Here is a 57,671-nt window from a genome sequence, read left to right as displayed (position 1 = left end):
CGCCGTCCTCACGCGGGCCGCGCGAGGAGAAGGGCAGCAGCGCGTACTTCTTCGTCACCTGCGAGCCGTAGTTGGCGGCCCAGGTCTCCTTGGAGATGGCCGCGCCGACCGAGATGACCTTGTCGGCCAGGCCGGGGTCGCCGACGGTGTTGGCGCCGGGGCCCTCGTTGCCCGCGGAGATCACCAGCTGGACGCCGTAGGTGTCGATGAGGCGCGTGTACATCTCGGCGCGCGCGTTGTTGCCGTCGTTCAGCGCCGGGAGGCCGCCGATCGACATGTTGACGATGTCGACACCGCGGTTGACGACGAGGTCGATCATGCCCTCGGTGAGCGCGACGTTGGTGCAGCCGGGGCCGAAGACGCAGGCACGCGAGGAGACGACCTTCGCGCCGGGGGCCGCGCCGTCCATCTCGCCGCCGAACAGGCCGTTCGCGGCGGTGATGCCGGCGACGTGGGTGCCGTGCTCGCTGGCGATGAGACCGATGTTGGCGAAGTCGGCCTTCTTGCCGACCCAGTCGCCGCCGTACGGGTCCATCGGGACGTCCTTGCGGACCTCGACGACGAACGGCTGCCGCTCGGCGACGTCGGTCGACGGGTCGTCGGTGCCGAAGTACCCGATCTGGTAGCCGTCCTTGTACGGCTTCATGGCGGTCTCGTCGGTGAAGTCGCCGTTGGCGTTCACATCGACGGTGACCGTGCCCGCGGCGGCGTCGTACAGCACGCCCCAGGAGTCGGTGGTGTCGCCGTCGCGGTTGACGTCGCCCTGGGCGTCGCCGCCCGCGGTGGCCGACTCGCGGAACAGGTTGATCGAGTGGGTGCCCGCCGGCGCGGTCCAGGTGCGGCCGCCGTAGGTGAAGGTGGGCCCGGAGACCGAGTTCACCATGGCGCGCCAGCTCGCGTCGCCGTCCAGGATCGGGTCGGTGGCGGTGACCCAGTCGACGATCTTGCGCTCACCGGTGGTGGTCTTCTGCAGCGCGGGGTGCGCGAGGTCCACGCCGGAGTCCAGCACACCGATGGTGATGCCGCGGCCGTCCGCCTTCGGGTGGTCGTCCACGAAGTCGACGGCGCCCGTCTCGAAGGACGGGTTGTACGGGTTCTCGGCGGGCGTCTTCTTGTTCGGCGCGGGGTAGGCCTTCGCGCTCGTGGTGCCGCCCGCGCTCTTGGCGGCGTCCGCGGTCGGCGTCGGGTCGTCGAGGACGATCTCCTGGCGCAGGTCGATCGCGCGCACCGAGGACAGCTTGGTGGCGGCGGCGATGGCCGAGTCCGCCCTGCCGGTCGGGACGGTGGCGCGGACGTAGCCGAGCTTGTCGTAGGACAGGCCCACGGAACCGCCCTTGACCGCGTCCAGCTCACCGGCGACCTGCTCGGTCTGACCGGGTGCCGTGGCGACCATCAGCGTCACGTTCTTGTCGCCGGCGGCCTTGGCCTCGGCGAGGAGGTCGGCGTCGTCGGAACCGAGCTTCTCGGCGGCGGACTTCACGCCGGGGTCGGCGGCGGCCGGGGCCTGGTCGGCGGAGAAGGCCAGGGGTATCGGCCCGGCCGCGGACAGCGCGGCCACCAGACCGGCGGCCACGGCTATCTGGGCAACGCGTCTTGCGCCGGTCATCGGTTCGCGCTGGGGGGTGTGGGTCATCGGCATCCCTTGTAGGTAAAGGAACGAGCGTCGCGCGACCGGGCCGTTCCTGCCTGATCGCGAACGTCCGGAACGCGGTCCCGGACGATCGCAGCCTTGTCCAAGGGACTGCTGTTTGGGGATAGTTGACCGAATCGATATGGATGTATGGGGAAAACCCTCTACGAGTCACCTGTGCAAGGGTTGTCGGCCATCCGTGTGACCCGGGTGGGGTGTTGCTCGTGTGACCCGGGTGGGGTGTCGCTCGTGTGACCCGGGTGGGGTGTCGCTCGTGCGGCCCGGGTGGGGTGTCGCTCGTGTGACCCCGATGAGGCGTCGCCCGTGCCGGCCGGTCAGGCGTCCTTCGTGCGGGCGTAGTGGCGGGACGCCTTCGCGCGGTTGCCGCAGCCCGCCATCGAACACCAGCGGCGGGTGCCGTTGCGCGAGGTGTCGAAGAAGTGCAGGACGCATGCCTCGTGCGCGCAGCCGCGGATCCGGTCGGGCGCGGTGGCGAGCAGTTCCAGGTAGTTGCGGGCCGCCAGCCAGGCCGGTCCCCAGGCCTGGTCCGCGAACTCGGCGCGCTCACCCGGGCCCTCGGCGGTGAGGGTGGGCCGGATCCGCCCGTGCTCCAGCACGGCGTCCACATCGGCGGTGGCCGCCCCGGCCGAAGGTGCCCCGCTGGCGGTTGCCCCGCTCACGGATACCCCGTCCACGGCCGCCTTGAGCGCGTCGCGCGCCCGCAGGACGTGCCGCAGAGTGGCCGCGTCCGCGGTGAACCGCCCGTCCAGCCCGTTCGCCGCGAGCCACACCGCGAGTCCGTCCGGACCGGTCAGCAGGTCCTGGAGGGTCCCCTCCCGCATCCAGCGCGTGTTGAGCAGGTCGAGCGCGAGGGGTTCGCCGGTGAGGGGGCGCGGGTCGGGGGTGGTGGTGGGCATCGGGGCTCCTCTCGCACTAACCACCAAAGAGTACGTGACCGGTTGACGCGGCCATCTCTAACCCCTAACTTTACTTACAGAGGTTAGAACTGCCAGAAACCGCCAGACCCGCTTCCGTCGAAGGGCACACCCGTCATGACCCTGCGCACCGGCCACATCGGCCTGAACGTCACCGACCTCGACCGCTCCCTCGCCTTCTACCGGGACGTCCTGGGATTCGCCCTCGTCGGAGAGGGCAAGGAGGAGGGCCGGCGGTACGCCTTCCTCGGTGACGGCGACCGGCTCGTCCTCACCCTCTGGCAGCAGGCGCAGGGGTCGTACGACGGAGCCCGCGCCGGACTGCACCACCTCGCCTTCGAGGCCGATTCGGTCGATCGGGTCCGGGAGTACGAGGCGGCCCTGCGGGCCCACGGCACCGACTTCGTCCACGAGGGCGTCGTCGCCCACCACGAGGGCGCGGCCTCCGGCGGCATCTTCTTCCACGACCCCGACGGCACCCGCCTGGAGATCTCGGTGTCCGACGGGGTGGAGGGGGCCCCGGCGCCCGCCGACGCGTCCGCTCCGACCTGCGGCTTCTTCTAGGCCACGGGCCAGGCCGCGATCAGGTCATGGACCTCTACCACGCAGGCTCGCGCAGCCTCCAGGACCGGCTCGGCGTGCGCGACCTCGCCGACCACGTCGGCCGGTCCGTCGGCGAGGGCATCCGGCCCGTCGCCGCCGCCTTCCTGGAACTCCAGCCGCAACTCGTCCTGGCCGCCGCCGACCCCGCGAGCGGCGCCGTATGGGCCTCGGTGATCACGGGAAGCCCCGGCTTCGTACGGGCCACCGGCCCCCGGCGGATCTCCGTCACGGGAGGGCCCGCCCCGGCCGACCCGCTCACGACGGCCCTCGCCACCCCGCACACCCCCGTCGGCACGATCGCCCTTGACCCGCGCACCCGCCGCCGTATGCGGCTCAACGGGCTGCTGCGGCCCACCCCGCGCGGCTTCGCCGTCGAGGCCGACCAGGTGTTCTCCAACTGCCCCAAGTACCTCCAGAAGCGCGAGACCTGCGAAACGGTGTCCGGCCGCCTTGCCGAGCCGCCCCGGCGGGGCACCGCACTCACCCCGGACCAGGCCGGTTTCGTCTCCGCCGCCGACACCTTCTTCCTCGCCAGCGTCCGCACGGGCGGCGCCGACGCCAGTCACCGCGGCGGCAACCCCGGCTTCGTACGGGTCGTCTCGCCGGGCGAACTGGCCTGGCGGGACTACCCCGGCAACGCCATGTTCCTCAGCCTCGGCAACCTCACCGTCGACCCGCGCGCCGGACTGCTGTTCCTCGACTGGACGACGGGCCGCACCCTCCAGCTCGCCGGGGAGGCCCGCACCGAGTTCGGCCCCGACGGCGAGCGCACGGTCCGCTTCACCGTCGCGCACACCGTCGACACCCCCGCCGCGCTCCCCCTGCGCTGGTCCGCGCCCGCATACTCACCTGCCAACCCGGACCCTGACCGCTAACGTCGCGATGTGCGCAAGAAGTTGAGGGTGGCGGCCTACGCCGTATGCGTCCGGGACGGGCAACTGCTGCTGGCTCGCTCGCCCGCGCCCGACGGCACCCCGGAGTGGGTGCTGCCCGGCGGCGGCATGGAACACGGCGAGGACCGCACGACACCGTCGTCCGGGAACTGGAGGAGGAGACCGGCTACCTCGTGGAGGTGACCGGTCTCCTCGGCGTGGACTCCTCCCGCCGCACCTTCCGCCGCGGCGTCCTGCGTGGCCCCGTCGACCACCACGGGGTACGGATCGTCTACGAGGGCCGGGTGACCGGCGGCGAACTCCGCCACGAGATCGGTGGATCGACCGACCTGGCCGCCTGGCACGACCTGACGGCCGTACCGGAACTGACCCGGGTGCGGCTGGTCGACGTGGCACTGCGACTGTGGCGCGAACGGCCCGTGAACGGGCGGGTGTCGGTGCCGGACCAGCGGTGAGGGAGCGGGACGGGACGGGCTACGCGGCGTCGTCCGCCCGCGCCCGCGACGACGGCCGCACCCAGCGCGCCCACGGCGTCAACTGCGCCACACCCCAGGCCGCCTCCACACCGACGAACAGCCACAGCACCCCCGAGGCGCCGTGGGCCAGCGCGTATGCCATCCAGGTCGTGAACAGGACGCGGGCGATGCCGTCGAACAGTCCGTGGACCGGCAGCGGCCGGACGATCCGCAGCACCGACCACACGACCACCACCGAACCCATCAGGTTCGCGAACATGGTCTGCGTCGGATCGAGCGCGGGGAAGCCGCCCAGCCCCCACGCCCGGCCCGCCGACGACAGCGCGTCGTGCACCAGCGCGTACGTCCACGGCGTCGCGAAGCCGGCCGTGACGACGAGGTCGTACCAGGCGCTCGCCCGCACGCGCGGAGGTAGGAGGGAGGGGAGGTGATGGTGAATGCGGTCATGGGCCGGACGCTAAAGGGTGGACTACGCTCCAAGGTCAAGTGCCCGCGTCATCAGAGCCGTTGGAGCCGAGTTCGCATGCGCATCGGGGAGCTTTCCGCCCGCACGGGCCTGTCCAGGGACACCATCCGCTTCTACGAGAAGGTCGGCCTCGTCGAGGTCCGCAGACTGGCCAACGGCTACCGCGACTTCGCTCCCGAGACGGCCGAGTGGCTGGCCTACGTCCGCACCGCGCAGGCCCTCGGCTTCTCCCTCGCCGAGATCGCCCGGCACGGCGCGGAACTGCGCGAGGCCCCCGACTCCGCCGCCGCGCTCTCCGAGCTGTTCGAGGAGAAGATCCGCGTCGTCGACGCCCGCATGGCCGAACTCGCGGCCCTGCGCGCCGAACTCACCGACCGCGTCGGCACCGGCTGCCCCCTGCGTGTGACCTGAGCCCCGACGATGACACGAGGAGGGGCCGCCGCGTCACACCCGACGGCCCCTCCTCTCCCCTCCTGGTACCGCCCGGTCCGTCACTACCGGGGCAGCACCACGACATACGCCGCCGGATCGCGGTCCCCCGACGCCATCAGCGCCGTCCGCACCACCGCCGCCTGTTGCTCCATCCCGTCCCGGAGCTTCCTCGGCGTGATGTGCACGACCGTGATACCCAGCCGCTCCAGATGTTCCCGCTTGCGGGCGTACTCCGACCAGAGCGCGTCCTCGTCCTGACGCGGGGCCCGCGTGTCCAGCTCCAGCGCCACCGCCTGCTCCGGCCAGTACGCGTCCAGACCCCCGAGGTGCGGCCCGCCCGGCAGCCGCAGGTCCACGTTCCACACCGGGTCCGGCAGGCCGAACTCGCGCACCATCGTGTGGAGGCGGTCCTCGGCGATCGCCCGCCCCTCGGCCAGCAGCGAGTCCACCGCGTCCACCACGTGCGGCCGGCTCAGCAACTTGGCGTTGTTCAACTCCCATACCACCGCCGCCGGTTCGCAGTGCCCGCCGCGCACCGCCTCCGACAGCAGCCGCCGTACCGCCCCCGCGTCCGTCATCTGGGACACCGCATCCGCAAGGGCGCGCGGCACCGGCGCCACCGGAACTCCCGTGGCCTCCTCCGGGGCCGGCAGGGACGCGGCGCGCAGGACGTGCGCGCAGCCCGTCGAGCGCAGCCGGCGCAGCCGGGGCACCAGGACGTCGATGCGGTCCAGGGAGAGCAGCGGCGGCGCCGAGGTGAAGCCGTGCAGGGTCAGCGCCGCCAGCCCAGTGATCATCGCCTCGCGGTACACGGGCCGGTGCGGCTGCCCCGGCTCCGGCTGGGCGGGCACCCCGGGGGCCGTCACCTCGCGGGCCGCGTACAGCAGCACCGCGTGCAGCCGCTCCTCGCTGGTCGGCGCCCCCGGGTGGAGCAGGTACACGCCCGGCAGGAGCTGCTGCCAGGGGCCGCCGGACCGGCACCGCTCGGTCAGCTCGGCCGGGGACACGCCGTGCGAGCGGAGCTGGGCCGTGGTCAGTACCCGCCGCTGCGCCTCCGAGAGGTGACGCAGGGGGCGGGCGGAGGCCTGGGGGAGGGGGGTGTTGTGGTTCATGTCCCGGAGGTTCCCGTCTCTGGTCCCACCTGTAACCGCTGTTACACGCCCGTCGACAAATCCGGACAAGCTCGTCCTAAAGGACGGGTGTTCGGGTGCCGAGTAGGCGCCGAAAACCCCTGGTCCATTCGGTGGGAGCCAGGGGTTACGGGTCGGATTGACGGAATTCCGTAACGGTCACCGTCCGCCGGATCTCAGGCCAAAGGTCGGGCGGTGCCGGTCGGGATCAGCGGCCGCCGGCCGGGTCGGTCCCGTGGTGGATCAGTCCGGGCCGACCGGGATCAGTCCGTGTCGGGTCGGTCCCGTGTCGGGTCGGTCCCGTGCCGGGCCGGGCCGGGATCAGTCCGTATCGGGTCGGTCCCAGGCCGGACCGGGATCAGTCCGGACCAGGATCAGTCCGGACCGGGATCCGACCATGCCGGGTTGGTCCTCTGTCGGGTCGGACCCGTGCCGTGCCGGTCCCCTGTCGGTGCCGGGTCGGTGCCGGGTCGGTCCAGGTCGGGTCGGATCAGTCCGTGCCGACCCCGCCCGCCGCGTCGCAGGCCTGTCCGCGCAGCCCCCGCGCCAGGTCGTCCCGCGCCTCCAGCACCAGCCTGCGCAGGGCCGGCGGCGCCGACTCGTGCGCGGCGAGCCACGCGTCCGTCGCCGCCAGCGTCTCCGGGGAGTCCAGCAGCGCCGGGAACAGGCCCTTGACCACGTTCATCGCGATCTGGATGGACCGCTGCTCCCAGATCCGCCCGATCACCGCGAAGTACTTCTCCGCGTACGGGGCGAGCAGCTCGCGCTGCGAGGACTGCTGGAAGCCCGCGATGGTCGCCTCGACCAGCGCGTTGGACAGCGCGTCCGACGCGACGAGCTGCACCCAGGCCTGCGCCTTGACCTCCGCCGACGGACGGGCGGCGAGACAGCGCACCTGGTGCCGCTTGCCCGACGCGGTGTCGTCACGGGCCAGCTCCGCCGCCAGGAGGTCCTCGTCGGCGCGGCCGTGCGCGGCCAGCGGCTCCAGGAACGCCCAGCGCAGCTCCTGGTCCACCTCCAGGCCGTCGACCTTCGCCGAGCCCTCCAGCAGTCCCCGGAGCAGGTCGAGGTCGGCCGGGCCGGACGCCGCCGAGGCGAAGAACCGCGCCCACGCCAGCTGGTGCTCGCTGCCCGGCTCCGCCGACCGCAGCTCCGCCAGAGCGCCCTCCGCGAGCAGCCGCTCGCCGACCGGCCGCCAGTCGGGCGCCGCGTAGTGCACCAGCGCCGAGTCCGCCCACGCGTGCAGCATCTGGAGCACGCCGATGTCGCTCTCGCGCCCCGCGAACCGCAACACCAGCTCCACGAAGTCCCGCGCGGGCAGCAGCGCGTCCCGCGTCATGTTCCACAGCGCCGACCAGCACAGCGCGCGGGCCAGCGGATCGGTGATGTCCCCCAGGGACTCCCTGAGGGCCGCCAGTGAGGTCTCGTCGAACCGGATCTTGCAGTACGTCAGGTCCTCGTCGTTGACCAGGACCAGCTCCGGCGCCTCCGCGCCGGCCAGCTCCGCCACGACCGTCCGCGGCCCCTCGACGTCCGCCTCGGCGCGCGCGTACCGCACGAGACGCCCGTCCACCCGCCGGTACAGGCCGATGGCCACCCGGTGCGGCCGCAGCTCCGGGTGCGATTCCGCGGCCTCCTGGAGCACCGCCAGCTCGTCGACCCGGCCCTCGGCGTCCAGCAGCACCTGCGGGGTCAGCGAGTTCACCCCGGCCGTCTGGAGCCAGGACCGCGCCCATACGGCCATGTCCCGCCCGCTGGTCTCGCCGAGCACCGACAGCAGGTCGCCCAGGCGGGTGTTGCCGTAGGCGTGCCGCTTGAAGTAGCGGCGGGCGCCCTCCAGGAACGCGTCCTGTCCGACGTACGCGACCAGTTGCTTCAGCACCGAGGCGCCCTTGGCGTAGGTGATGCCGTCGAAGTTGAGCTTGGCGTCCTGGAGGTCGCGGATGTCGGCGGTGACCGGGTGGGTGGAGGGCAGCTGGTCGGCCCGGTAGGCCCAGGCCTTGCGGCGGTTGGCGAAGGTGATCCAGCCGTCGGTGAAGCGGGTCGCGCCGACCAGCGAGAAGGAGCCCATGAAGTCCGCGAAGGACTCCTTCAGCCACAGGTCGTCCCACCACTCCATGGTGACCAGGTCACCGAACCACATGTGGGCCATCTCGTGCAGGATGACGTTGGCCCGCGCCTCGTACGACGCCTGCGTCACCTTGCCCCGGAAGATGTACTCCTCGCGGAAGGTCACCAGGCCCGGGTTCTCCATCGCCCCCAGGTTGTACTCGGGCACGAACGCCTGGTCGTACTTCCCGAAGGGGTACGGGTAGTCGAAGTGGTCGTGGAAGAAGTCCAGGCCCTGCTTGGTGACGAGGAAGACGTCGTCGGAGTCGAAGTAGGGCGCGAGCCCCCTGCGGCACAGGGCGCCGAGCGGGATCTCCAGCGTCGTACCGTCCGCCAGCTCGCGCGTGTAGGAGTCCGTCACGTAGTGGTAGGGGCCCGCCACCACACAGGTGATGTACGTCGAGATGGGCCTCGTCTCCGCGAACCGCCACACGCCGTCCGCGCGCTCGCCGGTGCCGTTGCTCCACACCACCCACTCCTCGGGCGCACGCACCTCGAAGCGGAACGGCGCCTTGAGGTCGGGCTGCTCGAAGTTGGCGAAGACGCGGCGCGAGTCGGCCGGCTCGTACTGGGTGTACAGGTAGACCTCGCCGTCCTCGGGGTCGACGAAGCGGTGCAGGCCCTCGCCGGTGCGCGAGTAGGCGCACCGGGCGTCGACGACCAGCTCGTTCTCGGCGGCGAGGTCGTCGAGCCGGATCCGGGAGCCGTCGAAGACCTCGCCCGGGTCGAGGTCGCGGCCGTTGAGGGAGACGGCCGTCACGCTCGGCGCGATCAGGTCCGCGAAGCTGGACGCGCCGGGCTCGTTGCAGCGGAACCGGATCGTGGTGACCGAGCGGAAGGTGCGCGGCCCGCCGGTCCCCTCGCTGCCCGCGCCGCCGCTCACCTCTCCGTCTCCCTGCCCGCCTCCGCCGTCGCTCGCGTCGCCGATCGCGGAGCGCACGTCGAGGGACACGTCGTACCCGTCGACGGACAGCAGGGCGGCCCGTTCCCGGGCCTCGTCACGGGACAGGTTCTCACCGGGCACGGGCGGTACTCCCTCGATGTGTCTGCGCCACGGCGGTGTGCCTGCGCAGGGGCTGTGGACAGCACCGATCCTGCCACGCGCACCTGACGCCCGTCAGCGGGGAATGCGCGGCGCGGGCCGTGGCGTTCACCAGGAAAAGCGTTCCTCCTGAGGAGAGACATGTCGCAGAAGACCCCCGTCGACTTCTGGTTCGATCCGCTGTGCCCCTGGGCCTGGATGACCTCCCGCTGGGTGCTGGAAGTGGAGAAGGTCCGTGACATCGAGGTGCGGTGGCATGTGATGAGCCTGGCCGTGCTCAACGAGGACAAGCTCGACGAGCTGCCCGAGGAGTACCGGGAGATGCTCGCCACCAAGGCCTGGAAGCCCGTCCGGGTGGTGACCGCCGCCTGGCAGAAGCACGGCGCCGAGGTCCTCGGCCCGCTCTACACCGCGCTCGGCACCCGCTTCCACAACAACGGCGAGGGCCCGACCCTGGAGGCCATCGCCGGCGCTCTCGAGGACGCCGGACTCCCCGCCGACCTCATCGAGTACGCCGAGCAGGAGAACTTCGAGTTCGAGGCCGAGCTGCGCGCCTCCCACAAGGAGGGCATCGACAAGGTCGGCCAGGAGGTCGGCACCCCGGTCATCGCCGTGCCCGGCGCCGACGGCGAGCAGATCGCCTTCTTCGGCCCCGTCGTCACCCCCGCCCCCAAGGGCGAGGACGCCGCGCGGCTGTGGGACGGCACCCTCGCGGTCGCCTCGGTGCCCGGCTTCTACGAGATCAAGCGGACCCGCACCAAGGGCCCCGACTTCAGCAACCTGTAGACCCGGGCCCACCGGAGTGAACGCCCCCGCGAGCCGCGCTCGCGGGGGCGCCGCGGTCAGCGCCGCGAACAGGCCCAGGCCGCCTGCAACGGCCGGTGCCGTCCCCCCTGCTTCCCGGGCCCTCTCGACCGGATCGACCGCTTCGAGGCCTGCTTCGATGGCCCCGACCCGGTCGAAGCGGGCGTGGCCCCCGTCCCGCTGCGGCGCCCCGAGCCGGAACAGGACCCGGCTCTCGCCGGCCCGCCACGCAGACGTGGGCCGCAGGCCCTGACCCACCTGCCGGGAGGGCGCTGCTGCTACGGCCGTCGCAGCAGCCCCCGGTCCAGCGCCACCACCACCGCGCGGGTCCGGTCGTTGACGTCCAGCTTGGCGAACAGCCGCAGCAGATGCGTCTTGACGGTGGCCTCCGTGATGACCAGGCGGCGGCCGATCTCGGCGTTGGTGAGCCCGTCGGCCACCGCGTTGAGCACCTCGCTCTCCCGCGCGGTCAGCGGGTCGTGCACGGGGCGCCGCAGCCGGGCGACCAGCTTCTCCGCCACCCGCGGCGCCAGCACCGTCTCACCGCGCGCGGCCGCCCGGATCGCGTCGACGAGCTGCTCGCGCGTGGTGTCCTTCAGCAGGTAGCCGATGGCTCCGGCCTCCACCCCGCGCTCGATCTCCGCGTCGGTGTCGTACGTCGTCAGGATCAGCACCTTGGTGCGCGGATACCGGGCGACGATCTCGGTGGTGGTCGCCACCCCGTCCAGCACCGGCATCCGCAGGTCGACGAGGGCCACGTCCGGGTCGTACCGCTCGACGAGGGAGAGGGCGGCCCGCCCGTCGCCCGCCTCGCCGACGATCTCGATGCCGTGCTCACCGGCCAGCAGCGCGATCACTCCCGCCCGCATCACCGTGTGGTCGTCGACCACGACCACCCGCAGTCCCGCCTCGTTCATGCCGTCCCCTCCGTGCCCCCGGCGAGGGGGACCGTCGCCAGGATCCTCGTCCCGTCGCCGACGGAGCTGGTGACGGTCAGTCGCCCGCCCAGCTCCGCCAGCCGCTTGCGCATCCCGTCCAGACCGAACCCGTTGGACTCCTCCACCACGAACCCGGCGCCGTCGTCGGTGATCTCCAGCTCCACCCCGTACGGCAGCCGCGCCAGGACCACCCCGACCGTGGAGGCACGGGCGTGCTTGCGCACGTTGGCCAGCGACTCCTGCGTGCAGCGCAGCAGCGCGATCCGGGTCTGCTGGTCGCACTCGGGGTCCGCCAGATCGGCGGCCACGGTGAGCCCGGTGTCCTCGGCGAACCGGTCCAGCACCCGGCGCAGCGTACTGGCCACCGACCCCGCCGCCACCTGCCCCGGACTCCCGCCCGAGCCCACCAGCTCCCGGGCCTCCGCGAGGTTCTCGCGGGCCGTCGACTCGATCGACCGCAACTGCTGGGCGCTGCGCCCCGGATCGTCCGCCAGCCCCGCCCGCGCCGCCTCCGCGAGGACCACGATCGACGCGAAGCCCTGTGCGAGGGTGTCGTGGATCTCCCGCGCCAGGCGCTCCCGTTCGTCGGCCGCGCCCTGCCGCTGGTGCGCGGCGACAACTGGGCCTGCGCCTGCTCCAACTCGTCGATCAGCCGGGCTCGTTCGGTGCTCTGCTCGACCACCGAGTGCGCCCACAGACCGATCAGCACCCCGACCGCGACGACGATCAGGGTGGACACGGCCGTCTCGCCGAGGAACTCCGCCGACCAGCCCAGCTGGAGCCAACTGCCCAGCAGCGTCGTGAAGGTGGCGAGCCCGAGGAACCCCATGGAGATCCTCGGGGTGCGCCCGAACATCCAGTAGTGCGGCAGCGTCACCATGAACAGCGCCGCGTAGCTGGTGCGCAGGTACGCCAGCCCGCCCAGCGCGAGCGCCAGCACGGCGAGATAGCCGTGCGGGCGGACGATCCGGTTGCCGGGGAAGCGGTCGATGAGCGCGTAGCCGAGCACCACGCAGCCCAGCAGGCCGAGCGCCCCGTACATCTCCCCGCCGGGCCGGCCCATCGCGGCGATCCCGAAGGCCATCGCGGCGAACAGCACCCAGCACACCGTGTTCCAGCGGCGCAGGGACGTGGCCCAGAAGGTGTCGGCGGAGGGGCCGGTCAGCGCGGTCATACCGGTCAACGTACGTCGACCGCCGCCCGCTCCGGGGCCGTTCGGTCCTGCGGGGCCGGTGCCGCGGGCCGTACCGGCCACCAGGTGCGCTCGCCGAGCAGCAGCATCGCCGACGGCAGGACCAGGATCCGTACGACGAAGGCGTCCAGCAGGACAGCGGCGGCGAGGACGAAACCGATCTGCTTCATCTCGATGATGTGGAGGAAGACGAAGCTCACGAACACCGTGGTCATCACGACCGCCGCGCTGGTCACCACGCTCGCCGAGCTGCGGATCCCGTCGAGCACCGCCTGCCGGGTCGGGGTGCCGTCGAGCACGGCCTCGCGGATCCGGCTGACCACGAACACCTGGTAGTCCATGGACAGACCGAACAGGATCACGAACAGGAACAGCGGGACGCGCGAGCCGATCGACCCGGTGGAGGTGAAGTCGAGAAGCCCCTGCGCCCACGTCCCCTGGAAGACGAGGACGAGCAGGCCGAGCGCGGCCGCCGCCGACAGGAGGTTCAGCACGACGCCGATCAGGCCGAGGACGACCGAGCGGAAGGCGTAGAGCGTCATCAGGAACGTGACCAGGAGCAACGCCCCCAGCACCAGCGGGAGTTTGCCGTTCTGGTGGGCCGGATAGTCGGCGTAGCGGGCCACGTCGCCGCTCACGCCGTACTCGGCGCCGGGGACCCGGCCGACCGTGGCGGGCAGGTAGGTGTCCCGCAGGTGGTCGAGGGAGGCGTGGGCCTCGTCGGAGTCGCCGAGGTGCGGCACGTTCAGGTCGAGGGTGCTGGTGCGGTGGTCGGCCGAGCCGCGCAGCCGTGACGTGCCGGTGAACAGCGGGTCGGCGTCGACCCGTTCGGCCAGCTCACGCAGGGCGCCGGTGACCTGGGCGGCACGGGAGGCGTCGGCGCGGACCACGACCTGGTGGGTGACGCGCCGCTCGGGGAACGTGTCGTTGAGCCGGTCGTACACCCGCATCGCGGGGATGTCGCGGGAGTGCGTGTCGCGGCTCATCTCGGTGATGTGCAGCCCGGCCAGCGGGACGACGAGCGCGAGCAGGGCGAGGACGGACACGCACAGGGTGGCCAGCGGATGCCGGGCTGCGGGGCGCAGCAGCGCCGTCCAGAGACGGCCGCCGCCGGTGGCACGGGTGCGCCGGGCAGGCTTTCCGCGCGCTGCCCGCCGCTCCGCTCGGCGCTCGGCGCGCCGGCCCAGCACGGTCAGCAGCGCGGGCAGCGCGGTCAGGGAGCTGGCCACGGCGACCAGGACGACCACGACGGTGCCGGTGGCGAGGGAGGAGAAGATGACGTCCGACGCCAGGTAGAGGGTGGCGGTGGAGGCGACGACCGCGAGTCCGGAGACCACGACGGCCCGGCCCGAGGTGGCCGCCGCCAGCTCCACCAGCGCCTCGGCGCTCAGCCGGCCCCCGGCGCGGGCCCGCTCCTCGCGCTCCCGCTTCAGGTGGAAGAGCGTGTAGTCGACGCCGACGGCGAGGCCGATCATCAGGATGACGTTGGTGCCGACGCCCGCGTCGGGGGAGAGGTGCGAGGCCACCATCGACAGGCCGACGGCCGCCGCGATCGAGGACAGCGCGAGGAGCAGCGGTACGGCGGCATGGTGAGCGAGCCGAAGACGACCAACAGGGTGAGCAGGGTGACCGGCAGCGTGATCTTCTCGGAGAGGGCCAGGTCGGCGCTCCGCTGGGCGTCGACCCCCTTGCTGATGGAGGGACTTCCGGTCTCCTCCAGGATCAGGCCGGGGTGGAGCTTCTGGACGGCGGCCGTCTGCGCGGTCAGCGCGTCGACCTTGTCCTTGGCATCCCGTTCCTCGCCCTTCAGCGCCACCTCGACCAGCAGGGTCCGGCCGTCGGCGGAACGGACGGGCGCGGCGACGTCCGCCACGTCCCGGAGCCGTTCCATGCGGGCGGTGAGGTCCCGTACGGCCGCCGCCGAGGCCCGCTCGTCCAGGGCGCCGGACCGGGCCGAGATCAGCACCTGCTCGGTGGATCTGCGCTCCAACCGGCCCTCGGCGGCCATGGCCTCGGCGCGGCCGGCCTCGCCGACCCGGTAGTCGGCGGTCCGGGCGCTGTTCGTGCCGACGGCGCCGCCGACGCCCAGGCACAGGGCCACGAACACCAGCCAGCCGACGATCGCCCGCCAGGGGTGCCGGGCACTGCTCCGTGCCATGCGCACAGTGAGTGAGTTCATGCCCCAGAGCCTCGTCGGCGGGGGCGGTCCGCCGACAGAGGCGACCGGTGGAACCCCCCGTCCACCGATCGGTTGACCCGCGGGAGGGGGAAGACCCCCGCGAGTCACGTCCTCGCGGGGGTCTCCTTCTTTCCGCCCGCCGCCGTGAAGGGTGAGAAGACGATCACGAGGCGGGACGTTGCGCGGCGCCCTACGGCGCGAGCAGCAGCACGTCGGCGCGGGACTTCGCGGCCAGGTAACGGCGCTGTACGTCCTGCCAGTTGACGACCTGCCACATGGCCTCGATGAAGTCGACCTTCTGGTTGCGGTACTGGAGGTAGAAGGCGTGCTCCCAGGCGTCGAAGACGAGGACGGGGACGGAACCCTGGCCGACGTTGCCCTGGTGGTCGTAGACCTGCTCGACGATCAGCCGGCCGCTGAGCGGCTCGTAGGCGAGGACGCCCCAGCCGGAGCCCTGGGTGGTCGCGGAGGCCTTCGTCAGCTGGGCCTTGAACCCGGCGAAGGAGCCGAAGGACTCGGTGATGGCGTCCGCCAGCTCGCCCACGCCGTCCACCGCGAGGGGCTCGCCGCCGCCCTCACCGGTCATGTTGTGCCAGTAGACCGAGTGCAGGATGTGCCCGGAGAGGTGGAACGCCAGGTTCTTCTCCAGCCCGTTGACCGAGCCCCACTGCTCCTTGTCCCGCGCCTCCGCGAGCTGCTCCAGCGTGTCGTTGGCGCCCTTCACATAGGCCGCGTGGTGCTTGTCGTGGTGCAGCTCGATGATCTCGGGGCTGATCACGGGGGCGAGCGCGGAGTAGTCGTACGGCAGTTCAGGAAGCGTGTAGACGGGCATGGCGGGGTTCCCCTCCGAACCTTATTGCAATGAGGTTGCAAGTGCAGGCTAGCAACAATAAGGCGCCCACGGGCAAGCTGCGGGGAGGCGGGCGGGGAGGGGCGGGCGACAGCCGGGGAACAAGCAGCGGGCACGCCGTCGGCACGCCGTCGGCACGCCGTCGGCACGCCGTCGGCACGCCGTCGGCAGCGGAAAGGCCCCCACGTGACGCTCACGTGGGGGCCTTGCGCCTGACGACCTTCTCAGGCCTTGGCGCGTCTCCGCTGCCAGGCGTAACCGCCCAGCGCCAGGGCCGCCGTCATCGCACCCGTCGAGTACAGCTGCACCCGCGTGCCGGGCTCCCGTGCCATCAGGACGAAGATCGCCGCCATGCCGGCCAGGGCCACCCACGTGAGCACCGGGAACGCCCACATCCGCACGACCAGTGGCCGCGACGCCTCGCGCTCCAGCCGTCGGCGCAGCCGCAGCTGCGACACCGCGATGAAGGTCCACACGACGAGGATCACCGCCCCGATCATGTTCAGCAGCCAGGCGAAGACGTCGTCGGGCCGCCAGTAGCTGAGCAGCACACAGCCGAAGCCGAACGCGCACGACACCAGCACGGCCGTGCGCGGCACCCCGCCCGACACCCGGCCCAGCGCCTTCGGCCCCTGCCCCCGCTCCACCAGCGAGTAGGCGATCCGCGAGGAGCCGTAGATGTTGGCGTTCATCGCGCTCAGCAGGGCGACCAGCACGACGACGTTCATGAGCTGACCGGCGCCGGGGATGCCCAACTGGTCGAGGGCTGCGACGTACGGGCCCTTCTCCACGACCGCCTCCGCGTCCCACGGGACGAGGGTGACGACGACCGCCATCGAGCCGATGTAGAACAGCGCGATGCGCCACATCGCCGTACGGACCGCGCTCGCCACGCCCTTGACCGGGTCCTGCGACTCGGCCGCCGCGATGGTGACGGTCTCCAGACCGCCGTACGCGAACACCGAGGCCAACAGGCCGACGACCAGCCCCTCGCCGCCGTGGGGCAGGAACTGTGTCAGATGCGAGGTGCCGGGGGAGTCGGTGCCGGGCAGGACGCCGGCGATCGCCAGACCGCCCAGCACCAGGAACAGGCTGATCGCGCCGACCTTCAGCGCGGCGAACCAGAACTCGAACTCGCCGAAGTTCTTCACCGCGGCCAGGTTCGCCCCGCAGAACACCACCATGAACAGCGCCACCCACGCCCACGCGGGCGTGCCCGGCAGCCAGCCCGTGACGATCTTCGCCGCGCCGATGCCCTCCAGGCCGACGGCCGTGCACAGCAGGACCCAGAAGGACCAGCCCGCCGTGAACCCCGCCCAGGGGCCGATCGCCCGCTCGGCGTGCGCCGAGAAGGAGCCGGACGAGGGATAGGCGGCCGACATCTCGCCCAGCATCCGCATCACCAGCATCACGAGGAGGCCGGAGAGGGCATAGGCGAGGACGATCGACGGACCGGCGGCGGCGATGCCCGCCCCGGAACCGATGAAGAGGCCCGCGCCGATGACGCCGCCGAGGGCGATCATCGACAGATGGCGCTGCTTGAGGCCGTGCGAGAGGGAGACGTCCGACTCCGGCGGAGTCCCGACCGTGGTGCTGGGCATGGGCGCGGCTCGTCCAATGCGTGAGAGGGCAAAAACGCCCACATTCTGGGCAGCCCGTCCACTCACACGAACAGACTGCCCAGTATCCGGACACCTCCGGTACGCGCTGTGGCTACGCCGCTACGGAGGTGTAGTGCGCGGCGTCACCCTCCACCGGCCGGCTCCGCCGCCGTCGATGCCCACCGGGACGTCGCCGGCCACGGTCACCCGGTGCAGCCGACGCGGCCGCCGGTCGTAGTTGTCGACGGCGTAGTGCTGGGTGATGCGGTTGTCGAACAGGACGAGCTGGTTCGGCGACCAGCGGTGACGCAGGATGTTCTCCGGCCGGGTGACATAGGACTGGAGCAGGTCCAGGACCGTGCGGGACTCGCCCACCGACAGCCCGACGATCCGCTGCGCGAACCCGCCGATGAACAGCCCGCGCTCACCGGTCAGCGGATGGACGCGGACCACCGGGTGGGCGGTGCGGTACTTGATGGACGTGAACCGGGCGCGCTGGGCGGCACGTTCCTCGTCGACGTCCTCGGCGGGCACCGCGTAGTCGTAGTCGTTGGTGTGCTCCGCCCACAGCCCGTCCGCCAGCCGCCGCAGCGGCTCGGGCAGCTGCCGGTAGGCCGCCGCCGAACTCGCGATCAGCGTCTCGCCGCCGTACGGCGGGAGGGCGAGGCTGCGCAGGGTGCTGGCCTGCGGCGGGTTGAGGACGAAGGTGACGTCGGTGTGCCAGTGGTTGGCGCTGCCCTGCTCGCTGTCGACGGGCAGCACGTTCGGGGCGCCGTCGACGGCGGGCACGGTCGGGTGGGCGGTGGTCAGGTCGCCGAAGTGGCGGGCGAAGGCCTGCTGGCCCTCGTCGTCGAGGTGGACGTCGTCGAAGACCAGCGCCTTGTGGACGTTGAGCGCCTCGCGGAGCGCGGCGACCGTCCCGCCGTCCAGCGGCTTGGAGATGTCGACGCCGAAGACATGGGCGCCGATGTGCGCGGTGACCTTGCGGAGGTCGAGGGTCATGACAGGGCCTTCCTTTCAGACGAGGGCGGGGGTGGAGGCGGGGGCGGAGGGTGACGGCTGGGCGTACTGGTTGGCGGGGCGCGGGAGGCCGTACCTCTCGCGCAGGGTCCGGCGGGGGCCGTACTCGGTGCGCAGCAGGCCGCGGGCGCGCAGGAGCGGGACGACGTGGTCGACGAAGGCGTCCAGGCCCGAGGGCAGCAGCGCGGGCATGATGTTGAAGCCGTCGGCGGCGCCCCGTGTGAACCAGGTCTCGATCGCGTCGGCGACCTGCTCGGGCGTCCCGGTGAACGTGAGGTGCCCGCGCCCGCCGCCCAGCCGCCCGATCAGCTGCCGCACGGTGAGCCGCTCGCGCCGGGCCAGCTCCACCACGAGCGTGTACCGGCTCTTGGCGCCCTCGATGGCGTCCTCGGGAGGCAGATCGGCGGGCAGTTCCGCGTCCAGGGCGAGTGTGTCCGGCTCCAGCTGGAGGAGCTGCTCCAGCCGCCGGACGCCGTGCGCGTGCACGATGTGCTCCTCCAGCTCCCGCTCGTGCGCCCGCGCCTCGGCCTCCGTGGAGCCGATCACCGGGACGATCCCCGGCAGCACCTTGACGTGGCCCGGGTCCCGGCCGGCCCGGACGGTCCGGGCCTTGAGGTCGGCGTAGAAGGCCTGTGCGTCGGCGAGGGTCTGCTGCGCGGTGAACACCGCCTCCGCGTACCGGGCGGCGAACGCCTTGCCGTCCTGCGAGGAGCCCGCCTGCACCAGCAGCGGGTAACCCTGCGGTGTGCGGGGCACGTTGAGGGCTCCCTCGACACCGAAGTACGTCCCCTTGTGCCGGGGCGGGTGGATCTTCGCGTCGTCGCCCCACACGCCGGCCGCCTTGTCGGCGACGATCGCGTCGTCCTCCCAGCTGTCCCACAGCTTCAGCGCCACGTCGAGGAACTCGGCGGCCCGCGCGTACCGTTCGGCGTGGGCGGGCTCGGCGTCGAGCCCGAAGTTGCGGGCGGCCTCGGCGCCGGCGGTGGTGACGATGTTCCAGCCCGCCCGGCCGCCGCTGAGGATGTCCAGCGAGGCGAACCTGCGGGCCAGGTTGTAGGGCGAGTTGTAGGACGTGGACGCGGTGGCGATCAGGCCGATGTGCTCGGTCGCCGTGGCCAGCGCGGTCAGCAGCGTGAGCGGCTCCAGCGCCCCGGCGGGCCGCTGTGCGACGGTCCCCCACAACTGCGGCGCGTCGGCGAGGAACAGCGAGTCGAAGGTGCCGCGCTCGGCGATCCGCGCGAGGTGGACGTGGTGCGCGAGGTCGACATGGGCGTACGGGTCGCTCTCGGGGAGCCGCCAGGACGCCTCGTGGTGGCCGGTGTTCATCAGGAACGCGTTGAGGTGCAGCTCTCTCGTGGTCACCGGTGGTCCTCCGTGACGCCCAGGGCGGCGAGCAGCCGTTCGCGGTACTCGCCGAGGAGCGGGTCCCGGTACGAGCGCGGGTGCGGGCGGTCGATGGTCAGGTCGAGGCCGATGCGGCCCTGGTCGAGGACGAGGACCCGGTCGGCGAGCACGATCGCCTCGTCCACGTCGTGGGTGACGAGCAGCACGGACGGCCGGTGCCGCTCCCACAGCTCCCGCAGCAGGGCGTGCATCCGGATGCGGGTGAGGGCGTCGAGCGCGCCGAACGGCTCGTCCGCCAGAAGCAGTTCGGGCTCGCGCACCAGCGAGCGGGCCAGCGCCGCACGCTGGGCCTCGCCGCCGGACAACTCGTTGGGCCAGGCCCGCTCACGGCCCGCGAGACCCACCTCGGCGAGCGCCTCCCGGCCCCGCTCCTCGGCCGCCTTGCCGTCGAGCCCGAGCAGGACGTTGGCCAGCACCCGCCGCCAGGGCAGCAGCCGGGAGTCCTGGAAGACGACCGACACCCGCTCCGGGGCCGTCAGCCGTCCGCTCCCGGTCACCTGGTGGTCGAGTCCGGCGACCGCCCGCAGCAGGGTGCTCTTGCCGGACCCGCTGTGCCCGAGCAGGGCCACGAACTGACCGGCGGGGATGTCCAGGTCGACGCGGTCGAGGACCGTACGCCCCTCGAAGGACCGGGTGAGGCCCTCCAGCCGTACGGCGGGACGGGTCAGTTGCTCAGCGTGCGGCGCCATGACAGCACCCTCCGTTCGATGATGCGTACCGTGCTGTCGGAGATCAGGCCGAAGACGCCGTAGACGACCAGACCGACGAGGATGACGTCCGACTGGCCGTAGTTCTGGGCCTGGAACATCAGATAGCCGAGGCCGCTGGTGGCGTTGATCTGCTCCAGGACCACCAGCCCCAGCCACGAACCGGTCACCCCGAGCCGCAGGCCCACGAAGAAGCCGGGCAGCGCGCCGGGGACGACGATCTCCCGGATGAAGGCGAGCTTCGACAGGCCCTGCACCTCGGCGAGTTCGACGAAGCGGTGGTCGATGCCGGACAGCGCGGCATGCGTGTTCAGGTAGATCGGGATGTAGACGACGATGGCGATGATCGCGATCTTGAAGGTCTCACCGATGCCCAGCCAGAGGATGAACAGCGGGATCAGACCGAGCGTCGGGATGGCCCGGTTGAGGTTGACCGTCCCGTCGATCAGCGCCTCCCCGGTCCGGGTCAGGCCGGACGCCAGCGCCAGCAGCACCCCGGCGGTCAGGCCGATCGCGAAGCCGGACCCGGCCCGCTGCAGCGAGGTGAGGACGTCATCTGTCAGCGTGCCGTCGGTCCACAGTCGGACGCCGGTCTCCAGCACCGTCCAGGGCGCGGGCACGGCACCGGGGTCGAGCCGCCCGGCGGCCGAGGCGAGGGCCCACAGGGCGAGCAGCAGCAGCGGCCCGGTGAGCCGGGCGGCGGGCAGCCGTCTGCCGGGGGCGAGCCCGCGGCGACGGGCGCGGGGCCGCTCGTCGGCGACGGCGACGGGGGCGGGCTTCTCCGGGGAGGCGGTGGTCACGGTGGTCGTGGTCATGGTGGTCACTTCCGGTACTCGGCCGGTACGGACGCGGCGGCGATGCCCTCGAAGCGGTGGTCGAAGAGCGTGCCGACGTCGAAGCTCTTCACGAAGCCGCCCTCGGCGAGCAGGTCGGCGGTCTCCTGCTCCCAGGCGATCGCCTCCGTCCAACTCGGCGGGAAGAGGGGCTTGTTCGCGAGGGCGGTGATGGACCGGGCCTGGGGGAGGGTGAGGTTCTGCGTCTTGACGTAGAACTCCTCGTTCCAGACGTCCGGGTGCTCGTACTGCCAGACCTGGCCCTGCGCCCACCGCGGGACGTACGCGGCGACCGCCGCCGCCTTGGCCCGGTCGTTCAGCACGGAGACCGGCGCCCACAGCAGGTTGAGCAGGTCGACGACATCGGTGGTGATCGTGCGGGCGCCCTTGGACTCGTACTGCTCCAGATACGCGGGCGCCTGCGTGTTGCCCAGCGGGGCGATGTCCACCTGGCCCGACTGGAGGGCGGTCAGGAACTGGTTGCTGGTCAGCGGGACGAGGTCGACGTCGTCGTACTCCAGGCCCGCCTTCTTCAGTGCCCGCAGCAGGACGACTCCCTGCGCCTGCCCCTGGGAGAAGGCGAGTTTGCGGCCCTTGAAATCCGCGATGCTGCGGATGTCGCTGCCGGGCTTGGTGGCGAAGAGATAGTTCGGCCTGCGCGTGATGTTGATCGCGACGATCTTCGCGTCGAATCCCTGGTAGTGCGCCTGGATCGGCGGAATACCCGCGTTGTTGGCGACGTCGAGGGACTTCGCGCGGAACGCGTTGATGACATCGGGACCGGCCCCGATGTTCAGCCAGCCCGACACCTTGAAAGGCAGCTCGGGCAGTTTCGCCAGCTTGAACTGGAGTTGCTGGACATTCTGGTAGGAGGCGATCTTCAGGCTGGTGCCGGCGGGCACCTTGTCGGCGAGCGGGGCGGTGGACGCCCCCTCGGACCCGGCGGCCGCACTGCTCTCGACGCAGCCGCTCAGCCCGGCGGCAGCGGCGGTGACCCCGAGCAGCGAGGTGAGGAAGAGGCGCCGGTCGACACCGGACGCACGGGAAACGGGCATGACGGGACTCCCTGAGGGAAAGGCAGGACGAAGCGCCGTACGAAGGCGGGAAAGCGTGGGTGATTCCGGGCCGCAGAAGGCCCGTGCGGGGAATTCACGCAGAAGGAGATGAGCGCTCGGGGCGCGTCAACGCGTCAGCAACAAAGGGTGCGACAGCTCATGAGGAGGATGCTCCTGTTCTCGGACCGCGCCTGTCAACATTCGGAGTTTCTGAATTAACTCGGCTGAGGTGAAACGGCCGGGGGACCCCCGCGCAGCAGGCTCAGCGGGTCCCGGTACAGCACGTCCAACGCCACCGCCCCGCCCGCCACCGCGAGCACGGCGTCCGGGAAACTCGTCGGCGCCACCGACGCCGCCCGTGCCGCCCCGACCTCCGCCCGCAGCGCGGCCAGACAGTCCGCCCGGAACATGGCCCCCAGCTCGGTGACGACCACGCTCTCCGGGTTGAGCACGTCCAGCAGCAGCCCGGCCGCCCGCCCCGTCATCCGCGCCCGCTCCAGCAGCAGCCGTACGGCCACCGCGTCACCGGCCTCGGCGGCGGCGACCACGTGCATCGGGTTCGTCCCGTCGACCAGCCCGGCCGCCCGGGCCCGCCGGCACAACGTCCGCTCGCTCAACTCCACCTGGAGGCAGCCGGTCCGCCCGCAGTCGCACGGCTCGGTGCCGCCGGCCAGCGGCAGATGGGCGATGGCGCCCGCCTGAGAACGCGGCCCGTGGTGCACCTCGTCATGGGTGGCGAACGCCGCGTCCACCACGTTCCCGACGAACAGATGCAGCAGACTGCGGCTGCCGCGCGCCCGCCCGAACAGCCGTTCCGCGTTGACCAACGCCCGCGCGTGCCCGTCCACGTGCACCGGCAGCCCCGTACGAGCGCCGACCGGCTCCCGCACCGGCACGTCCCGCCAGCCCAGCAGCGGATGCTCGACGACGGTCCCCGAATCCCGGTCCACCCAGCCGCCCACCGCCACCCCCACCCCCAGCGGGCGGCGGCCGGGCACCTCGGCGCAGAGCCCGGCCAGCCCCTCGGCCGCCCGTGTCAGCACGCCGGCGGGCTCGGTGTCCCGGTGTTTCAACTCCCGCCGCGCCAGCACCCGTCCCCGCAGATCGAGCAACGCGACGGTCGTGTACGGCACGGCCACGTGCACCCCGCCCACCACGAACCGGGTGTCGTCCAGGTCCACGGGGACGTGCGGTCGTCCGACGCCGTTGCTGCGCCGCGGCAGGTCGCCTCCCGGACCAGCCCGAGCCCGGCGAGGCGGGCGCAGTGGTCGGTGACGGAGGCCGGGGACAGCCCGGTCAGCCGGGCGACGGTGCTGCGCGCCACGGCCCGTGCTCCAGCACGGACCGCAGGATCACACTGGCGTTCGTACGCCGCCGGTCAGGGTCGGCGACACGGGGAACGGGGTTGAAGGCAAGGGGAACTGTCGCGGTACGGGGCATGGAGATTCCTCACGGGCCGGTCCGACACTGCGCCGTCGTCGTACGAGGCGCCACGGATCGGCTCCGCCCGCCTCAGACCGGAGGGCGACAGGCGGCCGCGCCCACGCGTCGCAGATCGACGTGGCGACGCGACGAGAAGTTCAGGGCCTGGGCAACCATGCGCCCGAAGCTAACAAAGCGGCCGACCGCTGCCCAGACGGCGACCGACGGGTGAGACGGCGGCGGTCCGCCGGCGAGACGGATGCCCGCGCGCCGCCGAGCCGCCGGTCCGCCCGTTTGGCGAAACCCCACAGATGCCCACCGCGCGCCCGGCGTTGCCGCCGCCACGGCACCTCAGTGATCAGGGTCACGCCGTACCGCGTGTAACCGCCGGCCTTTGTCCGGAGCCCACCAAGCTGCCGCTCGCGCGTTTGTCGACCACTGACGGTGATCGCGCCGAGTCCCCTGGGATAGCGTCACGGTGTCCCGAACCGCACCTACCTCGCGGAGTCCGCATGAGCACCGCCGCCGCCACCCCCGTCAGCCCCGGACGGGTCCTCGCCGACCTGATCCCGGCCTCCCGTGTCCGGGACGTCGCGCTCGTGTTCGGCGGCGCCGCGCTCACCGGACTCGCGGCCCAGATCGCGGTCCCCGTGCCCGGCTCCCCGGTGCCGGTGACCGGCCAGACCTTCGCCGCCCTGCTGGTCGGCACGACCCTCGGCGCCCGGCGCGGCTTCCTCTCCCTCGCCGTCTACGCCCTGGTCGGCATGGCGGGCGTGCCGTGGTTCGCGCAGGGCGGCTCCGGCGCGGGCGCGGTCTCCTTCGGCTACGTCCTCGGCATGATCCTCGCCTCGACGGTGGTCGGCGCCCTGGCCCGCCGCGGCGCCGACCGCTCGGTCCTGCGCATGGCGGGCACGATGCTGGTGGGCTCGGCGATCATCTACGCGATCGGCGTGCCCTACCTCGCCTACGCCGCCGACATCTCCGCCTCCGCCGCGATCGCGGCCGGGCTGACGCCGTTCCTGATCGGCGACGCCCTCAAGGCGGCCCTGGCGATGGGGCTGCTGCCCACCGCCTGGAAGCTCGTCAAGCGCTGAACCGGGGGAAACCCACCGGGGATTGCGCTGAGGCTCGCCGGGTCACCCAGAGGTGACCGCGGCGGGCCTCTTCCGCGTTCCCGCCCGGTACGGCCCCTCAGCGCCCCTGGGGCCGCGGGCGCCGCCGGGACCACCACAACCCGGCGGCGCCCGCCCGTGAGCGGGGGGCGCGCGCCCGGAGGAGACCACGTTCGACGGCCGCCGGGCGGTGGTCCGGGAGTACACCTTCACCCTCCGGGGCGCCCCCTGGCACGCCCGCCTCCTCGGCTTCGACGAGGGCGGGAAGACGTACCGGATCAACACCTGGTACCGGCCGGACACCGAGACGTCGGCGGTGCGGACGTACGAGAAGGTGAAGGACGGCTTCACGGTGCCGTGAGGGCGCGGCGGCGGGGCGGGCGCGGAGCACGGGAAGAGGGGACCCGTGAGCACGGGCCCCCTCTGCGGAGACGGTTCACGCCCCGAGGGGCGCCGGGCGGCCGGCGACCGGAACTACACCTCGGTCCGCACCGCGTTCCGCCCCTTCAGCCGCTGCCTGACGAGGGCGATGGCGATGACGATCGCGGCGACCAGCAGTGACAGCAGCACGGTGGTGCGGCCGTCGTGCTTGGTGTCGGTCAGCATGTAGCCGAGGACGAACACGATGAGCCCGGCCGTGGCCCAGGTCAGGTACGGGTACAGCCACATCCGCACGACCAGCTTCTCCGGCGCCTCGGCCTGGATGATCTTCCGCATCCGCAGCTGCGAGAAGCAGATCACCAGCCACACGAACAGGGCGACGGCACCACTGGAGTTGACGAGGAAGAGGAAGACGGAGTCCGGGAACTCGTAGTTGAAGAAGACGGCGACGAACCCGAACACCACGGAGGCGATGATCGCGTTCCTCGGCACACCCCGCGAGGTGGTCCGCGCGAAGGCCGTCGGCGCGTCCCCGCGCTCGCCGAGCGAGAACGCCATGCGGGAGGCGGTGTAGAGCCCGGAGTTGAGACAGGACAGCACCGAGGTCAGCACGATGAACTTCATGATCTCACCGGCGTTCGCGATGCCGAGCGAGTCCAGGGCGGCGACGTAGGAACCCTGCTCCTTGATGGCGGGGTCGTTCCACGGCAGCAGGGTGACCACGACGAAGATCGAGCCGAGGTAGAAGACGCCGATGCGCCAGATGATGCTGTTGGTGGACTTCGTGACGGCCCGCTGCGGGTCCTCCGACTCGCCGGCGGCCAGGGTCGCGATCTCGCTGCCCATGAAGGAGAAGACGACGAGCAGTACGCCGGTGAGGATGGCGCCGGGCCCGTTCGGCAGGAAACCGCCGTGGTCGACGAGGTTGCCGACGCCGGCCTTGTCGCTGTCGACGCCGGGCAGCACACCGAACACGGCGAGCCCGCCGACGACGATGAAGGCACCGATGGCGACGACCTTGATGCCGGCGAACCAGAACTCGAACTCGCCGTAGGAGCCGACGGAGACGAGGTTGGTGGCGGTCAGCACCACCATCACGATGAGCGCCCACCCCCACTGCGGCACGGCGGGGATCCAGGACTCGAGGATGGCGGCACCGGCGGTGGCCTCCACGGCCAGCACGACGACCCAGAAGAACCAGTACAGCCAGCCGATGGAGAACCCGGCCCACGGGCCGAGCGCGCGGTCGGCGTGCGCGGAGAACGAACCCGAGGTCGGGTTGGCGGCGGACATCTCACCCAGCATCCGCATCACCAGCACCACGAGCGTGCCGACGAGGGCGTAGGAGAGAAGGATGCCGGGGCCGGCGGTGGCGATGCCGGAGCTTGATCCGACGAACAGCCCGGCTCCGATGACTCCGCCGATGGCGATCATCGAGAGGTGACGGTTCTTGAGGCCCGCGTGGAGACCGGAGTGGGGCTCTCCCGGGTCTCCGGGGCCGTTTTCGGCCTTCGTCAGGGTCGGCTGCGAGGTCATGGGACGGATTTCCTTTGCGCCGCGTGAGGGGGTCTCCCGTACGAGCGGTGTACGGGCAGTACGGGGGCGTACGAGCCGAACCAGTGAATCCGAGGTGAATGGATTCGGGAACCTTTGATTCCGGATCGTTACTTGAGGTTCTCCTGAGCTTCCATAGCATTGCCCTCGCTTTTCCGGCGCGATACCCGGCGCTGCTACCCGGCGACACCCGTGTCACACTCATCCCATGCGCGTGTATCTCGGCTCGGACCATGCCGGCTTCGAACTCAAGAACCACCTCGTCGAATGGCTGAAGGAGGCGGGTCACGACCCGGTCGACTGCGGCCCGCACATCTACGACGCCCAGGACGACTACCCGCCCTTCTGTCTCCGCGCGGCCGAGCGGACCGCCGCCGACCCCGACGCCCTCGGCATCGTCATCGGCGGCTCCGGGAACGGCGAGCAGATCGCCGCGAACAAGGTGAAGGGCGTCCGAGCCGCCCTCGCGTGGAGCGAGGAGACGGCCTCCCTCGGCCGCCAGCACAACGACGCCAACGTCATCGCGGTGGGCGCCCGCATGCACACCCAGGACGAGGCGACGAAGTTCGTCGAGACCTTCCTGGCCACCCCGTTCTCGGGCGACGAGCGCCACATCCGCCGCATCGACATGCTGGCGGCGTACGAGACGACAGCGGAACTCCCCCCGATCCCGGCACACCACCCCCAGGGCTGAGCCGAGCACGCCGGACCGACTCGGAGGGGGCGGCGGCGCCACGCGTGACCTGCGGCGCGCCGGAGGGGGCGGCGGCGCCACGCGTGGCCTGCGGCACGCGCAGGAGGCCCCGACCCGGCCTCCGTCGCCGCGCCGCGCCGCGCCGAATGGTGAGTGCGCCTTCCGGGCGGAGCCGCTCCAGGGCCGGACAGGGCAAGGGCCCCCGTCCGAGTGAGCCGGCGATGGGCCGGTGAGCAGGGTCCGGGGTGCAGGGTCCGGGGTGCAGGGTCCGGGGTGCGGGGCCCGGGGTGCAGGGGCGGAGCCCTCGCCGGATCCGGGGCGGAGCCCTGGGGTGACGCTCACGTCTCACCCACCGAGTCCGGTAGGTCGGATGGGCAACGTTCCGGGGGTGCGGGGGGCGGAGCCCCCGCCGGGGTCCGGGGCGGCCCCAGGCCGAGGACCGCCCAGGCCGAGGACCACCTCTCGTCCGACCGAGTCGGGCGGTCGGGGGGTGAAGAGAACAACCGAGAGGACCCCCACCGTGCCGGAAGGGCACACCATCCACCGCCTCGCCCAGGACTACGCCCGTTTCACCGCGAGCCCGCCGCGGGTGACCAGTCCCCAGGGCAAGTTCTCCGACGCCGCGGCCCTCCTCACCGGCATGGAACTCACCCGCACCGAGGCCCACGGCAAGCACCTCTTCCTGGGCTTCGCCGGAGACGTCTGGGTCCACATCCACCTGGGCCTCTTCGGCAAGGTCACCTTCGGTGAGGCGTCCCCGGACGCACCGGCGCCCCCGCCCACGGACACCGTCCGCCTCCGCCTCGCCGCCCCCACCGGCTACGTGGACCTCCGCGGCCCCACCACCTGCGCCCTGATCACGGACGCCGAGAAGCAGGCGATCCACGACCGCCTCGGCCCCGACCCCCTCCGCGAGGACGCCGACCCGGAGCGGGCGTACCGCCGGATCTCCCGCAGCCGTACGACGATCGCCGCCCTCCTCATGGACCAGAAGGTCATCGCGGGCGTCGGCAACGTCTACCGCGCCGAGGTCCTCTTCCGGCACGGCATCGACCCGTACCGCGCCGGCAAGGACATCACCCCCGCAGAGTGGACCGCGATCTGGTCGGACCTGGTGGCACTGATGCGCGAGGGCGTCCGCAACAACCGCATCGACACGGTCCGCCCGGAACACACCCCGGAGGCGATGGGCCGCCCGCCACGCGTCGACGACCACGGCGGCGAGGTGTACGTCTACCGCCGCACCCACCAGCCGTGTCACCTGTGCGGCGACACGGTCCGCACGGCGCCCCTCGCGGCCCGCAACCTCTTCTGGTGCCCCACCTGCCAAAAGCCCTGACCCACCCGTCGGACCTCAGAACCCGTGCGGCAGCCAGGGCTCCCCGCCCGCCGCGCCGAACCCCACCGATGCCTCGGCCAGCGCCCCCGGCCGCAGCTCGCGCACCCGCCCGGCCCGTGCCAGCGAGGCCAGCGAGACGCCCCCGAGATACGCCGCCCCCAACTCCCGTACCGACAGGCCGAGATCGGCCGCATCCGTCGTAGGCGAGCAGGACGCCCCCTTCGCGTCACCCGACAGCCGCCAACGCCCTGCGTTCCAGGGGCAGAAGGAGTCCTCGACGTCCAACACCACGTCCACCGGCGCCTGGTAGGTCCGCGCCTCCAGCGCGGCCCCGACGTCCACCAGCCGTACGTACAAGGAGTCCCGCACCCGCAGTTCGCACCGCCGGACGTCGGAGACGAGATGCTGCCAGGCGTCGTCCAGCGGACGCCCCCGCACCTTCAGCGAGGTCGTGAGGTCGATGCCGAACAAGAACCGCCACAGCGCCGCCTCCGACACCGCGTCCACCGCGGCGAGGTCGGCCAGCAGCACCTCACCGTCGTGCCCGGCGTCCGTCCACCTCGGCTTCACCCGGAACCGGGCGTAGCCGGTGACCTCCCCGTCCCGCTCGGCCAGCACGCACTGCAACGGCGACGCCCCGCCCCGCTCGCTCTCCGGGTCGAGCACCCCGAGCCGCTCCCAGCCGCCGCCGGGCCAGCATCCCGGCCCGCAGCGGCACCGTCCGCGCGTACACCGCCTCGCACACGTCCAGGACGGCCCCGGTCCCGGCGTACCGCAGCCGTACGTCGTCGGTGCCGGCCGGGACGGACAGCCGTACCCGGCTGGTGTCGATCTCGGCGTGCAGTCCGAAGGCCGCCGCGCCGTACCCGAACCGCCCGTAGATGGCGGGCTCGGAGGCGGTGAGGACGGCGAGCGGCTCGCCCCACGTACGTATGTCGTCCAGTTGCCGGCGCATCATCGAGGTCAGCACCCCGCGCCGGCGGTGCGTCGCGGCCACGCCGACCATCGTCACGCCGGCGGCCGGCACCGAGGCCCCGCCGGGTACCGTCAGCCGGAAGTCGAAGGCCCCGGCCGTCCCGACCGGTTCGGCCCCCTCCCAGGCGCCGAAGGAGCGTTCGTACGGCGTGAGGTCGCGCCACAGCGCGCGTTCCTCGGCCGGTTCACCGACCCCGCCGAAGGCACGTAGCAGGGTGTCGTACCAATCGTCCCAGTCGTCCCGCCGCAAGGGCCGCAGCTCGGTCTCCGGGAGGCCCGTGCGGCCCGTCGCCTCAGTCGTCATGGATCCATGCCTACCAGTGCAATGCGGGACGAGCCAGGGGATTTCTCCCTCATGGCGGCGCGAGCGCTTTCCGTGGCGTTCACTGTGAAGTCGAGCCTCGGACGGGGGACAAGTGGGACCTCCCGTGCCAAGCGGTGGGTTGGATGGATAGGGTCCCGAACTAATGGCAGCAGGACGACAGCGGCGCGCGGAAGCCGAGACGTTGACGGCCCGGTTGAAGCATCTGGTGCACCGGGTCCGCACCGGCCTGCGCAGAAGCGCCGTGGACTACTTCCGCGGCGACGGTTCGGACTGGATCGCGCTGGCCGGTCTGCTGCTCACCGTCCCGGTGATCGCGGCCGTCACGCTCGCCGATCCGGTGTGGTGCTCACCGGCCGCCCTGGTCCTGCCCATCGTCGCCGGCGGCCTCGTGCTGCGCCCGGCGAGCCTGCTCGGCCTGTACGCGGCGGCGGCCACGGCGCTGATCGTGGAGTCGGTGCAGCTCGGCCCGTACACGGAGGGCGCGGCCCGGGTCACGCCCGGCGTGGTGCTGGTCGTCGCGGCCTGCGGTTTCATCGGTCTGCTCATCGCCCAGTTCCGCAGCCGGGTCGGCGTGCCCTGGCGGCGCGGCGGCACCATGCTGTTCGACCTGCGCGAACGCATCCGGGTGCAGAGCAAGCTGCCGACGCTGCCGCGGGGCTGGCACCGCGAGATGGCGCTGCGGCCCGCGGGCGGCCAGTCGTTCTCCGGTGACTTCGTCGTCGCGGCCCGCACCAACGGCGGCCGCACCATGGAGGTCGTCCTCACGGACGTCTCCGGCAAGGGCATGGACGCGGGCTCGCGGGCCCTGCTGCTGTCCGGCGCCTTCGGCGGCCTGCTCGGCTCCCTGCCCCCGCACGCCTTCCTCCCGGCCGCCAACGGCTACCTCCTCCGCCAGGACTGGGACGAGGGCTTCGCCACCTCCATCCACCTCGTCCTCGACCTCGACTCCGGGGACTACGAGCTGTACTCCGCGGGCCACCCGCCGGGTCTCCAGCTCAGCGCGGGCAGTGGCCGCTGGGAGGAGAAGGCCGCGGAGGGCCCGCTGCTCGGCGTGTACGAGGGCGCCCAGTTCGACCCGGTGAAGGGCTCGTTGCGCCCCGGTGACGTGCTGATGCTGTTCACCGACGGCCTGGTGGAGACCTCCGACCGCGACATAGTCGAGGGCATCGACCGCCTCACCGGCGAGGCCGACCGTTATGTGGCGGGAGGCTTCCAGGGTGCGGCCTGGCACCTGATCGAGGCGGTCGCCAAGGACGTCAACGACGACCGCGCCCTGCTCCTGGTCTGCCGGGAGGGCCCGACGGCCCAGGCGGCCTCGCTGCTGTAGACCCGGGCGGTCCGCCTGTTGTGGACCCGGGCGGTCCGGCTGCGGTAGAAGAACAGTCATGCTGACCCTCACCGAGGTCGAGACCCTCGCCCGCGCGGCCCACGAGGGCCAGGCCGACAAGGCGGGCCGTCCGTACGCCGAGCACCTCCAGGCCGTCGCGGAGGGCGTACGGTCCCGGGGCGGCGACCCCGACCAGATCGCCGCGGCCTGGCTGCACGACGCCGTCGAGGACGACGCGCTCTCCGAGACCTGGCTGCGCGAGGCGGCTCTGAGCGACCGTACGAAGGACGTCGTCAGGGCTGTCACCAAGAGGGCGGGGGAGACGCCTCAGGCGTACGCGCAGCGCATCCTCGCCACTCCGGGCGCGCTGCTGGTGAAGGAGGCCGACCTGGCGCACAACGCCGACCCGGCCCGGCTGGCCGTCCTGGACGAACCGACCCGCACCCGCCTGACCGAGAAGTACGCCCGCATGCGCGCGCTCCTCGGCCTCACGGCTCCCTGGCCGGACGTCCTGCTAGGGAGCCCGGCCAGGGAGCCGTGAGGCCGGGCGTCCCGGCTAGGCATCGGCCTTCGCGCGCTCCCGCGCCGGCTTCCGCTCCCGCACCAGGACCGGCTCGGTGGTGACGTCCCGCTTCTTGAACGCCCAGTCCATCTTCGGCTCCATCACGCCCCGGAACACCCACCGGACGGGCCTGGTGCACAGCAGGGTGACGGCGAGGGCGACAGCCACGGTGACGGCGATCTCACCGAGCGGGCCGTGCAGCCAGTCGGGTGCGAACAGACCGCGGTAGTCGGCGCCCTTGATCAGGAAGCCGTGCAGCAGATAGCCGTAGAGGGTGCCCGCGCCGAGCGTCGTGAACCACATCGTGCGGCCCGGCACCCAGGAGAAGAAGCAGGCGGTCAGCAGCAGCGAACAGCCGAACAGCGCCAGCTGCATGACGGGTCCCACCCACCACGGGACGCCCAGCTCCTGGGCGGAGGAGCGGTGGTAGAGCCAGCCGGTGTCCATCCGCGGTACCGCCCACCAGGAGAAGGCCAGCGCGACCACGAACACCGGCACGGCCGCGATCCGCACCGACAGGCGGCGCACCATCCGGAAGTGCTCGGGCCGCAGACACAGGCCCAGCACGAAGTACGGCAGGAACTGAAGGACGCGCGGGAGGTCCAGGTCGCCGGTGATGCCCGGCGCGGCGGACGCCAGCATCGCGATGCCCAGCGCCACCGGCAGCGGATGGCGGATCAGCTGCCAGATCGGGGTGGTCAGCCGCCAGATGAACAACGCGCACAGGAACCAGGTCAGGTAGTACGGGTCGAGGAGTGTGACGGCGGCCTCGGGATCACGGTCGACGACCTGCTTGAACAGCGGATAGGCCGTCTCGAACACCACGTACGGCACGGCGACACCGGTCACCAGGCGCCTCAGCCGGGCCGGGCTGCCGTCGAAACTGCGCGAGAAGTAGCCGGAGATGAGGATGAACGCCGGCATGTGGAACGCGTACACGAGCTGGTACGCGGCCTGGAGCACCCGGCTGTCGCCCTTCAGGGGCTCCCAGGAGTGACCGATGGCGACCAGCACGATCGCCAGGTACTTGGCGTTGTCGAAGAACGCGTCACGCTGCTTCGACCGTCTGTCGGGGGACGGCCGGTGCTGATCCTTCTCGCTCTGGGATGAGTTCGGACTCGACACGAGGGACGAAGCGGCGTGGAACATCTGAGGCACCCTAGCGTTGTCCGTGGTGGTCCGTAAAACGTTCCTCGTCAACGCGATTCCATTCCTCTATATGACCAAGTGACCATCGCCTCCGGCGCCCTGGATGTCACGCTTCATCCCGACTAAAAGGTGCATAACGGCGGTTGTGTGCGTGTCGGCGAAGAGTCTGTGCCCACAATTCGAATTCCCTGCGCGCCAGTTGTGAATTTGTATGCGGACTTCGTCCGCCAATTGCGGTGCGGCAGGCTTTCGCGGGCGGTGGGGCCCGGTCGGAGACGGACGGTCGCCGCCGAGGATGCGTCAGCGGCCGCATGGGGAGGCCGCGTTGGTGGCACGATGGTCTCTGGCGGGGTGCGCGGGGTCGCGTCCCCGGGCCGGGAGAGCGGACCGACCGAGGGTGTGTGATCAGTTGTGGCCATTTCACTGTCAGTGGTGCTGCTGTTGGCGATCGTCCTGGTCGTACTGATCAGAGGCGGGTCGATCAAGGCGGGCCCAGCCATCGTCGCGATCCTGTTCGGCTTCTTCCTCGCCTCGACGGGCATGGCCCCGTCGATCAACCGCTTCCTCAACTCCCTCGCCGAAACGATCAACTCGATCAGTTTCTAGGCGACACCCGCCGGATCCCGCGGTCCCCGCGGCGTCGGCCGCGCTCAGCGCCCCCAGGTGCCCCGGCCGCCCGCCGGGCCGAAACGGCTCAGGGCCAGGTCGGAGGAATCATCCTCCGACCTGGCCCTGAGCCGTACAGAGCGGGCGACGGGAATCGAACCCGCGTAGCTAGTTTGGAAGACTAGGGCTCTACCATTGAGCTACGCCCGCACACGCGCGCCGCAGGTCAGCCGACCGCGGCACTTCACGCATCCTAGCGGGTCGGCCGCCTTCGTCGCACACCCCTTCCCGCGCCACGCCCGGAGCGCCGGCGACCCTCGGTGAATGCGGCGGCCGGGCGGCCTGCGGGCATGTACCCTACGTGTCGCACCAGACGGGGTGTGGCGCAGCTTGGTAGCGCGTCCGCTTTGGGAGCGGAAGGCCGTGGGTTCAAATCCCGCCACCCCGACCATCTGCGTCATCTGCGCGCCATCTGCGCGATCATGCCGGGCGCCGCACCGGAGATCGTCTTTTGGGCGGCTCAGCTGCTGCGGCTACTATGCAGACTGCGCGCCCGTGTGTCCCCGGCCCACCGGCCTCGAACTCTTCCGGGCGCTGAATCGCCGGACCTGTCAGGTTCCGGCGAAACCCAAGAAGTCAGCCACAAGGAGACCGAACCGTGAAGAGCGCCGTGGAGACCCTGAACCCGACTCGGGTTCGGCTCACTGTCGAGGTGCCCTTCGAGGAGCTCAAGGACAGCCTCGACGCGGCGTACAAGAAGATCAACCAGCAGGTCACGGTGAAGGGCTTCCGTAAGGGCAAGATCCCGGCCCGGATCATCGACCAGCGGTTCGGCCGCGGAGCCGTGCTGGAGGAGGCCGTCAACGACGCGCTTCCGAAGTTCTACACGGAGGCGGTCAACGGAGCCGAGCTGGACGTCCTCGGCCAGCCGGAGGTCGACATCACGGAGCTGAAGGACGGCGAGACGCTGAACTTCACCGCCGAGGTCGACATCCGCCCCGTCCTCGAGCTCCCGGAGGACTTCTCCTCCATCGAGGTCGAGGTCGACGCCGTCGAGGTGAGCGACGAGGACATCGAGAAGTCGGTGGAGCAGCTCCGTGAGCGCTTCGCCTCGACCTCCCCGGTCGAGCGTCCGGCCGAGGACGGCGACGTCGTCACGGTCGACCTGGAGGCCAAGGTCGACGGCGAGGTCCTGGAGGACGGCGTCGCCGACGGCGTCTCCTACACGATCGGCTCCGGCGAACTGCTCGAGGGCATCGACGACGCCGTCAAGGGCCTGGAGGCCGGTGGCGAAGCCACCTTCACCTCCGAGCTGAAGGGCGGCTCGGCGGCGGGCCGGCAGGCCGAGGTCACCGTCAAGGTCACCCAGGTCGCCGCCCGCGAACTGCCCGAGCTGGACGACGAGTTCGCGCAGCTCGCCTCCGAGTTCGACACCCTGGAGGAGCTGAAGGCCGACAGCCGCAAGCGCCTCGCCAACATGAAGCAGTACGACCAGGCCACCCAGGCCCAGGAGCGCGTCCTGGAGAAGCTCCTGGAGCTGGTCGAGGTGCCCGTCCCCGAGAAGCTGCTCGCGGACGAGATCAACACCCGCAAGCACAACCTGGAGCACCACCAGCTCGACCAGATGGGTCTGACCCTCGACAAGTACCTGGAGCTCCAGGGCAAGACCGCCGAGGAGTTCGAGACCGAGACCCGCGAGGCCGCGGTCAAGGGCATCAAGACCCAGTTCGTCCTCGACGAGCTGGTCAAGCGCGAGAAGCTGAACGTGAACCAGGAGGAGCTGACCGAGCACCTCATGCGCCGCGCCGCCTCCTCGGGCATGTCGCCCGACCAGTTCGCGCAGGCGGTCGTCGAGGGCGGTCAGGTTCCGCTCCTCGTCGGCGAGGTCGCCCGCGGCAAGGCCCTGGCCGTGGTCGTCGAGTCCGCCACGGTCAAGGACACCAACGGCGAGATCATCGACCTGGACGACGAGGAGGACACCGAGGAGGCCGCCGAGGCCACCACGGAGGACGCCACCGAGTCCGCCGAGGACAAGCCCGAGGCCTGAGCCTCGCGCCACTCCTGAAGCGAAAGAGAGGGCCCCGGAGCACCACGCTCCGGGGCCCTCTCGGCACACGGCGGGGCGGCCCGCCGTAGGGACGCGGGCCGGTGCCGAGGTACGGCTCCGCCGCAGGGCGGGGACCGGCCGGCCGCGGCCCGCACCGCACCCGCCCACGATCGGGGCCGAAATCCGCTCCGCCACCGGTGGCCCCGGCTACGCCCCCGGCGAACACTCACCTCTCCGGGATTCTCCGAAGGGACCCGCGCGTTAGGGTCCATGAGTACGAGGGCAGGGGAGTCCCCGTTGCCCCCGGCAGTACACGTGAGACGGCCCGGACGCCGTCGATAAGACGAGCAGGTGGATACGTGACGAATCTGATGCCCTCCGCCGCCGGCGACCCTTCCATCGGTGGTGGCCTCGGCGACCAGGTCTACAACCGGCTGCTCGGCGAGCGGATCATCTTCCTCGGCCAGGCGGTCGACGACGACATCGCCAACAAGATCACCGCGCAGCTGCTGCTCCTTGCCGCCGACCCGGACAAGGACATCTTCCTCTACATCAACAGCCCCGGCGGCTCGATCACGGCCGGCATGGCGATCTACGACACCATGCAGTTCATCAAGAACGACGTGGTGACCATCGCGATGGGCCTCGCGGCCTCGATGGGCCAGTTCCTGCTCAGCGCCGGTACGCCCGGCAAGCGCTTCGCGCTGCCGAACGCCGAGATCCTGATCCACCAGCCCTCCGCCGGCCTGGCCGGCTCGGCCTCGGACATCAAGATCCACGCCGAGCGGCTGCTGCACACCAAGAAGCGCATGGCCGAGCTCACGGCCCAGCACACGGGCCAGACCATCGAGCAGATCACCCGGGACTCGGACCGCGACCGCTGGTTCGACGCCTTCGAGGCCAAGGAGTACGGCCTCATCGACGACGTCATCCCCACGGCCGCCGGCATGCCGGGCGGCGGCGGTACCGGGGCGGCCTAGTACGGGCTCCGCACGGCCCCAGGGGCCCCGCCGGACATCCGGCGCCCCCGAGGCCGTCAGCGTCCCTCTCAGCCCCCTTCACCCACCGCCCCAGCCTTCTCTCCAGGAGACACCGTGAACGACTTCCCCGGCAGCGGCCTCTTCGCCCGCACCGAGGCCGAGTACACCGGCCCCCGCGCCGAATCCCGCTACGTCATCCCGCGCTTCGTCGAGCGCACCTCCCAGGGCGTCCGCGAGTACGACCCGTACGCGAAGCTCTTCGAGGAGCGGGTGATCTTCCTCGGCGTGCAGATCGACGACGCCTCCGCCAACGACGTCATGGCGCAGCTGCTGTGCCTGGAGTCGATGGACCCCGACCGGGACATCTCGGTCTACATCAACAGCCCTGGCGGCTCCTTCACGGCGCTGACGGCGATCTACGACACGATGCAGTTCGTGAAGCCCGACGTCCAGACGGTCTGCATGGGCCAGGCGGCCTCCGCCGCCGCGATCCTGCTCGCCGCCGGTACGCCCGGCAAGCGCATGGCGCTGCCGAACGCCCGTGTGCTGATCCACCAGCCGTACAGCGAGACCGGCCGCGGTCAGGTCTCCGACCTGGAGATCGCCGCGAACGAGATCCTGCGGATGCGTGCCCAGCTGGAGGACATGCTGGCCAAGCACTCCACCACGCCGATCGAGAAGATCCGCGAGGACATCGAGCGCGACAAGATCCTCACGGCCGAGGACGCGCTGGCCTACGGCCTGATCGACCAGATCATCTCGACCCGCAAGATGAACAACGCCGACCTGCGCTGACGCGGGTGGGGGAGTATCGTCTGCCGCCCCTTGGCATGGTGTGACACGGTCCACGTGGAAGCGAACCGTGCCAAGGGGGGCCCGAACGGGGGGCCCGGCAAGGTACCGTCGACATAAGGCAGCACCAGGAGACGCTGGACTCGAAAGATGTTCCAGTCGTCTCCCAGGCGAAGGGGAAGCACACCGTGGCACGCATCGGTGACGGCGGCGATCTGCTCAAGTGCTCGTTCTGCGGCAAGAGCCAGAAGCAGGTCAAGAAGCTCATCGCAGGGCCCGGTGTGTACATCTGCGACGAGTGCATCGACCTCTGCAACGAGATCATCGAGGAAGAACTCGCGGAGACGAGCGAGGTCCGCTGGGAGGAACTCCCGAAGCCGCGCGAGATCTACGAGTTCCTCGAGGGCTATGTGGTAGGCCAGGAACCGGCCAAGAAGGCCCTGTCGGTCGCGGTGTACAACCACTACAAGCGGGTCCAGGCCGGTGAGCACGGCGGCGGTCAAAGCCGTGAGGACGCCATCGAGTTGGCGAAGTCCAACATCCTCCTGCTGGGTCCCACGGGCTCCGGCAAGACCCTCCTCGCGCAGACCCTGGCGCGCATGCTGAACGTCCCGTTCGCGATCGCCGACGCCACGGCGCTCACCGAGGCGGGGTACGTGGGCGAGGACGTCGAGAACATCCTGCTGAAGCTGATCCAGGCCGCCGACTACGACGTCAAGAAGGCCGAGACCGGGATCATCTACATCGATGAGATCGACAAGGTCGCGAGGAAGAGTGAGAACCCCTCGATCACCCGCGACGTCTCGGGTGAGGGCGTCCAGCAGGCCCTGCTGAAGATTCTCGAGGGCACCACGGCCTCGGTCCCGCCGCAGGGCGGACGCAAGCACCCGCACCAGGAGTTCATCCAGATCGACACGACGAACGTCCTGTTCATCGTGGGCGGTGCCTTCTCGGGCCTGGAGAAGATCATCGAATCGAGGGCCGGCGCCAAGGGCATCGGCTTCGGCGCGACGATCCGCTCGAAGCGGGAGCTGGAGGCCAAGGACCAGTTCGAGGACGTCATGCCCGAGGACCTGGTCAAGTTCGGCATGATCCCCGAGTTCATCGGCCGCCTCCCCGTGATCACCTCGGTCCACAACCTGGACCGCGAGGCACTGCTCCAGATCCTCATCGAGCCGCGCAACGCGCTGGTGAAGCAGTACCAGCGCCTCTTCGAACTCGACGGCGTGGAGCTGGACTTCGAGCGGGAGGCCCTGGAGGCCATCGCCGACCAGGCCATCCTCCGCCAGACCGGCGCGCGCGGCCTGCGCGCCATCATGGAGGAGGTCCTCATGTCGGTGATGTACGAGGTCCCGTCCCGCAAGGACGTGGCCCGCGTGGTCATCACCGCGGACGTCGTCCGCTCCAACGTCAACCCCACCCTGATCCCCCGCGACGCCCGCAACGGCCGGGGGCCGGGGGAGCAGAAGACGGCGTAACCGCCGCCGCACACCACGAGGGGCCCCGGTCGGTCGGCCGGGGGCCCCTCGTGGTGTGCGGGGCGTCAGGCCTTGACGCGGACTTCCTCGCGGAGCTTGGTGGTGAGGTCGACCGCGGTGTCCTTGCCGACACCCGTGCCGTTGTTGTCACCCGGCGAGACCATGGCGACCGTGCTGTAGTCGGCCCAGGCGCAGAACCAGTCGGTCGACTCCTTCTTGGTGAGCGCGTTGGTGCTCTTCGTCGACTGGCACTTGGCGACCGCGCCGTCGATCTCGACCTCCTCCGGCTCACCGACCAGCTCGGCGTTCTGCATGGTGCCGGTGTCACTGGTGGAGCTGTCCTTGACCTGCTTCTGGATGGAGGCGAAGAACTTGTCCAGGGTGTCCTGGGGGTCGGCGATCTTGCCGTAACCGCCCACCATCGTCATGCCCTTGGCGGTCAGCAGCTCGGACTGGCTGGGCAAGGAGGAGGGGTCCTCGGGGTCGTAGTTGCTGAAGTCGGCGGTCGACCACTGTCCGACGACCGCCGTGCCGCCCTTGACGCCGCTCTTCTCCATGTCCTTCGCGGTGTCGGAGCCACTGACCTGATTGCCCTCGCCGACCCGCTGGTACTCAACTACCACCGTCTTCGGCGTCGTCAGCGTGTGCGCTCCGTCGTCCTCCAGGCCGCCCGCGCCCCCGCTGCTCCCGCCGAGCACGAAGGCCGCGCCCACACCGATCGCCGCGACCACCGCGACCGCGCCGATGATGAGGGCCGCCTTCTTCTTGCCGCCGCCCGGAGCCGGGGGCTGGGGGACGCCGTAGGGGGGCTGGCCGTACGGGGGCTGCTGGCCGTAGGGCGGGGCGGGCGGCTGCTGGCCGTAGGGGGGGCTGGGCGCCGTACGTGGCTCGGGTTGTTGCCTTCCACGCGGGTGCGGGTGACGGGGCGGCTGGCTCCCGCGCTGACGGGTGGGGACCGCATCGCGGCCGTGCTGCGCGTGCGGGACCGAGGCGGACGCGCGGTGCCGGCGGTCGTGCGGGAGCCGTCGGCGGCGCAGCGCACCGCGGGCCGGTTGCGGGCGGGGCTGCGGGACGCCACCGACGGGCTGTCGGCGGACGCTCGGGCGCTGCTGCCGGGGTTGGTCGTCGGGGACACCTCACGGATCACGCCAGAGCTGGACGAGGCATTCAAGGAGACGGACCTCGCGCACACCCTGGCCGTGTCGGGGAGCAACCTCACGATCATGCTCGCGCTCCTCCTGGGACCGCCCGGCCTGGCACAGCATGTGGAGCGGCGCGGCCTGGCACCCCGCCTGGGCATTCCGCTGCGGACGACCGCGCTGCTCGGCGGGGCGCTCACGCTCGGGTTCGTCGTCGTGTGCCGGCCCGACCCGAGTGTGCTGCGGGCCGCGGCCTGCGGAACCGTCGTCCTGCTCGCCCTGGCGACGGGTCGGCGCAGATCCCTGATCCCGGCGCTGGCGACGGCGGTCCTGCTCCTGGTGCTCTACGACCCCTGGCTGGCCCGGAGTTACGGGTTCCTGCTGTCCGTGCTGGCCACCGGGGCCCTGCTGACGCTGGCGCCGCGATGGAGTGCCGCTCTGCGGCGGCGCCGGGTTCCGCCGCGGCTCGCGGAGGCGTTGGCGGCGGCGGGAGCCGCGCAGGCCCTGTGCGCGCCGGTCGTGGCGGTGCTGTCGGCCAGGGTGAGCCTGGTGGCGGTGCCGTGCAACCTGCTCGTGGAGTTCGCCGTGGCACCGGCCACCGTGCTGGGGTTCGCCACCCTGGCGACGGCGCCGTGGGCGATGCCGGTGGCGAAGGCACTGGCCTGGTGCGGGAGTTGGCCCGCCGAGTGGATCGCGGGTGTCGCGCGGGCGGGGCGGCGCTGCCCGGCGCGGGAGTGGACTGGCCGGGCAGTTGGGGCGGGGCGCTGCTGCTCGCTGTCGCCACCCTGGTGGCGGTGCTGCTGGGGAGGCGGCTGGTGCGGCGGCCGTGGCTGTGCGCGGCCTGCGCGGCGCTGCTCCTGCTCGCGGTCGTCCGGCCGCCTCCGCTGACCCGGGTGCTCACGGGCTGGCCGCCGCCGGGCTGGCGGCTGGTGATGTGCGACGTGGGTCAGGGCGACGCGACGGTACTCGCGGCCGGTGGGGGCACCGGTGTGGTGGTGGACGCCGGCCCGGACCCGGCCCTGGTCGACCGGTGCCTGACCAGGCTGGGCGTCACCCGGATCCCGCTCGTCGTACTGACCCACTTCCACGCCGATCATGTGGCGGGGCTGCCCGGCGTGCTGCGGGGCCGGGAGGTGGGCGCCATCGAGACGACGGGGTTCGCCGAGCCGGTGGACCAGGTGGCCTTCGTGCGGAGGGAGGCCGAGGCCCGCGGGGTTCCCCTGCTGCGGGCGGTGGCGGGGGAGCGGCGGCGGCTCGGACCCCTCGACTGGGAGGTGCTGTGGCCGCCGGCCCGGCAGGTGCCGGAAGCGGAGGGACCGAACGACGCGAGTGTGACGCTCCTCGTGCGGTCCGCCGGGATACGGATGCTGCTGCTCGGGGATCTCGAACCGCCCGCCCAGCAGGCGCTGGCGCGGTCGCCGGCGGCGGCGCGGCTGGGCGGGGTGGATGTGCTGAAGGTCGCCCATCACGGTTCGGCCTATCAGGACCCGGATCTCCTGCGCGCGGTCGCGCCCCGCCTGGCGTTGATCTCGGCCGGGGCGGACAACCCGTACGGACACCCGGCTCCCGGCACCGTCGCCGCGTTGCGGGCCACGGGGGCCGTGGTGCTGCGGACCGACCGGGACGGAGCGCTGGCCGTCGCGGGTACGGGCACGGAGCTGCGGGTGGCGGGAGACTGAGGGCATGGACTCCGTACAGGCCGACTCCGTACAGGCCGACTCCGTACAGCCCGACTCCGTACAGCCCGACTCCGTACAGGCCGATCCCGTACAGGCCGATCCCGTACAGGCCCCGACCGCCGCTTCTCCGCTCGACGCGCCTCTGGTCGAGGCCTATCTGCGCCGGCTCGGCGTCGAGTTCCCGGCGTGGCCCACCGCCGACGTCCTGCGGGAGCTGCATCTGCGGCACCTGCGGGCCGTGCCCTTCGAGAACCTGTCGGTGCATCTGGGAGAGGAGATCGTTCTGGAGGAGAGACGGCTGGTCGAGAAGGTCGCCACGACGGGGAGGGGAGGGTTCTGTTACGAGTTGAACGGCGCGTTCGGCGCGCTGCTCACGGCGCTGGGCTTCGACGTGACACCGCTCGCCGGCCGGGTCTACGGCGCCGAGGGGCGGCTCGGGATCCCGTACGACCATCTCGCGCTGCTGGTGCGGACGGTGGACGCGGGGGAGTGGCTGGCCGACGTGGGGTTCGGGGCGCACAGCCACCACCCGCTCCGCTTCGAGCACCGGGGGAAGCAGGACGATCCCGGCGGTGTCTTCCGGATCGTGGAGGCCGGCGCGGACGCGGCCGGGGTGAAGGGCGGGGCGGGCCGGCCGGCGCGGGGGAGCGGCGGGGTGCCGGGGGCTTCCGACCTGGACGTCGTGCGGGACGACCGGCGGGTGTACCGGTTGGAGGTGCGGCCCCGGGTGCTGGGCGACTTCGTGGCCGGGGCGTGGTGGCACAGCACCTCGCCCGAGTCGCACTTCACCCGGTCGCCGGTGTGCTCGCGGGTCACGGAGGACGGAGGGAGGCTCACCCTCAGCGGGCGCCGGTTGAAGGTGACTGACCCGCAGGGCGAGAGCGTGGAGCGGGAGTTGGCGGGGGACGAGGAGGTGCTGGGCGTGTACCGGGAGAGGTTCGGGATCGCGTTGGAGCGGGTGCCGGTGGCGCGGGGAGGTGAGACGGCCTGAGGGGTCGGCCGACGGTGCCGGCGCGGGGGGACGCCGGGCGGGTGATCGCCGTGGGGCCCGCGGCATCGGACCGGCCATCGGGCCGGGCAGCGGACCGGGTATCGGGCCGGGCATCGGGCCGGGCTGGGCGGGCGGATCGTCCCCGAGGCGGACCTGCGCTCCGGCCCCGGTGGACGTGCCGGAAATGGGCGGGTGAGCGATGTGAGACATGTGCTGGTGCTGCCCGACCGTGATGCCGCCGAGGATGCCGTGGAGGCGCTCGGGGAGCGGTTCGGGGTGCGCGAGGAGCCGCAGCTGGTCCGGGACGCGCTGGCCGGTGAGGACGACGCGGAGGACGCGCAGTGGCTGGTGGTGCTGCGGGACGAGGAGGGGCGGCTCGACGCGGCGGAGCTGGACGCGTTCGCGGCCGAGTGGGACGGGTGGCGGGAGGAGCCGTAGGAGCGACAGCGGCGGCGGCCCGCACCGCGACCCTCGCTGTCGGTGCCGCGTGCCATCCTTGACCCAATGGCCAGGAAGACTGCGAATGACGACCCTCTCGCCCCGGTGACGCTCGCCGTGGGCCAGGAGGACCTGCTGCTCGACCGCGCCGTGCGGGAGGTGGTGGCCGCCGCCCGGGCCGCCGACGCCGACACGGACGTACGCGACCTGACGTCGGACCAGCTTCAGCCCGGCACCCTCGCCGAACTGACCAGCCCGTCGCTCTTCGCGGAGCGCAAGGTCGTGGTCGTCCGCAATGCGCATGACCTGTCCGCCGACACGGTCAAGGACGTGAAGGGGTATCTGGGGGCGCCCGCCGAGGAGATCACGCTCGTGCTGCTGCACGCGGGCGGGGCCAAGGGCAAGGGGCTGCTGGACGCCGCGCGCAAGGCGGGGGCACGGGAGGTGGCCTGCCCGAAGATGACCAAGGCGGCGGACCGGCTGGCCTTCGTCCGGCAGGAGTTCCGGGCGACCGGGCGGTCGGCCACTCCCGAGGCCTGTCAGGCGCTCGTCGACTCCATCAGCAGCGATCTGCGGGAGCTTGCGGCAGCAGTGTCGCAGCTCGTCGCCGACATCGAGGGGACCATCGACGACGCGGTCGTCGCGCGGTACTACACGGGCCGGGCCGAGGCGTCGAGCTTCACCGTCGCCGACCGGGCCGTGGAGGGCAGGGCGGCGGAGGCGCTGGAGGCGTTGCGCTGGTCGCTGGCCACCGGCGTCGCACCCGTGCTGATCACCAGCGCGCTGGCGCAGGGCGTGCGGGCCATCGGCAAGCTGTCCTCCGCGCGCGGGGGCAGACCCGCGGATCTCGCGCGGGAGCTGGGCATGCCGCCCTGGAAGATCGACCGGGTCCGTCAGCAGATGCGGGGCTGGACGCCCGACGGGGTCTCCCTGGCCCTGCGCGCGGTGGCCGAGGCCGACGCGGGCGTCAAGGGCGGCGGCGACGACCCGGAGTACGCGCTGGAGAAGGCCGTCGTGGCGGTGGCACGGGCGGCGCGTTCCGGGGGCCGGGCGTAGGCCCGGTCGCTGTCGCTGTCGCTGTCGCTGTCGCTGTCGCTGTCGCTGTCGCTGTCGCTGTCGCTGTCGCCGTCGCTGTCGGCGGTGGTGTGCTCCGGGCCTGGAGACCCCGTCGGCCGTCGTGTGCTCCGGGCCAGGGAGACCCGTCGGCCGGACAGCCGGTCACGCGCCGGGGCCAGGGGCCGGGCGCCGGGGCCAGGGGCCGGGCCTGATCCAGTCGCCGTCCGTGCGGGGCGGAGGAGAATCGTAGGGAACAGCCGACGCATCGCCCAGGACGGCGAAAGGTGGCGATCGACCATGGCTGAACACCCGCACGCAACGCTCGTTCGCAGGGGCTTCGAAGCCTTCTCCCGAGGGGACATGGACACCCTGAGGGGACTGATGGCGAAGGACGCCACACACCACGTGCCCGGCACGCACCCGCTCTCGGGTGACTTCAAGGGCCAGGACGCGATCATCGACATGTACCGGCGGCTCGGCGAGGAGACGAGCGGCACGATGCGTCTGGAGGTGCTCGGCATCTGTGTCGACGGCCGCGGCCACGCGGTCGGTATGTGCCGTGTCACCGCCGAGCGGCAGGGCAAGCACCTCGACGACACCGGATGCATCGTGTTCCGGATCGTCGGGGACAGGATCACGGATCTCGACGAGTGCGTCGAGGACATGGACAAGAGTGACGAATTCTGGTCATAGGAGCCCCACGCAGGAGCCCCACGCAGGAGGCTCACGCGGGAATGCCGAAGGCCCCGGCGCCCGCCCTGGGGAAGGGCGAGGCGGCGGGGCCTTCGGTTCTGCATGTCGCAATGCTGGATCCACGCCCGCGTGGCGAACGCAGGCCGCGCGTGGATCCGTGGTGCCGGTCGGGAGCGGATGAGAGAGGGCCCGCTCTTGTCTCCCCGGCGATCAGATCAAGAAAGGAGTTCAGCCCTTGAGGGACGCGACCTTCGAAGCAAGCGCCGACTTCTTGTTGGCGGCCTGGTTCTTGTGGATGACACCCTTGGAGACGGCCTTGTCGAGCTGACGCGCGGCAGCGCGCTGGTACTCGGTGGCCTTCTCGACGTCACCCGCGGCAGCGGCCTCGCGAGCCTTGCGGATCGCGGTCTTCAGGGAGGACTTGACGGCCTTGTTGCGCAGCCGAGCCTTCTCGTTGGTCTTGATCCGCTTGATCTGGGACTTGATGTTCGCCACGAAAGAGCCTTTGCAGGTTCAGGCGCGGGGCCGCTCGGGTCCCGTGCCAGGTGATTTCTTGAGTGTGCCTCGCGCTGAGAGGGCATGAGACACAGCCACCCAGACTACCAGTGCGCACGAGAGCGGCCCAAACCGGTCCCCGGTCGCCGCGCGTGGGACCATGGAGCCTACGTATCGATCCGACCCGAGGCATAAGGCGCCTCAAGAGACAGGACCCTGCGTGCCCGCGACCCCTAACAATGTGCCCGAGCCGAGCCGTACCGACCCGGCACTGATCCGCAACTTCTGCATCATCGCGCACATCGACCACGGCAAGTCCACGCTCGCCGACCGGATGCTCCAGCTGACCGGTGTGGTCGAGCAGCGGCAGATGCGTGCTCAGTACCTGGACCGTATGGACATCGAGCGTGAGCGCGGAATCACGATCAAGTCCCAGGCGGTGCGTCTGCCGTGGGCTCCCACCGAGGACCCCGCGAACACGCACATCCTCAACATGATCGACACCCCGGGTCACGTCGACTTCACCTACGAGGTCTCGAGGTCGCTCGCCGCCTGCGAGGGCACCGTGCTCCTCGTCGACGCCGCCCAGGGCATCGAGGCCCAGACCCTCGCCAACCTCTACCTGGCGATGGAGAACGACCTCAAGATCATCCCCGTGCTGAACAAGATCGATCTGCCGGCCGCCCAGCCGGAGAAGTTCTCCGAGGAACTCGCCAACCTCATCGGCTGCGACCCCGACGACGTGCTCAGGGTCTCGGCGAAGACCGGCATCGGCGTGGACGCGCTCCTGGACCGGGTGGTCCGCGACGTCCCGGCCCCGGTCGGCGTCAAGGACGCCCCCGCCCGCGCGATGATCTTCGACTCGGTCTACGACTCCTACCGGGGCGTGGTCACCTACGTCCGTGTCATCGACGGCCAGCTCAACAAGCGCGAGCGCATCAAGATGATGTCTACCGGCGCCACCCACGAGCTGCTGGAGATCGGCGTCTCGTCCCCCGAGATGACGTCGGCCGACGGCATCGGCGTCGGCGAGGTGGGCTACATCATCACCGGCGTGAAGGACGTCCGCCAGTCCAAGGTCGGTGACACCATCACCAGCAAGGACAAGGGCGCCACGGAGGCCCTCGGCGGGTACAAGGACCCCAAGCCGATGGTGTTCTCCGGCCTCTACCCGCTGGACGGCTCGGAGTATCCCGACCTCCGCGAGGCGCTGGACAAGCTCCAGCTCAACGACGCCGCCCTGGTCTACGAGCCGGAGACCTCCGCGGCCCTCGGCTTCGGCTTCCGCGTCGGCTTCCTCGGGCTGCTGCACCTCGACGTCATCCGTGAGCGCCTGGAGCGCGAGTTCAACCTCGAACTCATCGCCACCGCGCCCAACGTGGTCTACCGCGTGATCATGGAGGACGGGAAGGAGCACACGGTCACCAACCCGAGCGAGTTCCCCGAGGGCAAGATCGACAAGGTCTTCGAGCCGGTCGTCCGGGCCACGATCCTCGCGCCCAGCGAGTTCATCGGCTCGATCATGGAGCTGTGCCAGACCCGCCGCGGCACCCTCCTCGGCATGGACTACCTCTCCGAGGACCGCGTCGAGATCCGCTACACCCTCCCCCTCGCCGAGATCGTCTTCGACTTCTTCGACAACCTGAAGTCCAAGACCCGCGGTTACGCCTCCCTGGACTACGAGCCCACCGGCGAGCAGGACGCCCAGCTGGTGAAGGTCGACATCCTGCTCCACGGCGACCGGGTCGACGCCTTCTCCGCCGTCACCCACAAGGACGCCGCCTACGCGTACGGCGTACGGCTCGTCGCCAAGCTGCGCGAGCTGATCCCGCGCCAGGCCTTCGAGATCCCCATCCAGGCCGCCGTCGGCTCGCGGGTCATCGCCCGCGAGACCATCCGTGCCATCCGCAAGGACGTCCTCGCCAAGTGCTACGGCGGCGACATCTCCCGTAAGCGCAAGCTGCTGGAGAAGCAGAAGGAGGGCAAGAAGCGGATGAAGATGGTGGGTTCGGTGGAGGTTCCGCAGGAGGCCTTCATCGCCGTCCTGAGCAGCGAGGAGAACGCGGGTTCGGGCAAGGGCAAGAAGTAGCCCGCCGACACGCTGGTTTCCGGGGCCCGTCGCGCTGTCGCGCGGCGGGCCCCGCGTCGTCCAGGCGCCGCCGTTGTGTAAAAGTGACAGTCCGTGGCCCTTACGTGCAGGCCAGTCGCCCTCTACTCTGATCCCCTGCTCGATAGTTACTCGCGAGTTAAACAACAGCCGCACTGAGCCAGCCGCATCGTCGCGGGCCCCGGAGGATGTCGTGAGCGACACACAGACACTGATCGAGAACCGTCCGCCGTCCGTGGCGGGCCTCTTCCTGGAGCGCGTGACCGCCACGCCCGACGCGGAGGCGTACCGCTACCCCGTGCCGGCGCGGCGGGTGAGGGCCCGGACGACTGGAAGTCGCTGAGCTGGGCGCAGGCCGCCGAGCGGGTCCATGCCATCGCGGCCGGCCTGATCGAGCTGGGCGTGCAGCCCGAACAACTGGTCGCGCTCGCCGCCTCCACCCGCATCGAGTGGATCCTCGCCGACCTCGGCATCATGTGCGCGGGCGCGGCGACGACCACCATCTATCCGCAGACCAACGCGGAGGAGTCGGCGTTCATCCTCTCCGACTCCGGGAGCCGGGTGCTGATCGCGGAGGACGCGGCCCAGGTCGCCAAGGCGGTGGAGAAGCGCCAGGAACTGCCCGAGCTGACCCATGTGGTGGTGATCGACCCGGCCGGGTGGAGACCACCGACTGGATCATCACGCTCGACGAGCTGGAGAAGCGCGGCGCCGCCCGCCTGGAGCAGGACCCGCAGCTGATCAAGGCGCGGGTCGGTGCCATCGCCAGGGAGCAGCTCGCCACCGTCATCTACACCTCGGGCACCACCGGGCGCCCGAAGGGCGTGCGCCTCCCGCACGACAACTGGTCGTACATGGCGAAGGCGATCGCCGCGACCGGGCTGCTCGGTCCCGACGACGTGCAGTACCTGTGGCTGCCGCTCGCCCACGTGTTCGGCAAGGTGCTGACCTCCGGCCAGATCGAGGTCGGGCACGTCACCGCCGTGGACGGCCGCGTCGACAAGATCATCGAGAATCTGCCGGTCGTGCGGCCGACGTACATGGCGGCCGTTCCGCGCATCTTCGAGAAGGTCTACAACGGGGTCGCCGCGAAGGCCCGGGCGGGCGGCGGCGCCAAGTACAAGATCTTCCAGTGGGCCGCCGAGGTCGCCCGCGAGTACGCCAAGGCTCCCAGGACAACTTCCGGCGCACCGGCACGGCCTCCGTCCCCTTCGGGCTCGGCGCCAAGCACAAGGTCGCCGACGCGCTGGTCTACTCGAAGATCCGCGAGGCGTTCGGCGGGAACCTGCGCGCGTGCGTCTCCGGCAGCGCGGCCCTCGCGCCGGACATCGGGTACTTCTTCGCCGGCGCCGGCATCCACATCCTGGAGGGGTACGGCCTGACGGAGTCCTCCGCGGCCTCCTTCGTGAACCCCGGTGAGGCCTACCGCACCGGCACGGTCGGCAAGCCCCTGCCCGGCACCGAGGTGCGCATCGCCGACGACGGCGAGATCCTGCTGCGCGGCCCCGGCATCATGGAGGGCTACCACGGGCTGCCCGAGAAGACCGCGGAGGTCCTGGAGGCCGACGGCTGGTTCCACACCGGGGACATCGGTGAGCTGTCGCCCGACGGGTACCTGCGGATCACCGACCGCAAGAAGGACCTCATCAAGACGTCCGGCGGCAAGTACATCGCGCCCGCCGAGGTCGAGGGACAGTTCAAGGCGGTCTGCCCGTACGTCTCCAACATCCTCGTCCACGGCGCCGACCGGAACTTCTGCACGGCCCTGATCGCGCTGGACGAGCTGTCCCTGCGGGGCTGGGCCGACGAGAACGGGCTCGGCGGGAAGTCGTACGCCGAGATCGTGGCCGCGCCGCAGACGGTGGCGCTGATCGACGGGTATGTGACGCACCTCAACCAGGGGCTCCAGAAGTGGCAGACGATCAAGAAGTTCCGGCTGCTGCCGCGGGACCTCGACGTCGAGCACGGTGAGATCACGCCGAGCCTGAAGCTGAAGCGGCCGGTCGTGGAGCGGGAGTACAAGCACCTGATCGACGAGATGTACGCGGGGAGCCGGGAGGCCTGAGGCGCCTTCGGGGTGCGGGGGCGGCCGCGCGGATGCCGCGTGGTCGCTCGCCGCATTTCCCCGCGCCCCCGGGATGCACCCCCGGGGGCGCGGCTGTGCTCGAACTCGCCCTCGAACCGGTCCTCTTCGGACACACTCGTACCCCGGTTCCCCCTCATCGCGGCCCACTTCGGTAACTCAGCGCTTATGGACGCGGTCGGTCTGTCACTCTGTCGGCATCGGTCGAGGGGTGGCACCCGCGGACCGAGGCCCGAATCGTCCGACCGCCGGGGAGCCGTTCATGAGGGCCATTCCCACGCAACGGGAGACCGTGTCCCGCGCCAGTGGTGCGCCGGCGTACGCACGAGGGCACCCGCAGGCGTACTCGACCCTGGCCGGCAGCTCCCTCGCGCCCGGTGCCGCCCGTGACCTCGTCCGCGCCGCGTTCTCCGAGTGGACCGGCCTCGGCCTGCCCGGCGCCCGGGAACTGGGGGGACGGCTCGCCGAGGACGCGATACTCGTCGTCAGCGAGCTGGTCACCAACGCCGTCGTGCACGCCGGTACCGACGTCGACCTGGTGTGCCGGCTGGAGGCGGAGCCGGAACCGGACACCTGTGCCGTCGTCGTCGAGGTCACCGATCGCCACCCCTCCCGCGCGCCACGCGACGGCAGCTTCGACACGCCGTACGAGACTTCCGAGTACGGCCGCGGACTGCGCCTGGTGGCCACCCTGGCCGACACGTGGGGGGTGACGTACCGCAGGGGCGCGAAGACGGTGTGGGCGCGGCTGCCGGCCCGCCCGGTCGACGAGGACGGGAACTCCCGCGAGCCCTGGGCCTCCGGCGCCCCCGTCCCCGCCTCCCTCGCCTTCGCCGAGGCCCTCGCCCCCGGACCCCGGTCCACCGACCACGACCGCGACTGGCTCGGCCGCGGCGCGCTGTCCTTCCTCGCCGAGGCATCCGACCTGCTCGCCGGGCAGCTCGACGAGGAGCTGGTCGCCGCGCTCACCGGCCAGCTGATCGTGCCGCGCCTCGCGGACTGGTGCGCGGTCTGGCTGGAGGACGAACTCGGCTCCCGCGCCGGCTGGGACGACGGACCGGGCCCCCGACCGGCCCGTGTCTGGCACGTCAGCGAGAACCACATCGAGGAACTGCGCCGTGCCCTGGAGAAGGACCCGCCGCGCCCGCCCGAGGCCCCGACTCCGGACCCGCCGCCCACCCCTGGCCCGGCGCCGCGCTCGGCCCGCCCGGCGCCGCCCTCGCCTACCGCCTGGTCGCCGGCGGCCGCCCGCTCGGCACCCTCGTCATCGGGCGGGCCGGGCTGCTCCGCTTCCCCGACGAGGTCACGGGGCTCGTCGAGGACCTCGGCCGGCGCGTGGCGCTCGCCATCGGCGCGGCCCGCAGGTACGCCCGCCAGGCCACCATCAGCGCCGTCCTCCAGCGCGGTCTGCTGCCGGGCGCGGTCGCCGAGATCCCCGGCCTGCGCAGCGCCCTCGTGTACGAGCCGCGCGAGCAGGGCGGGCCGAGCGGCGACTTCTACGACCTGTTCCCGGTGGGCGACGGCCGCTGGTGCTTCGCGGTCGGCGACGTCCAGGGCAAGGGCCCCGAGGCGGCGGTGGTGATCGGCCTGGCCCGCCCCTGGCTGCGGCTGCTGGCACGCGAGGGGTACGGCGTGGCCGACGTCCTCGACCGGCTCAACCAGCTCCTCCTCGACGACGCCACCGAGGCCGCCGACGCCGCCGCCCGCGCCTTCGTCGGCCCCGCGGGCCCCGGCGACGGACCGCAGACCCGCTTCCTCTCCCTGCTCTACGGCGAACTCGTGCCCTTCGACGGCGGCGTCCGCTGCACCCTCGCCTCGGCCGGCCACCCGCTGCCCCTGCTTTTGGGGCCGGACGGCAGCGTGAGCACGGCCGCGCAGCCGCAGACCCTCCTCGGCGTCGTCGAGGACGCCACGTACGTCAGCGAGAGCCTGGACCTGTGGCCCGGCGACACCCTGCTGTGCGTCACCGACGGCGTCACCGAGCGACGCTCGGGCTCCCGCCAGTTCGACGACGGCGACGGCCTCGCCACCGCCCTGTCCGGCTGCGCGGGGCTGGAGGCTGAACTGATCGCCGAGCGGATCCGCCGCCTGGTCCACGAGTTCGGCGGCCGGCCCCCGGAGGACGACCTGGCCCTGCTGGTCCTCCAGGCGGAATAGCGCGCCGGGGGACCCAGGGGGCCTACGCGTCACGTACGGGACAATGGAAGACATGCCTTCCGCTCTTCCCGACGGCGAGCCCGTCCCCACCGACGGCGCGCTGCCCGCCTCCGCGCTCGCCGGGGCCGCCGACCGCCCCCTCGGGTTCTACCTGCACGTGCCCTACTGCGCGACCCGCTGCGGCTACTGCGACTTCAACACCTATACCGCCACCGAGCTGCGCGGCACCGGTGGTGTCCTCGCCTCCCGCGACAACTACGCCGACACCCTGATCGACGAGATCCGGCTGGCCCGCAAGGTCCTCGGCGACGACCCGCGCGAGGTCCGTACGGTCTTCGTCGGCGGCGGTACGCCCACCCTGCTCGCGGCCGGTGACCTGGTCAGGATGCTCGCGGCGATCCGCGACGAGTTCGGGCTGGCCGCGGACGCGGAGGTCACCACCGAGGCCAACCCCGAGTCCGTGGACCCGGCGTACCTCGCCACGCTCCGCCAGGGCGGCTTCAACCGGATCTCCTTCGGCATGCAGAGCGCCCGGCAGCACGTGCTGAAGGTCCTCGACCGCACCCACACACCCGGCCGCCCCGAGGCATGCGTCGCGGAGGCCCGCGGGGTGGGCTTCGAGCACGTCAACCTCGACCTGATCTACGGCACCCCCGGCGAGTCGGACGACGACTGGCGGGCCACCCTGGACTCCGCCCTCGGCGCCGGACCCGACCACATCAGCGCGTACGCTTTGATCGTCGAGGAGGGCACCCAGCTCGCCCGCCGGATCCGCCGCGGCGAGGTCCCGATGACCGACGACGACGTCCACGCGGACCGGTACCTGATCGCCGAGGAGGCGATGGCCGCGGCGGGCTTCGACTGGTACGAGGTGTCCAACTGGGCCACCTCCGCGGCGGGCCGCTGCCTGCACAACGAGCTGTACTGGCGGGGCGCCGACTGGTGGGGCGCGGGCCCGGGAGCCCACAGCCACGTCGGCGGCGTGCGGTGGTGGAACGTGAAGCATCCCGGGGCGTACGCGGCGGCGCTGGCGGGCGGCCGCTCGCCGGGCGCCGGGCGCGAGGTCCTCTCGGACGAGGACCGCAGGGTCGAGCGGATCCTGCTGGAGCTGCGGCTGAGGGAGGGGGCCCCGCTGTCGCTGCTGCGGCCGGACGGGCTCGCGGCCTCGCGCCGGGCCCTGTCGGACGGGCTGCTTCAGGAGGGCCCGTACGAGCAGGGGCACGCCGTGCTGACGCTGCGGGGGCGGTTGCTGGCGGACGCGGTGGTGCGGGACCTGGTGGACGTGAGGGGGCCGGTGGACCGAGGGGGCGTGGTGGACGGGGGAGGGTCCGGGGAACCGCCGCGCCGCCTCCGGACGCTGCCGGTTCCGGAGGCTGCGCTGGGGGTGGGTACCAGCTGGTCAGGGCTCACCTGGTTTCGGGCGCTGCCGGATCTGGGGCTGCGCTGGGGGTGAGTTCCGGCGTGGTCAGGCCACCTGGCTTCGGACGTTGCCGCTCGCGGGGCTGCGCTGGGGGTGGGTACCAGTGTGGTCAGGGCTCACCCGGTTTCGGGCGCTGCCGGATCTGGGGCTGCGCTGGGGGTGAGTTCCAGCGTGGTCAGGCCACCTGGCTTCGGACGCTGCCTCTCGCGGGGCTGCGCTGGGGTGGGTACCAGCGTGGTCAGGGCTCACCCGGTTTCGGGCGCTGCCGGTCCCGGGGCCCCGCTGGAGGCGAGTTCCAGCACCCTCAGGCCTCACCCGCCTCCGGACGCTGCCGCTTCCGGAGCCCCGCCGGGGGTGAGTTCCAGCACCCTCAGGCCTCACCCGGCGCCGTGACGAAGTCGATCAGTTCCTCGACCCGGCCCAGCAGCTCCGGCTCCAGGTCCCGGTAGGAGCCCACCCGCTTCAGGATCGCCTGCCACACCGCGCCGGTGTTGTCCGAGGGCCAGCCCAGCGCCCGGCACACCCCCGTCTTCCAGTCCTGCCCGTGCGGGACGCGGGGCCAGGCCGGGATGCCCACCGCGGACGGCTTCACCGCCTCCCAGATGTCGATGTACGGGTGGCCCACCACCAGCGCGTGCTCGCTCGTCACGGACCGGGCGATGCGCCACTCCTTGGTGCCGGGGACGAGATGGTCCACGAGGATGCCCAGGCGGGCGTCGGCGTCGGGGGCGAACTCGGCGACGATCGACGGCAGGTCGTCCACACCCTCCAGGTACTCCACGACCACACCCTCGATGCGCAGGTCGTCGCCCCACACCTTCTCCACCAGCTCGGCGTCGTGCCGGCCCTCGACGTAGATGCGGCCGGCGCGGGCCACCCGGGCGCGGGCGCCGGGCACGGCGACCGAACCGGAGGCGGTCCGGGTGGGCCGTACCGGAGCGGACGACGTGGGGCGGACCAGGGTCACGGGCCGGCCCTCCAGGAGGAAGCCGCGTGGCTCCAGCGGGAACACCCGGTGCTTGCCGAAGCGGTCCTCCAGGGTGACCGTGCCCGCCTCGCAGCGGATCACCGCGCCGCAGAAGCCGGTGCCGGGCTCCTCCACCACCAGGCCGGGCTCCGCCGGGACCTCGGGCGCGGGCCGCTGCTTCTTCCACGGAGGGGTCAGGTCGGCCTGGTGCACGCGAGGACGCGGGCCCGAAGGACCCTCGTGGGAAGGGCGGTGGTGGGAGACGGGTGGGCGCATTCGAATGACGATAGGAGAAGCCCCGGCGCGGTCACGGCGACACGCCGAAACGCGCGGCCAGGGCGTTCCGTTGGGCCCGGACGAACGCCGCGTCGACCACCGCACCGTGGCCGGGCACGTACAGCGCGTCCTCGCCGCCGAGGTCCAGCAGCCGGTCGAGGGCGGCGGGCCAGTGCGCGGGTACGGCCTCGGGGCCCGCCTGCGGCTCACCGGACTCCTCGACGAGGTCGCCGCAGAAGACGACCTCGGGCGAGCCGGGGCCCGCGGGGACGAGAACGGCGAGGTCGTGCGCGGTGTGGCCGGGGCCGACGTTGGCCAGCAGGACCTGCCGGCCGCCGCCCAGGTCGAGGGTCCACTCGCCGGAGACCAGGTGGCGGGGACGTACCAGTGTGTCCGCGGCCTCCGCGGCCGCGGCCTCGTCGAGACCGTTGCGGACCGCGTCCGCGCGCAGCTCGTCCGCCGGCACGGTGTCCGCGCCCACCGCCGCGTAGACCTCGGCGCCCGCGAAGGCCGCCGCCCCGAGGACATGGTCGAAATGCGGGTGCGTGAGCGCGAGATCGGTCACACGGTGACCTGCGAGTTCCTCGGCGCTCAACCGCAGCCGGGCACCCTCGAGGAGACTCGACCCCGCGTCGACCAGGAGGGCCCGCCCGTCCCCGACGACCAGCCCGGCCGTGCAGTCCCAGCCGGGCAGCCGGCACCGGCCGACGCCCGTGACGATCCGCTCCCACCCCAGCTCTTCCCAAGTCACCGTCATACGGCGACGCTAGCCCTGGCAGCCGCTCCGGGCGACCGACCTTGCCCCGGGTGTACCCCACAGCCGTACACTGGGCCGGGGAACGCTGGCACTCGGATGTGAAGAGTGCCAGGCGAGACGCCCGGGGGACCGGGGACGACTTTTCTGGAGGTGAGCGCGGATGCTGAGTGAACGCAGGCTCCAAGTGCTGCGCGCCATCGTCCAGGACTACGTCGGCACCGAGGAACCGGTGGGTTCCAAGGCGCTCACCGAGCGGCACAATCTCGGCGTCTCTCCGGCGACGGTCCGCAACGACATGGCCGCCCTGGAGGACGAGGGGTTCATCGCCCAGCCGCACACCAGTGCCGGGCGCATCCCCACCGACAAGGGCTACCGGCTGTTCGTCGACAAGCTGGCCGGAGTCAAGCCGATGACGGCGCCCGAGCGGCGGGCCATCCAGAACTTCCTGGACGGTGCCGTCGACCTCGACGACGTGGTGGCCCGGACCGTACGGCTGCTCGCGCAGCTCACCCGGCAGGTCGCCGTCGTGCAGTACCCGTCGCTGACCCGCTCCACCGTGCGGCACGTCGAACTGCTGTCGCTGGCGCCGGCCCGGCTGATGCTGGTGCTGATCACGGACACCGGGCGGGTGGAGCAGCGGATGGTGGACTGCCCGGCGCCCTTCGGCGAGGCCGCGCTGGCGGATCTGCGGGCGCGGCTGAACAGCCGGGTCGCGGGCCGCCGCTTCAGCGATGTGCCACGCCTGGTCGAAGACCTGGCCGACGCCTTCGAGAACGAGGACCGCGGCACGGTCACGACGGTGCTCTCCACCCTGCTGGAGACGCTCGTCGAAGAGAACGAGGAGCGGCTGATGATCGGCGGAACCGCCAATCTCACCCGCTTCGGACATGACTTCCCCCTCGTCATCCGACCCGTCCTGGAAGCCTTGGAGGAGCAGGTCGTGCTCCTCAAGCTCCTCGGCGAGGCCGGTGATTCGGGCATGACCGTACGCATCGGTCACGAGAACGCCTACGAGGGACTCAACTCCACTTCGGTGGTGTCGGTCGGCTACGGTTCGGGCGGCGAGGCAGTCGCCAAGCTCGGCGTGGTCGGACCGACCCGCATGGATTACCCGGGAACGATGGGAGCGGTACGCGCAGTGGCACGGTACGTCGGACAGATCCTGGCGGAGTCGTAAGTGGCCACGGACTACTACGCCGTTCTCGGCGTGCGCCGCGACGCGTCGCAGGAAGAGATCAAGAAGGCCTTCCGGCGGCTCGCACGCGAGCTGCACCCGGACGTCAACCCCGATCCGAAGACCCAGGAGCGGTTCAAGGAGATCAACGCCGCCTACGAGGTGCTGTCGGACCCGCAGAAGAAGCAGGTCTACGACCTCGGCGGCGACCCCCTGTCCCAGGCGGGCGGCGGCGCGGGCGGCTTCGGAGCCGGTGGCTTCGGCAACTTCTCCGACATCATGGACGCCTTCTTCGGCACGGCGTCGCAGCGCGGGCCGCGCTCGCGCACCCGCCGCGGCCAGGACGCGATGATCCGGCTGGAGATCGACCTCGACGAGGCCGCCTTCGGCACGACCAAGGACATCCAGGTCGACACGGCGATCGTCTGCACCACCTGTAGCGGCGAGGGCGCCGCGCCGGGGACCACCGCGCAGACCTGTGACATGTGCCGCGGCCGCGGCGAGGTGTCGCAGGTGACGCGGTCCTTCCTCGGCCAGGTCATGACCTCGCGGCCCTGCCCGCAGTGCCAGGGCTTCGGTACCGTCGTGCCGACCCCGTGCCCGGAGTGCGCGGGCGACGGACGGGTGCGTTCGCGTCGCACGCTGACCGTGAAGATCCCGGCCGGTGTCGACAACGGCACCCGCATCCAGCTCGCCGGTGAGGGCGAGGTCGGGCCGGGCGGCGGTCCCGCCGGTGACCTGTACGTCGAGATCCACGAGCTGCCGCACGCGCAGTTCCAGCGGCGCGGCGACGATCTGCACTGCACGGTGACCCTGCCCATGACCGCGGCCGCCCTGGGCACGAAGGTGCCGCTGGAGACGCTCGACGGTCTGGAGGAGGTCGACATCCGGCCCGGCACACAGTCCGGGCAGTCGATCCCGCTGCACGGACGCGGTGTCACGCATCTGCGGGGCGGTGGGCGCGGTGACCTGATCGTGCATGTCGAGGTGCAGACGCCCAACAAGCTGGACCCCGAGCAGGAGCGGTTGCTGCGGGAGCTGGCGAAGCTGCGGGGGGAGGAGCGGCCCCTCGGGCAGTTCCAGCCCGGGCAGCAGGGGCTGTTCTCCCGGCTGAAGGACGCGTTCAACGGTCGGTGACGGTGACGGTGGCGGTGGCGGGGCGGTGGGGCTTTTTCGCCCCCGCCGCCCCCTTGCCGT

Annotated in this window: 40 protein-coding genes, 2 tRNA genes and 10 pseudogenes (1 of these 52 only partly in view); 28 read left to right on the top strand and 24 right to left on the bottom strand. The window is 71.7% G+C overall.

Annotated elements, in window-relative coordinates:
* Positions 1-1,633: the 5' portion of a S8 family serine peptidase gene (locus BM536_RS12090; RefSeq protein WP_094103111.1), read on the bottom strand. 1,676 nt of this gene lie to the left of the window's left edge; only the first 1,633 of its 3,309 coding nucleotides appear in the window; it begins with the start codon at positions 1,631-1,633; its stop codon lies beyond the left edge, outside the window.
* Positions 1,634-1,965: 332 nt separating this feature from the next.
* A complete protein-coding gene (locus tag BM536_RS12085; RefSeq protein ID WP_073491563.1) occupies positions 1,966-2,547 on the bottom strand; it encodes a CGNR zinc finger domain-containing protein in 582 nt (193 codons plus the stop codon).
* A 135-nt stretch (positions 2,548-2,682) separates the two neighbouring features.
* Here BM536_RS12085 and BM536_RS12080 point away from each other — a divergent pair, with 135 nt between their 5' ends.
* The 3 genes and pseudogenes from BM536_RS12080 (at position 2,683) to BM536_RS12070 (ending at position 4,516) form a co-directional block, all read left to right on the top strand.
* Entirely contained in the window at positions 2,683-3,129 is a 447-nt protein-coding gene (locus tag BM536_RS12080) for a VOC family protein (protein ID WP_073491564.1), read from the top strand.
* Between the two features lie 26 nt (positions 3,130-3,155).
* Complete coding sequence (locus BM536_RS12075; protein WP_073491565.1) at positions 3,156-4,043, top strand: pyridoxamine 5'-phosphate oxidase family protein; 888 nt, start codon at positions 3,156-3,158, stop codon at positions 4,041-4,043.
* 27 nt (positions 4,044-4,070) lie between these two features.
* A pseudogene (locus tag BM536_RS12070) lies at positions 4,071-4,516 on the top strand (NUDIX hydrolase).
* Between the two features lie 19 nt (positions 4,517-4,535).
* On the opposite strand, the gene BM536_RS12065 reads toward BM536_RS12070, so the two are convergent.
* Positions 4,536-4,940, bottom strand: a complete 405-nt coding sequence (locus tag BM536_RS12065; protein ID WP_425444621.1) for a hypothetical protein — start codon at positions 4,938-4,940, stop codon at positions 4,536-4,538.
* Between the two features lie 120 nt (positions 4,941-5,060).
* Between BM536_RS12065 and BM536_RS12060 the strand changes: the two genes are divergently transcribed.
* A complete protein-coding gene (locus BM536_RS12060) occupies positions 5,061-5,414 on the top strand; it encodes a MerR family transcriptional regulator (protein ID WP_073491567.1) in 354 nt (117 codons plus the stop codon).
* A gap of 83 nt (positions 5,415-5,497) precedes the next feature.
* Here BM536_RS12060 and BM536_RS12055 read toward each other — a convergent pair whose 3' ends face one another.
* Both BM536_RS12055 and pepN read right to left on the bottom strand, forming a co-directional pair.
* A complete protein-coding gene (locus BM536_RS12055; protein WP_073491568.1) occupies positions 5,498-6,547 on the bottom strand; it encodes a type IV toxin-antitoxin system AbiEi family antitoxin domain-containing protein in 1,050 nt (349 codons plus the stop codon).
* Between the two features lie 508 nt (positions 6,548-7,055).
* On the bottom strand, positions 7,056-9,698 hold the full coding sequence (gene pepN / locus BM536_RS12050) for an aminopeptidase N (RefSeq protein WP_094102912.1): 2,643 nt from the start codon (positions 9,696-9,698) through the stop codon (positions 7,056-7,058).
* Positions 9,699-9,857: 159 nt separating this feature from the next.
* On the opposite strand from pepN, the gene BM536_RS12045 reads away from it, so the two are divergent.
* Positions 9,858-10,502 carry a mycothiol-dependent nitroreductase Rv2466c family protein gene (locus BM536_RS12045; RefSeq protein ID WP_073491569.1) on the top strand — a complete coding sequence of 215 codons (645 nt, stop codon included), beginning with the start codon at positions 9,858-9,860 and terminating at the stop codon, positions 10,500-10,502.
* 296 nt (positions 10,503-10,798) lie between these two features.
* Here the strand turns inward: BM536_RS12045 and BM536_RS12040 are convergent, their stop codons facing one another.
* From BM536_RS12040 to BM536_RS11990, 11 genes and pseudogenes are all read right to left on the bottom strand, one after another.
* A complete protein-coding gene (locus BM536_RS12040; RefSeq protein WP_073491570.1) occupies positions 10,799-11,437 on the bottom strand; it encodes a response regulator in 639 nt (212 codons plus the stop codon).
* A pseudogene (locus BM536_RS12035) lies at positions 11,434-12,632 on the bottom strand (sensor histidine kinase). Before BM536_RS12035 ends, BM536_RS12040 begins: the two are co-directional and overlap by 4 nt.
* A 5-nt stretch (positions 12,633-12,637) precedes the next feature.
* Positions 12,638-14,829, bottom strand: a pseudogene (locus tag BM536_RS12030) (MMPL family transporter).
* 190 nt (positions 14,830-15,019) lie between these two features.
* The gene (locus tag BM536_RS12025) at positions 15,020-15,661 is read right to left on the bottom strand and encodes a superoxide dismutase (RefSeq protein WP_073491571.1); all 642 of its coding nucleotides are present in this window, start codon (positions 15,659-15,661) and stop codon (positions 15,020-15,022) included.
* 242 nt (positions 15,662-15,903) lie between these two features.
* Positions 15,904-17,280: an amino acid permease gene (locus BM536_RS12020; protein WP_073491572.1), complete on the bottom strand. Its 1,377-nt coding sequence runs from the start codon at positions 17,278-17,280 to the stop codon at positions 15,904-15,906.
* Positions 17,281-17,392: 112 nt separating this feature from the next.
* Positions 17,393-18,282 (bottom strand): annotated as a pseudogene (locus tag BM536_RS12015) (TauD/TfdA dioxygenase family protein).
* Between the two features lie 15 nt (positions 18,283-18,297).
* A complete protein-coding gene (locus BM536_RS12010; RefSeq protein ID WP_094102911.1) occupies positions 18,298-19,662 on the bottom strand; it encodes an LLM class flavin-dependent oxidoreductase in 1,365 nt (454 codons plus the stop codon).
* Entirely contained in the window at positions 19,659-20,393 is a 735-nt protein-coding gene (locus BM536_RS12005; RefSeq protein ID WP_073491573.1) for an ABC transporter ATP-binding protein, read from the bottom strand. The genes BM536_RS12010 and BM536_RS12005 overlap by 4 nt, the downstream gene beginning before the upstream one ends.
* On the bottom strand, positions 20,369-21,226 hold the full coding sequence (locus tag BM536_RS12000; protein ID WP_094103110.1) for an ABC transporter permease: 858 nt from the start codon (positions 21,224-21,226) through the stop codon (positions 20,369-20,371). Before BM536_RS12000 ends, BM536_RS12005 begins: the two co-directional genes overlap by 25 nt.
* Positions 21,227-21,231: 5 nt before the next feature.
* Positions 21,232-22,299, bottom strand: coding sequence for an ABC transporter substrate-binding protein (locus BM536_RS11995; RefSeq protein WP_073491574.1), 1,068 nt, complete (start codon positions 22,297-22,299; stop codon positions 21,232-21,234).
* Between the two features lie 215 nt (positions 22,300-22,514).
* Positions 22,515-23,739 (bottom strand): annotated as a pseudogene (locus BM536_RS11990) (ROK family protein).
* A gap of 494 nt (positions 23,740-24,233) precedes the next feature.
* On the opposite strand from BM536_RS11990, the gene BM536_RS11985 reads away from it, so the two are divergent.
* The gene (locus BM536_RS11985) at positions 24,234-24,815 is read left to right on the top strand and encodes a biotin transporter BioY (protein ID WP_094102910.1); all 582 of its coding nucleotides are present in this window, start codon (positions 24,234-24,236) and stop codon (positions 24,813-24,815) included.
* 208 nt (positions 24,816-25,023) lie between these two features.
* The gene (locus BM536_RS11980) at positions 25,024-25,194 is read left to right on the top strand and encodes a hypothetical protein (RefSeq protein ID WP_211362869.1); all 171 of its coding nucleotides are present in this window, start codon (positions 25,024-25,026) and stop codon (positions 25,192-25,194) included.
* 113 nt (positions 25,195-25,307) lie between these two features.
* On the opposite strand, the gene BM536_RS11975 is transcribed toward BM536_RS11980, so the two are convergent.
* Positions 25,308-26,750: an amino acid permease gene (locus tag BM536_RS11975; RefSeq protein ID WP_073491576.1), complete on the bottom strand. Its 1,443-nt coding sequence runs from the start codon at positions 26,748-26,750 to the stop codon at positions 25,308-25,310.
* A gap of 226 nt (positions 26,751-26,976) precedes the next feature.
* Between BM536_RS11975 and BM536_RS11970 the strand changes: the two genes are divergently transcribed.
* Positions 26,977-27,462 carry a ribose-5-phosphate isomerase gene (locus BM536_RS11970; RefSeq protein ID WP_073491577.1) on the top strand — a complete coding sequence of 162 codons (486 nt, stop codon included), beginning with the start codon at positions 26,977-26,979 and terminating at the stop codon, positions 27,460-27,462.
* Positions 27,463-27,982: 520 nt separating this feature from the next.
* Entirely contained in the window at positions 27,983-28,801 is an 819-nt protein-coding gene (locus BM536_RS11965) for an Fpg/Nei family DNA glycosylase (protein WP_073491578.1), read from the top strand.
* Positions 28,802-28,816: 15 nt separating this feature from the next.
* Here BM536_RS11965 and BM536_RS11960 read toward each other — a convergent pair.
* Positions 28,817-30,080 (bottom strand): annotated as a pseudogene (locus BM536_RS11960) (GNAT family N-acetyltransferase).
* 163 nt (positions 30,081-30,243) lie between these two features.
* Here BM536_RS11960 and BM536_RS11955 point away from each other — a divergent pair.
* Both BM536_RS11955 and BM536_RS11950 read left to right on the top strand, forming a co-directional pair.
* On the top strand, positions 30,244-31,428 hold the full coding sequence (locus tag BM536_RS11955) for a PP2C family protein-serine/threonine phosphatase (protein WP_073491579.1): 1,185 nt from the start codon (positions 30,244-30,246) through the stop codon (positions 31,426-31,428).
* 58 nt (positions 31,429-31,486) lie between these two features.
* Positions 31,487-31,969: an HD domain-containing protein gene (locus tag BM536_RS11950; RefSeq protein WP_073491580.1), complete on the top strand. Its 483-nt coding sequence runs from the start codon at positions 31,487-31,489 to the stop codon at positions 31,967-31,969.
* A 15-nt stretch (positions 31,970-31,984) separates the two neighbouring features.
* Here BM536_RS11950 and BM536_RS11945 read toward each other — a convergent pair whose 3' ends face one another.
* Positions 31,985-33,139 carry an acyltransferase family protein gene (locus BM536_RS11945; protein WP_073491581.1) on the bottom strand — a complete coding sequence of 385 codons (1,155 nt, stop codon included), beginning with the start codon at positions 33,137-33,139 and terminating at the stop codon, positions 31,985-31,987.
* Positions 33,140-33,550: 411 nt separating this feature from the next.
* Here BM536_RS11945 and BM536_RS11940 point away from each other — a divergent pair, with 411 nt between their 5' ends.
* Complete coding sequence (locus tag BM536_RS11940) at positions 33,551-33,745, top strand: hypothetical protein (RefSeq protein WP_073491582.1); 195 nt, start codon at positions 33,551-33,553, stop codon at positions 33,743-33,745.
* Positions 33,746-33,884: 139 nt separating this feature from the next.
* Here the strand turns inward: BM536_RS11940 and BM536_RS11935 are convergent.
* Positions 33,885-33,955, bottom strand: a tRNA-Gly gene (locus BM536_RS11935).
* Between the two features lie 164 nt (positions 33,956-34,119).
* Between BM536_RS11935 and BM536_RS11930 the strand changes: the two genes are divergently transcribed.
* From BM536_RS11930 to clpX, 5 genes are all read left to right on the top strand, one after another.
* A tRNA-Pro gene (locus BM536_RS11930) sits at positions 34,120-34,196 on the top strand.
* A 207-nt stretch (positions 34,197-34,403) separates the two neighbouring features.
* Positions 34,404-35,792 (top strand): trigger factor, encoded by a 1,389-nt coding sequence (gene tig / locus BM536_RS11925; protein ID WP_073491583.1) that lies wholly within the window; start codon positions 34,404-34,406, stop codon positions 35,790-35,792.
* A 371-nt stretch (positions 35,793-36,163) separates the two neighbouring features.
* Positions 36,164-36,772 carry an ATP-dependent Clp protease proteolytic subunit gene (locus BM536_RS11920; protein WP_073491584.1) on the top strand — a complete coding sequence of 203 codons (609 nt, stop codon included), beginning with the start codon at positions 36,164-36,166 and terminating at the stop codon, positions 36,770-36,772.
* Positions 36,773-36,886: 114 nt separating this feature from the next.
* Positions 36,887-37,567, top strand: a complete 681-nt coding sequence (locus tag BM536_RS11915) for an ATP-dependent Clp protease proteolytic subunit (protein ID WP_073491585.1) — start codon at positions 36,887-36,889, stop codon at positions 37,565-37,567.
* 185 nt (positions 37,568-37,752) lie between these two features.
* Positions 37,753-39,042: an ATP-dependent Clp protease ATP-binding subunit ClpX gene (gene clpX / locus BM536_RS11910; protein WP_073491586.1), complete on the top strand. Its 1,290-nt coding sequence runs from the start codon at positions 37,753-37,755 to the stop codon at positions 39,040-39,042.
* A gap of 65 nt (positions 39,043-39,107) precedes the next feature.
* On the opposite strand, the gene BM536_RS11905 is transcribed toward clpX, so the two are convergent.
* Complete coding sequence (locus BM536_RS11905; RefSeq protein ID WP_425444620.1) at positions 39,108-39,773, bottom strand: hypothetical protein; 666 nt, start codon at positions 39,771-39,773, stop codon at positions 39,108-39,110.
* 321 nt (positions 39,774-40,094) lie between these two features.
* On the opposite strand from BM536_RS11905, the pseudogene BM536_RS11900 reads away from it, so the two are divergent.
* The 5 genes and pseudogenes from BM536_RS11900 (at position 40,095) to BM536_RS11880 (ending at position 45,038) form a co-directional block, all read left to right on the top strand.
* Positions 40,095-41,860 (top strand): annotated as a pseudogene (locus BM536_RS11900) (ComEC/Rec2 family competence protein).
* Positions 41,861-41,864: 4 nt separating this feature from the next.
* Positions 41,865-42,851, top strand: a complete 987-nt coding sequence (locus tag BM536_RS11895; protein WP_079275233.1) for an arylamine N-acetyltransferase family protein — start codon at positions 41,865-41,867, stop codon at positions 42,849-42,851.
* A gap of 192 nt (positions 42,852-43,043) precedes the next feature.
* Positions 43,044-43,289, top strand: a complete 246-nt coding sequence (locus tag BM536_RS11890; protein WP_073498696.1) for a hypothetical protein — start codon at positions 43,044-43,046, stop codon at positions 43,287-43,289.
* A 66-nt stretch (positions 43,290-43,355) separates the two neighbouring features.
* A complete protein-coding gene (gene holA, locus BM536_RS11885; RefSeq protein WP_094102909.1) occupies positions 43,356-44,345 on the top strand; it encodes a DNA polymerase III subunit delta in 990 nt (329 codons plus the stop codon).
* A gap of 297 nt (positions 44,346-44,642) precedes the next feature.
* Positions 44,643-45,038, top strand: coding sequence for a nuclear transport factor 2 family protein (locus BM536_RS11880; RefSeq protein ID WP_094102908.1), 396 nt, complete (start codon positions 44,643-44,645; stop codon positions 45,036-45,038).
* Positions 45,039-45,266: 228 nt separating this feature from the next.
* Here BM536_RS11880 and rpsT read toward each other — a convergent pair whose 3' ends face one another.
* Positions 45,267-45,533 (bottom strand): 30S ribosomal protein S20, encoded by a 267-nt coding sequence (gene rpsT / locus BM536_RS11875; protein WP_015660447.1) that lies wholly within the window; start codon positions 45,531-45,533, stop codon positions 45,267-45,269.
* Between the two features lie 220 nt (positions 45,534-45,753).
* Here rpsT and lepA point away from each other — a divergent pair, with 220 nt between their 5' ends.
* The 4 genes and pseudogenes from lepA to hemW all read left to right on the top strand — a co-directional run.
* Positions 45,754-47,622, top strand: a complete 1,869-nt coding sequence (lepA, locus tag BM536_RS11870; protein ID WP_073498694.1) for a translation elongation factor 4 — start codon at positions 45,754-45,756, stop codon at positions 47,620-47,622.
* Between the two features lie 211 nt (positions 47,623-47,833).
* Positions 47,834-49,705: pseudogene (locus tag BM536_RS11865) on the top strand (AMP-dependent synthetase/ligase).
* Positions 49,706-49,985: 280 nt separating this feature from the next.
* Positions 49,986-51,880, top strand: a pseudogene (locus tag BM536_RS11860) (SpoIIE family protein phosphatase).
* A gap of 52 nt (positions 51,881-51,932) precedes the next feature.
* A pseudogene (hemW, locus tag BM536_RS11855) lies at positions 51,933-53,162 on the top strand (radical SAM family heme chaperone HemW); the annotation flags it as partial.
* Between the two features lie 508 nt (positions 53,163-53,670).
* Here the strand turns inward: hemW and BM536_RS11850 are convergent.
* Positions 53,671-54,543, bottom strand: coding sequence for a DUF3097 domain-containing protein (locus BM536_RS11850; protein ID WP_073499552.1), 873 nt, complete (start codon positions 54,541-54,543; stop codon positions 53,671-53,673).
* A 31-nt stretch (positions 54,544-54,574) separates the two neighbouring features.
* Entirely contained in the window at positions 54,575-55,300 is a 726-nt protein-coding gene (locus BM536_RS11845; protein ID WP_073499550.1) for an MBL fold metallo-hydrolase, read from the bottom strand.
* A 160-nt stretch (positions 55,301-55,460) separates the two neighbouring features.
* Between BM536_RS11845 and hrcA the strand changes: the two genes are divergently transcribed.
* Positions 55,461-56,477 (top strand): heat-inducible transcriptional repressor HrcA, encoded by a 1,017-nt coding sequence (hrcA, locus tag BM536_RS11840; protein ID WP_073499548.1) that lies wholly within the window; start codon positions 55,461-55,463, stop codon positions 56,475-56,477.
* On the top strand, positions 56,478-57,611 hold the full coding sequence (gene dnaJ / locus BM536_RS11835; RefSeq protein WP_073499546.1) for a molecular chaperone DnaJ: 1,134 nt from the start codon (positions 56,478-56,480) through the stop codon (positions 57,609-57,611). It abuts the gene before it with no gap.
* Positions 57,612-57,671 lie beyond the last annotated feature (60 nt).

The sequence above is a fragment of the Streptomyces phaeoluteigriseus genome (genome assembly GCF_001896135.2).
Taxonomy (GTDB): Bacteria; Actinomycetota; Actinomycetes; order Streptomycetales; family Streptomycetaceae; genus Streptomyces; species Streptomyces phaeoluteigriseus.
Note: the sequence above shows the minus strand (reverse complement) of the source record. Positions and strands in the feature narration are given on the sequence as shown.

Bases quoted from the DNA above. Each gene is read 5' to 3' on its own strand.
- BM536_RS12085 (WP_073491563.1), bottom strand. From the start codon at position 2,547: ATGCCCACCACCACCCCCGACCCGCGCCCCCTCACCGGCGAACCCCTC.
- BM536_RS12080 (WP_073491564.1), top strand. From the start codon at position 2,683: ATGACCCTGCGCACCGGCCACATCGGCCTGAACGTCACCGACCTCGAC.
- BM536_RS12075 (WP_073491565.1), top strand. From the start codon at position 3,156: ATGGACCTCTACCACGCAGGCTCGCGCAGCCTCCAGGACCGGCTCGGC.
- BM536_RS12060 (WP_073491567.1), top strand. From the start codon at position 5,061: ATGCGCATCGGGGAGCTTTCCGCCCGCACGGGCCTGTCCAGGGACACC.
- BM536_RS12055 (WP_073491568.1), bottom strand. From the start codon at position 6,547: ATGAACCACAACACCCCCCTCCCCCAGGCCTCCGCCCGCCCCCTGCGT.
- BM536_RS12045 (WP_073491569.1), top strand. From the start codon at position 9,858: ATGTCGCAGAAGACCCCCGTCGACTTCTGGTTCGATCCGCTGTGCCCC.
- BM536_RS12040 (WP_073491570.1), bottom strand. From the start codon at position 11,437: ATGAACGAGGCGGGACTGCGGGTGGTCGTGGTCGACGACCACACGGTG.
- BM536_RS12025 (WP_073491571.1), bottom strand. From the start codon at position 15,661: ATGCCCGTCTACACGCTTCCTGAACTGCCGTACGACTACTCCGCGCTC.
- BM536_RS12020 (WP_073491572.1), bottom strand. From the start codon at position 17,280: ATGCCCAGCACCACGGTCGGGACTCCGCCGGAGTCGGACGTCTCCCTC.
- BM536_RS12005 (WP_073491573.1), bottom strand. From the start codon at position 20,393: ATGGCGCCGCACGCTGAGCAACTGACCCGTCCCGCCGTACGGCTGGAG.
- BM536_RS12000 (WP_094103110.1), bottom strand. From the start codon at position 21,226: ATGACCACGACCACCGTGACCACCGCCTCCCCGGAGAAGCCCGCCCCC.
- BM536_RS11995 (WP_073491574.1), bottom strand. From the start codon at position 22,299: ATGCCCGTTTCCCGTGCGTCCGGTGTCGACCGGCGCCTCTTCCTCACC.
- BM536_RS11985 (WP_094102910.1), top strand. From the start codon at position 24,234: ATGAGCACCGCCGCCGCCACCCCCGTCAGCCCCGGACGGGTCCTCGCC.
- BM536_RS11975 (WP_073491576.1), bottom strand. From the start codon at position 26,750: ATGACCTCGCAGCCGACCCTGACGAAGGCCGAAAACGGCCCCGGAGAC.
- BM536_RS11970 (WP_073491577.1), top strand. From the start codon at position 26,977: ATGCGCGTGTATCTCGGCTCGGACCATGCCGGCTTCGAACTCAAGAAC.
- BM536_RS11955 (WP_073491579.1), top strand. From the start codon at position 30,244: ATGGCAGCAGGACGACAGCGGCGCGCGGAAGCCGAGACGTTGACGGCC.
- BM536_RS11950 (WP_073491580.1), top strand. From the start codon at position 31,487: ATGCTGACCCTCACCGAGGTCGAGACCCTCGCCCGCGCGGCCCACGAG.
- BM536_RS11945 (WP_073491581.1), bottom strand. From the start codon at position 33,139: ATGTTCCACGCCGCTTCGTCCCTCGTGTCGAGTCCGAACTCATCCCAG.
- BM536_RS11920 (WP_073491584.1), top strand. From the start codon at position 36,164: ATGCCCTCCGCCGCCGGCGACCCTTCCATCGGTGGTGGCCTCGGCGAC.
- BM536_RS11895 (WP_079275233.1), top strand. From the start codon at position 41,865: ATGGACTCCGTACAGGCCGACTCCGTACAGGCCGACTCCGTACAGCCC.
- holA (WP_094102909.1), top strand. From the start codon at position 43,356: ATGGCCAGGAAGACTGCGAATGACGACCCTCTCGCCCCGGTGACGCTC.
- BM536_RS11880 (WP_094102908.1), top strand. From the start codon at position 44,643: ATGGCTGAACACCCGCACGCAACGCTCGTTCGCAGGGGCTTCGAAGCC.
- BM536_RS11850 (WP_073499552.1), bottom strand. From the start codon at position 54,543: ATGCGCCCACCCGTCTCCCACCACCGCCCTTCCCACGAGGGTCCTTCG.
- BM536_RS11845 (WP_073499550.1), bottom strand. From the start codon at position 55,300: ATGACGGTGACTTGGGAAGAGCTGGGGTGGGAGCGGATCGTCACGGGC.
- hrcA (WP_073499548.1), top strand. From the start codon at position 55,461: ATGCTGAGTGAACGCAGGCTCCAAGTGCTGCGCGCCATCGTCCAGGAC.